This is a genomic window from Pseudomonas frigoris (assembly GCF_047758635.1).
In the GTDB taxonomy this organism is placed as follows: Bacteria; Pseudomonadota; Gammaproteobacteria; order Pseudomonadales; family Pseudomonadaceae; genus Aquipseudomonas; species Aquipseudomonas frigoris.
In genome coordinates this window covers 1,436,298-1,493,968 of sequence record NZ_CP180479.1, presented here as the reverse complement: position 1 = coordinate 1,493,968, position 57,671 = coordinate 1,436,298, and the positions used below count along the sequence as shown (strand labels likewise).

At 58.8% G+C, this 57,671-nt stretch carries 46 protein-coding genes and 2 pseudogenes (2 of these 48 cut by a window edge); 31 read left to right on the top strand and 17 right to left on the bottom strand.

Features of this window, described 5'->3' with window-relative positions; genetic code table 11:
* Together pyrC and rnt are read left to right on the top strand one after the other, a co-directional pair.
* Nucleotides 1-646 carry the 3' portion of a dihydroorotase gene (gene pyrC / locus ACMXYH_RS06680; protein ID WP_129438028.1) on the top strand. The gene continues 401 nt to the left of window position 1, outside the view, so only the last 646 of its 1,047 coding nucleotides appear in the window; the start codon falls outside the window, past its left edge; its stop codon occupies nucleotides 644-646.
* Nucleotides 643-1,320 carry a ribonuclease T gene (gene rnt, locus ACMXYH_RS06675; RefSeq protein ID WP_129438030.1) on the top strand — a complete coding sequence of 226 codons (678 nt, stop codon included), beginning with the start codon at nucleotides 643-645 and terminating at the stop codon, nucleotides 1,318-1,320. The genes pyrC and rnt overlap by 4 nt, the downstream gene beginning before the upstream one ends.
* Before the next feature lie 74 nt (nucleotides 1,321-1,394).
* On the opposite strand, the gene ACMXYH_RS06670 is transcribed toward rnt, so the two are convergent.
* Nucleotides 1,395-1,997, bottom strand: a complete 603-nt coding sequence (locus ACMXYH_RS06670) for a peroxiredoxin (RefSeq protein WP_064679479.1) — start codon at nucleotides 1,995-1,997, stop codon at nucleotides 1,395-1,397.
* 302 nt (nucleotides 1,998-2,299) lie between these two features.
* Here ACMXYH_RS06670 and ACMXYH_RS06665 point away from each other — a divergent pair, with 302 nt between their 5' ends.
* Both ACMXYH_RS06665 and bfr read left to right on the top strand, forming a co-directional pair.
* A complete protein-coding gene (locus ACMXYH_RS06665; protein WP_008155585.1) occupies nucleotides 2,300-2,518 on the top strand; it encodes a bacterioferritin-associated ferredoxin in 219 nt (72 codons plus the stop codon).
* A 199-nt stretch (nucleotides 2,519-2,717) separates the two neighbouring features.
* A complete protein-coding gene (gene bfr, locus ACMXYH_RS06660) occupies nucleotides 2,718-3,191 on the top strand; it encodes a bacterioferritin (RefSeq protein ID WP_123368465.1) in 474 nt (157 codons plus the stop codon).
* Nucleotides 3,192-3,379: 188 nt separating this feature from the next.
* Here the strand turns inward: bfr and grxD are convergent, their stop codons facing one another.
* From grxD to ACMXYH_RS06645, 3 genes are all read right to left on the bottom strand, one after another.
* Nucleotides 3,380-3,721: a Grx4 family monothiol glutaredoxin gene (grxD, locus tag ACMXYH_RS06655; RefSeq protein WP_007943565.1), complete on the bottom strand. Its 342-nt coding sequence runs from the start codon at nucleotides 3,719-3,721 to the stop codon at nucleotides 3,380-3,382.
* Nucleotides 3,722-3,818: 97 nt separating this feature from the next.
* A complete protein-coding gene (locus ACMXYH_RS06650) occupies nucleotides 3,819-5,924 on the bottom strand; it encodes a molybdopterin oxidoreductase family protein (protein ID WP_415766650.1) in 2,106 nt (701 codons plus the stop codon).
* Between the two features lie 134 nt (nucleotides 5,925-6,058).
* Nucleotides 6,059-6,349 carry a hypothetical protein gene (locus tag ACMXYH_RS06645; RefSeq protein WP_415766649.1) on the bottom strand — a complete coding sequence of 97 codons (291 nt, stop codon included), beginning with the start codon at nucleotides 6,347-6,349 and terminating at the stop codon, nucleotides 6,059-6,061.
* A gap of 417 nt (nucleotides 6,350-6,766) precedes the next feature.
* Between ACMXYH_RS06645 and argF the strand changes: the two genes are divergently transcribed.
* Nucleotides 6,767-7,687, top strand: a complete 921-nt coding sequence (gene argF, locus ACMXYH_RS06640) for an ornithine carbamoyltransferase (protein ID WP_129438034.1) — start codon at nucleotides 6,767-6,769, stop codon at nucleotides 7,685-7,687.
* A complete protein-coding gene (locus ACMXYH_RS06635) occupies nucleotides 7,684-8,793 on the top strand; it encodes an ABC transporter ATP-binding protein (protein ID WP_283181534.1) in 1,110 nt (369 codons plus the stop codon). Before argF ends, ACMXYH_RS06635 begins: the two co-directional genes overlap by 4 nt.
* A gap of 114 nt (nucleotides 8,794-8,907) precedes the next feature.
* Here ACMXYH_RS06635 and ACMXYH_RS06630 read toward each other — a convergent pair whose 3' ends face one another.
* Both ACMXYH_RS06630 and ybaK read right to left on the bottom strand, forming a co-directional pair.
* The gene (locus ACMXYH_RS06630) at nucleotides 8,908-9,690 is read right to left on the bottom strand and encodes a PhzF family phenazine biosynthesis protein (protein ID WP_415766648.1); all 783 of its coding nucleotides are present in this window, start codon (nucleotides 9,688-9,690) and stop codon (nucleotides 8,908-8,910) included.
* A 106-nt stretch (nucleotides 9,691-9,796) separates the two neighbouring features.
* Nucleotides 9,797-10,267, bottom strand: coding sequence for a Cys-tRNA(Pro) deacylase (ybaK, locus tag ACMXYH_RS06625; protein ID WP_007971306.1), 471 nt, complete (start codon nucleotides 10,265-10,267; stop codon nucleotides 9,797-9,799).
* A 370-nt stretch (nucleotides 10,268-10,637) separates the two neighbouring features.
* On the opposite strand from ybaK, the gene ACMXYH_RS06620 reads away from it, so the two are divergent.
* The 4 genes from ACMXYH_RS06620 to glpD all read left to right on the top strand — a co-directional run bounded on the left by ACMXYH_RS06620 (nucleotide 10,638) and on the right by glpD (nucleotide 15,863).
* On the top strand, nucleotides 10,638-11,489 hold the full coding sequence (locus ACMXYH_RS06620; protein ID WP_415767663.1) for an MIP/aquaporin family protein: 852 nt from the start codon (nucleotides 10,638-10,640) through the stop codon (nucleotides 11,487-11,489).
* A gap of 75 nt (nucleotides 11,490-11,564) precedes the next feature.
* On the top strand, nucleotides 11,565-13,070 hold the full coding sequence (gene glpK / locus ACMXYH_RS06615) for a glycerol kinase GlpK (protein WP_129438040.1): 1,506 nt from the start codon (nucleotides 11,565-11,567) through the stop codon (nucleotides 13,068-13,070).
* Between the two features lie 239 nt (nucleotides 13,071-13,309).
* Nucleotides 13,310-14,065: a DeoR/GlpR family transcriptional regulator gene (locus ACMXYH_RS06610; RefSeq protein WP_007916700.1), complete on the top strand. Its 756-nt coding sequence runs from the start codon at nucleotides 13,310-13,312 to the stop codon at nucleotides 14,063-14,065.
* Between the two features lie 259 nt (nucleotides 14,066-14,324).
* Nucleotides 14,325-15,863, top strand: a complete 1,539-nt coding sequence (gene glpD / locus ACMXYH_RS06605) for a glycerol-3-phosphate dehydrogenase (RefSeq protein WP_129438042.1) — start codon at nucleotides 14,325-14,327, stop codon at nucleotides 15,861-15,863.
* A gap of 62 nt (nucleotides 15,864-15,925) precedes the next feature.
* On the opposite strand, the gene ACMXYH_RS06600 is transcribed toward glpD, so the two are convergent.
* Nucleotides 15,926-16,813, bottom strand: a complete 888-nt coding sequence (locus tag ACMXYH_RS06600) for a LysR family transcriptional regulator (protein ID WP_415767662.1) — start codon at nucleotides 16,811-16,813, stop codon at nucleotides 15,926-15,928.
* Between the two features lie 105 nt (nucleotides 16,814-16,918).
* Here ACMXYH_RS06600 and ACMXYH_RS06595 point away from each other — a divergent pair, with 105 nt between their 5' ends.
* The 9 genes from ACMXYH_RS06595 to ACMXYH_RS06555 all read left to right on the top strand — a co-directional run bounded on the left by ACMXYH_RS06595 (nucleotide 16,919) and on the right by ACMXYH_RS06555 (nucleotide 26,162).
* Nucleotides 16,919-18,286: an MFS transporter gene (locus tag ACMXYH_RS06595; RefSeq protein WP_415766647.1), complete on the top strand. Its 1,368-nt coding sequence runs from the start codon at nucleotides 16,919-16,921 to the stop codon at nucleotides 18,284-18,286.
* Nucleotides 18,267-18,677 (top strand): DUF4440 domain-containing protein, encoded by a 411-nt coding sequence (locus tag ACMXYH_RS06590; RefSeq protein ID WP_415766646.1) that lies wholly within the window; start codon nucleotides 18,267-18,269, stop codon nucleotides 18,675-18,677. Before ACMXYH_RS06595 ends, ACMXYH_RS06590 begins: the two co-directional genes overlap by 20 nt.
* Before the next feature lie 325 nt (nucleotides 18,678-19,002).
* The gene (locus tag ACMXYH_RS06585) at nucleotides 19,003-19,929 is read left to right on the top strand and encodes a glutamate/aspartate ABC transporter substrate-binding protein (protein WP_129438050.1); all 927 of its coding nucleotides are present in this window, start codon (nucleotides 19,003-19,005) and stop codon (nucleotides 19,927-19,929) included.
* 350 nt (nucleotides 19,930-20,279) lie between these two features.
* Complete coding sequence (locus ACMXYH_RS06580) at nucleotides 20,280-21,026, top strand: amino acid ABC transporter permease (protein ID WP_074874021.1); 747 nt, start codon at nucleotides 20,280-20,282, stop codon at nucleotides 21,024-21,026.
* Nucleotides 21,026-21,697 (top strand): amino acid ABC transporter permease, encoded by a 672-nt coding sequence (locus tag ACMXYH_RS06575; RefSeq protein WP_129445065.1) that lies wholly within the window; start codon nucleotides 21,026-21,028, stop codon nucleotides 21,695-21,697. Before ACMXYH_RS06580 ends, ACMXYH_RS06575 begins: the two co-directional genes overlap by 1 nt.
* On the top strand, nucleotides 21,694-22,428 hold the full coding sequence (locus tag ACMXYH_RS06570; RefSeq protein ID WP_046047081.1) for an amino acid ABC transporter ATP-binding protein: 735 nt from the start codon (nucleotides 21,694-21,696) through the stop codon (nucleotides 22,426-22,428). The genes ACMXYH_RS06575 and ACMXYH_RS06570 overlap by 4 nt, the downstream gene beginning before the upstream one ends.
* Before the next feature lie 169 nt (nucleotides 22,429-22,597).
* Nucleotides 22,598-24,499 (top strand): sensor histidine kinase, encoded by a 1,902-nt coding sequence (locus tag ACMXYH_RS06565; protein ID WP_415766645.1) that lies wholly within the window; start codon nucleotides 22,598-22,600, stop codon nucleotides 24,497-24,499.
* A complete protein-coding gene (locus ACMXYH_RS06560) occupies nucleotides 24,496-25,824 on the top strand; it encodes a sigma-54-dependent transcriptional regulator (protein ID WP_415766644.1) in 1,329 nt (442 codons plus the stop codon). The genes ACMXYH_RS06565 and ACMXYH_RS06560 overlap by 4 nt, the downstream gene beginning before the upstream one ends.
* 8 nt (nucleotides 25,825-25,832) lie before the next feature.
* Nucleotides 25,833-26,162, top strand: a complete 330-nt coding sequence (locus tag ACMXYH_RS06555; RefSeq protein ID WP_177327890.1) for a GlpM family protein — start codon at nucleotides 25,833-25,835, stop codon at nucleotides 26,160-26,162.
* A gap of 196 nt (nucleotides 26,163-26,358) precedes the next feature.
* Here ACMXYH_RS06555 and ACMXYH_RS06550 read toward each other — a convergent pair whose 3' ends face one another.
* Together ACMXYH_RS06550 and ACMXYH_RS06545 are read right to left on the bottom strand one after the other, a co-directional pair.
* The gene (locus ACMXYH_RS06550; protein WP_129438056.1) at nucleotides 26,359-27,024 is read right to left on the bottom strand and encodes a DsbA family oxidoreductase; all 666 of its coding nucleotides are present in this window, start codon (nucleotides 27,022-27,024) and stop codon (nucleotides 26,359-26,361) included.
* A gap of 187 nt (nucleotides 27,025-27,211) precedes the next feature.
* Nucleotides 27,212-28,231, bottom strand: a complete 1,020-nt coding sequence (locus tag ACMXYH_RS06545) for an alpha/beta fold hydrolase (RefSeq protein WP_415766643.1) — start codon at nucleotides 28,229-28,231, stop codon at nucleotides 27,212-27,214.
* 205 nt (nucleotides 28,232-28,436) lie between these two features.
* On the opposite strand from ACMXYH_RS06545, the gene ACMXYH_RS06540 reads away from it, so the two are divergent.
* Entirely contained in the window at nucleotides 28,437-33,650 is a 5,214-nt protein-coding gene (locus tag ACMXYH_RS06540; RefSeq protein WP_415766642.1) for a dermonecrotic toxin domain-containing protein, read from the top strand.
* Nucleotides 33,651-33,693: 43 nt separating this feature from the next.
* Here ACMXYH_RS06540 and ACMXYH_RS06535 read toward each other — a convergent pair.
* A pseudogene (locus tag ACMXYH_RS06535) lies at nucleotides 33,694-33,837 on the bottom strand (hypothetical protein); the annotation flags it as partial.
* 152 nt (nucleotides 33,838-33,989) lie between these two features.
* Here ACMXYH_RS06535 and ACMXYH_RS06530 point away from each other — a divergent pair.
* Entirely contained in the window at nucleotides 33,990-35,102 is a 1,113-nt protein-coding gene (locus tag ACMXYH_RS06530) for a hypothetical protein (RefSeq protein WP_415766641.1), read from the top strand.
* A gap of 34 nt (nucleotides 35,103-35,136) precedes the next feature.
* The gene (locus ACMXYH_RS06525) at nucleotides 35,137-38,043 is read left to right on the top strand and encodes a hypothetical protein (RefSeq protein WP_415766640.1); all 2,907 of its coding nucleotides are present in this window, start codon (nucleotides 35,137-35,139) and stop codon (nucleotides 38,041-38,043) included.
* Between the two features lie 74 nt (nucleotides 38,044-38,117).
* Here ACMXYH_RS06525 and metE read toward each other — a convergent pair whose 3' ends face one another.
* Entirely contained in the window at nucleotides 38,118-40,430 is a 2,313-nt protein-coding gene (gene metE / locus ACMXYH_RS06520; protein WP_415766639.1) for a 5-methyltetrahydropteroyltriglutamate--homocysteine S-methyltransferase, read from the bottom strand.
* Between the two features lie 119 nt (nucleotides 40,431-40,549).
* Here metE and metR point away from each other — a divergent pair, with 119 nt between their 5' ends.
* Nucleotides 40,550-41,467 carry a transcriptional regulator MetR gene (gene metR, locus ACMXYH_RS06515; protein WP_008155262.1) on the top strand — a complete coding sequence of 306 codons (918 nt, stop codon included), beginning with the start codon at nucleotides 40,550-40,552 and terminating at the stop codon, nucleotides 41,465-41,467.
* Between the two features lie 106 nt (nucleotides 41,468-41,573).
* On the opposite strand, the gene ACMXYH_RS06510 is transcribed toward metR, so the two are convergent.
* The 4 genes from ACMXYH_RS06510 to ACMXYH_RS06495 form a co-directional block, all read right to left on the bottom strand.
* On the bottom strand, nucleotides 41,574-42,071 hold the full coding sequence (locus ACMXYH_RS06510) for a GNAT family N-acetyltransferase (RefSeq protein ID WP_129438064.1): 498 nt from the start codon (nucleotides 42,069-42,071) through the stop codon (nucleotides 41,574-41,576).
* Nucleotides 42,072-42,073: 2 nt separating this feature from the next.
* A complete protein-coding gene (locus ACMXYH_RS06505; protein WP_033057445.1) occupies nucleotides 42,074-42,712 on the bottom strand; it encodes a LysE family translocator in 639 nt (212 codons plus the stop codon).
* Nucleotides 42,713-42,736: 24 nt separating this feature from the next.
* A complete protein-coding gene (locus tag ACMXYH_RS06500; protein ID WP_129438068.1) occupies nucleotides 42,737-43,171 on the bottom strand; it encodes an NUDIX hydrolase in 435 nt (144 codons plus the stop codon).
* A 224-nt stretch (nucleotides 43,172-43,395) separates the two neighbouring features.
* A complete protein-coding gene (locus ACMXYH_RS06495; protein ID WP_415766638.1) occupies nucleotides 43,396-44,748 on the bottom strand; it encodes an HD domain-containing phosphohydrolase in 1,353 nt (450 codons plus the stop codon).
* A 260-nt stretch (nucleotides 44,749-45,008) separates the two neighbouring features.
* On the opposite strand from ACMXYH_RS06495, the gene ACMXYH_RS06490 reads away from it, so the two are divergent.
* The 6 genes and pseudogenes from ACMXYH_RS06490 (at nucleotide 45,009) to ACMXYH_RS06465 (ending at nucleotide 53,416) form a co-directional block, all read left to right on the top strand.
* Nucleotides 45,009-47,315, top strand: a complete 2,307-nt coding sequence (locus ACMXYH_RS06490; protein WP_415766637.1) for a putative bifunctional diguanylate cyclase/phosphodiesterase — start codon at nucleotides 45,009-45,011, stop codon at nucleotides 47,313-47,315.
* Nucleotides 47,312-49,201 (top strand): putative bifunctional diguanylate cyclase/phosphodiesterase, encoded by a 1,890-nt coding sequence (locus ACMXYH_RS06485; protein ID WP_415766636.1) that lies wholly within the window; start codon nucleotides 47,312-47,314, stop codon nucleotides 49,199-49,201. Before ACMXYH_RS06490 ends, ACMXYH_RS06485 begins: the two co-directional genes overlap by 4 nt.
* A 44-nt stretch (nucleotides 49,202-49,245) precedes the next feature.
* Nucleotides 49,246-50,205, top strand: a complete 960-nt coding sequence (locus tag ACMXYH_RS06480) for a cytochrome-c peroxidase (RefSeq protein WP_134417383.1) — start codon at nucleotides 49,246-49,248, stop codon at nucleotides 50,203-50,205.
* Entirely contained in the window at nucleotides 50,202-52,013 is a 1,812-nt protein-coding gene (locus ACMXYH_RS06475) for a DAHL domain-containing protein (protein WP_415766635.1), read from the top strand. Before ACMXYH_RS06480 ends, ACMXYH_RS06475 begins: the two co-directional genes overlap by 4 nt.
* Before the next feature lie 590 nt (nucleotides 52,014-52,603).
* Nucleotides 52,604-52,690 (top strand): annotated as a pseudogene (locus ACMXYH_RS06470) (hypothetical protein); the annotation flags it as partial.
* 57 nt (nucleotides 52,691-52,747) lie between these two features.
* Nucleotides 52,748-53,416, top strand: coding sequence for an ATP-binding protein (locus ACMXYH_RS06465; RefSeq protein ID WP_415767660.1), 669 nt, complete (start codon nucleotides 52,748-52,750; stop codon nucleotides 53,414-53,416).
* A gap of 137 nt (nucleotides 53,417-53,553) precedes the next feature.
* Here ACMXYH_RS06465 and ACMXYH_RS06460 read toward each other — a convergent pair whose 3' ends face one another.
* Together ACMXYH_RS06460 and ACMXYH_RS06455 are read right to left on the bottom strand one after the other, a co-directional pair.
* A complete protein-coding gene (locus tag ACMXYH_RS06460; protein ID WP_129438081.1) occupies nucleotides 53,554-54,879 on the bottom strand; it encodes an APC family permease in 1,326 nt (441 codons plus the stop codon).
* A 242-nt stretch (nucleotides 54,880-55,121) separates the two neighbouring features.
* Nucleotides 55,122-55,943 carry a carbon-nitrogen hydrolase family protein gene (locus ACMXYH_RS06455; RefSeq protein WP_415766634.1) on the bottom strand — a complete coding sequence of 274 codons (822 nt, stop codon included), beginning with the start codon at nucleotides 55,941-55,943 and terminating at the stop codon, nucleotides 55,122-55,124.
* A gap of 125 nt (nucleotides 55,944-56,068) precedes the next feature.
* Between ACMXYH_RS06455 and ACMXYH_RS06450 the strand changes: the two genes are divergently transcribed.
* Together ACMXYH_RS06450 and ACMXYH_RS06445 are read left to right on the top strand one after the other, a co-directional pair.
* The gene (locus tag ACMXYH_RS06450; RefSeq protein WP_008147857.1) at nucleotides 56,069-56,869 is read left to right on the top strand and encodes a helix-turn-helix transcriptional regulator; all 801 of its coding nucleotides are present in this window, start codon (nucleotides 56,069-56,071) and stop codon (nucleotides 56,867-56,869) included.
* Nucleotides 56,870-57,001: 132 nt separating this feature from the next.
* Nucleotides 57,002-57,671 carry the beginning of an FMN-binding glutamate synthase family protein gene (locus ACMXYH_RS06445; RefSeq protein WP_415766633.1) on the top strand. The gene runs 950 nt beyond the window's last position, so the window shows 670 of its 1,620 coding nt (coding positions 1-670); it begins with the start codon at nucleotides 57,002-57,004; its stop codon lies off the right edge, out of view.

Below are 57,671 nucleotides of genomic sequence, written 5' to 3'. Positions count from 1 at the left end.
GTTGGTTCACGGTGAAGTCACCCGTGGCGATGTCGACGTTTTCGATCGCGAAAAATTCTTTATCGATGAGCACATGCGTCGTGTGGTCGAGCGCTTCCCGAGCCTCAAAGTGGTGTTCGAACACATCACTACCGCCGACGCCGTGCAGTTCGTCAACGAGGCTTCGGCCAATGTTGGCGCGACCATCACCGCGCATCACCTGCTGTACAACCGCAACCACATGCTGGTGGGCGGGATTCGGCCGCACTTCTATTGCCTGCCGATCCTCAAGCGCAACACCCATCAGGAAGCCCTGCTCGACGCCGCCACCAGCGGCAGCGACAAGTTCTTCCTCGGCACCGACTCGGCGCCCCATGCCCAGCACGCCAAAGAAGCCGCTTGCGGCTGTGCCGGTTGCTACACCGCTTATGCCGCGATCGAGATGTATGCCGAAGCCTTCGAACAGCGCAACGCGCTGGACAAGCTCGAAGCCTTTGCCAGCCTGAACGGCCCGCGTTTCTACGGCCTGCCGGTGAACACCGATCGCATCACCCTGGTCCGCGATGAGTGGACCGCCCCAACCAGCCTGCCATTTGGCGAGCTGACCGTAATCCCGCTGCGCGCCGGTGAAAAACTGCGCTGGCGCCTGCTGGAGGAACACGCGTGAGTGAAGACCATTTCGATGACGAACAGGACGGTCAAGGCGGCGGAGGTGGTTCGCGCCACCCGATGGCTGAGCGCTTCCGTGGATACCTGCCAGTCGTTGTCGACGTTGAAACCGGTGGTTTCAACTCTGCCACTGACGCTTTGCTGGAAATTGCCGCAACCACCATTGGCATGGACGAAAAAGGGTTTGTGTACCCCGACCACACCTACTTCTTTCGCGTAGAGCCTTTTGAAGGCGCGAACATCGAAGCGGCCGCTCTGGAATTTACCGGGATCAAACTCGATCACCCGCTGCGCATGGCAGTGAGTGAAGAAGCAGCGCTGACCGACATCTTCCGCGGCATCCGCAAGGCACTGAAAGCCAATGGCTGCAAACGGGCGATTCTGGTCGGGCACAACAGCAGCTTCGATCTGGGTTTCCTCAACGCCGCTGTCGCTCGCCTGGACATGAAGCGTAACCCGTTTCATCCGTTCTCGAGCTTCGATACTGCAACCCTGGCCGGTCTGGCTTACGGCCAAACGGTACTGGCCAAGGCCTGTTCAGCAGCCGACATCGACTTCGACGGTCGTGAGGCCCACTCGGCTCGCTACGACACCGAGAAGACGGCAGAGCTGTTCTGCGGCATCGTCAATCGCTGGAAACAAATGGGCGGTTGGGAAGACTTCAACGACTGATCCCGGTCACCGGGTTTATCCCGCCCACAAAAAACCGGCCTCAACGGCCGGTTTTTTTATGCCTCAAACGTGCCTTACAGCGCGGCAGCGTTCTCGGTCAGGTAAGCCGCGACGCCTTCGGTCGAAGCGGTCATGCCTTTGTCGCCTTTTTTCCAGTTGGCAGGGCAAACTTCGCCGTGCTCTTCGTGGAATTGCAGAGCGTCGACCAGACGGATCAGCTCTTCAATGTTACGGCCCAGCGGCAGGTCGTTGATGATCTGCGAACGGACAACGCCTTTGTCGTCGATCAGGAACGCGCCACGGAAAGCCACGCCGCCTTCGGACTCAACGTCGTAGGCCTTGGCGATTTCGTGCTTCAGGTCGGCAGCCATGGTGTAGCGAACTTCGCCGATACCACCATTGTTGACCGGGGTGTTGCGCCAGGCGTTGTGGGTGAAGTGCGAGTCGATCGAAACGGCGATCACTTCAACGTTACGTGCCTTGAAGTCAGACATGCGGTTGTCCAGAGCGATCAGCTCGGACGGGCAAACGAAGGTGAAGTCCAGTGGGTAGAAGAACACCAGGCCGTATTTGCCTTTGATGGCCGACGACAGGGTGAAGCTGTCTACGATTTCGCCATTGCCGAGTACGGCCGGTACGGTGAAGTCAGGGGCTTGTTTGCCTACGAGTACGCTCATTGGATATCTCCTGGTCTAAAAACGTGAAGAACTGGGCTCGCATCAGCCTGCCACCTTCAGGCGACAGCCCTGTGACACGAACCCGCTTCATAAGGACCGGCCATCATACACTGCGTTTTTGACCTGTCCTTAACGGTTTTTTTTTCAGGGGAAATGCAGTCGACGGGTTTTCTTCGTGATCGATGCCGAGAGGAAACCGTTCGTCAGCCCCGATCAAAGCTTTCATAAACCACTTTGACAATCATTCTCGTTAACATTAAGATCCATCGCAATTGAGTCACAACCAGCGACGGTTTTCACTTATGTATGTTTGCCTCTGCACTGGCGTCACCGACGGTCAAATCCGCGAAGCAATCTATGAAGGTTGCTGCAGCTATAAGGAAGTCCGTCAGGCCACCGGCGTAGCCAGCCAATGCGGCAAATGTGCCTGCCTTGCCAAGGAAGTGGTCCGCGAAACCCTGACCAAATTGCAATCGGCCCAGGCTGCAATTCCCTATCCTGTAGAATTTACTGCCGCGTAACTACCGTATTTCAAAGAACCGGACTTGATGTCCGGTTTTTTTATACCTGAAAATCAATCGCTTACGCTCTAGACGCGGAACACAAACATTCTTATTCCGATTAATTTTCATTTAAGTTTCAATAACTTAGGTTTGACACTCTTAATTACGCGGCTCAAACTCTGCTTCATTGACAGCTAATAAAGGGCAGGACCCCATCATGAAAGGCGACATTACAGTCATCCAGCATCTCAACAAGATCCTTGCCAATGAGCTGGTCGCGATCAATCAATACTTCCTGCATGCACGCATGTACGAAGATTGGGGCCTGAACAAGCTCGGCAAGCACGAGTACCACGAATCCATCGACGAGATGAAGCACGCGGACAAGCTGATCAAGCGCATCCTGTTCCTTGAAGGCCTGCCGAACGTCCAGGACCTGGGCAAGCTGCAGATAGGCGAACACACCAAGGAAATGCTTGAATGCGACCTGCGTATCGAACGCACCGGTCATGCGGATCTCAAAGTGGCTATCGCTCATTGCGAAACCGTTGGCGACTTTGGTAGCCGTGAACTGCTTGAAGATATTCTTGAATCCGAAGAAGAACATATCGACTGGCTGGAAACCCAACTGGGTCTGATCGATAAAGTCGGTCTTGAGAACTATCTGCAATCGCAGATGGGCGAAGAGTAGGAGCTGTGTAGGAGCTGTCGAGTGCAACGAGGCTGCGATCTTGGCGATGGCAGTGGCGACATCGATATAACTTATCAAGCGCAATAAAAAGCCCCGCTCCTCTTTCGAAGGCGGGGCTTTTTAGTTGCTGAGATCAAGAGATCGCAGCCTCGTTTCACTCGACAGCTCCTACAGGGGAGCCAATCGTCTTAGGCTTCGGTCTTGTTGGCAGCAGCAGCTTCGACAGCAGCCTTGATGGTGGTTTGCAGCGAACCGTCTGCAGCCATTTCAGTCATGATGTCGCTACCGCCGACCAGCTCACCGCCAACCCACAGTTGCGGGAAGGTTGGCCAGTTGGCGTATTTTGGCAGGTTGGCGCGGATTTCCGGGTTCTGCAGGATGTCCACGTACGCAAACTTTTCACCACACGCCATCACGGCCTGCGCGGCTTTCGCGGAGAAGCCACACTGCGGGGCATTCGGCGAACCTTTCATGTAAAGCAGAATGGTGTTGTTAGCAATCTGCTCTTTAATCGTTTCGATGATATCCATGGAGCACCTCGGCTGAACTTTCCGACTCAGGGGTCGGCACGGTGGCGCATTGTAACGGAAACCCGAGCACCCTGCTCGGTCTCCCCGACAGACTTGATCAAGCCGCCGCCACGGTCACTGGCACACCGTTCAACGCCGCATTGCCCGACAACTCATCGAGCTGACACTCGTCGGTCAAGTCATTGGCGCTGGAACCCGGCTGACCACTGGCAATGGTCATCTGCACGCCTGGCCGCGCATGGCCCCAACCGTGAGGAAGACTGACCACGCCTTTCATCATATCCAGACTGCCGAGCACTTCAACTTCGATCTCACCGACCCGCGAACTGACCCGCACTCGCTGCCCGTCGTTGAGCCCACGGCTGGCCAGGTCATCCGGGTGCATCAGCAATTGATGGCGCGGCTTGCCCTTCACCAGGCGATGATAGTTGTGCATCCACGAGTTGTTGCTGCGCACATGACGGCGGCCAATCATCAGCAACTCATCAACGGCCGGTGCTTGCAACGCCGCAAAGCGGGCGAGGTCAGCCAGGATCACGGCAGGCGCTGCCTGGACTCGCTGACTAGCCGTTTTCAGACGTGGAGCCAGGTTGGATTTCAATGCCCCAAGATCGACACCGTGAGGGTGATCAAACAACGTCGCCAGCGATAGCTTGTGCTCCGAAGCGTCGCCATACAGCCCCATCCGCAAGCCATGATCGATCATCTGCGCCGGAGCGACAGTGGGTTTCAATGCTTTGCCAGTCTTCGCAGCAAAGGCCTTGGCCAGCCCCACGAAAATCTCCCAGTCATGCAACGCACCTTCAGGTTTGGCCAGGATCGCGCGATTGAACCGACTGACGTTGCGCACCGCAAACATATTGAAAGTCGTGTCGTAATGATCGTTTTCCAGGGCCGATGTGGACGGCAGGATCAGGTCGGCATAACGCGTGGTTTCATTGATGTACAGGTCGATACTGACCATGAACTCCAAACCGTCCAGAGCCTGTTCCAGTTGTCGGCCATTGGGCGTCGACAGCACCGGATTACCCGCCACGGTAATCAGCGCGCGGACCTGCCCTTCCCCTTCGGTAAGCATCTCTTCGGCCAGCGCCGAGACCGGCAGTTCTCCACCATATTCCGGACGCCCGGAGACCCGGCTCTGCCACAGATTGAAATGCCCACCCGAGGTGGACGCCACCAAATCCACCGCCGGTTCGGTGCACAACGCACCTCCCACACGATCAAGATTACCGGTGACCAGATTGATCAGTTGCACAACCCAATGACACAAGGTGCCGAACGCCTGGGTCGAGACACCCATGCGGCCGTAACAGACCGCTGTCGGCGCCGCCGCAAAGTCCCGCGCCAGTTGGCGGATCTGTTCGGCGGGCACCGCGCATAGTGGGCTCATGGCCTCGGCGGTGAAATTCGCGACCGCCTCCCGCACCTCTTTTAGACCGTCCACCGGCAAATGACTGTTGCGGGTCAGACCTTCAGCGAACAAGGTGTTGAGCAGTCCGAACAACAACGCCGCATCGCCCCCGGGGCGCACGAACAGATGCTGGTCGGCAATCGCCGCGGTTTCGCTGCGGCGCGGATCGACCACCACCACTTTGCCGCCGCGGGCCTGAATGGCCTTCAAGCGCTTCTCCACATCCGGCACGGTCATGATGCTGCCGTTGGAGGCCAGCGGATTGCCGCCGAGGATCAGCATGAAATCGGTGTGATCGATGTCCGGGATCGGCAACAGCAAACCGTGGCCGTACATCAAATGGCTGGTCAGGTGATGGGGCAACTGATCGACCGAGGTCGCGGAAAACCGGTTGCGGGTTTTCAACAGGCCGAGAAAGTAATTGCTGTGGGTCATCAGCCCATAGTTGTGCACGCTGGGGTTGCCTTGATAGACCGCCACCGCGTTTTGCCCATGACGCTCCTGAATCGCCGCCAGCCGTTCGGCTACAAGGCTGAAGGCATCCTCCCACTCGATGGGTTGCCATTCGCTGCCGACCCGCAGCATCGGCTGACGCAAACGATCCGGATCGTTCTGAATATCTTGCAGGGCGACGGCCTTGGGGCAGATGTGCCCGCGGCTGAAGGTATCCTGAGCATCACCCTTGATCGAAGTGATCTGCACCGCGCCTTCGACCTCGGTGGTTTCGATGGTCAGGCCGCAGATGGCTTCACACAAGTGGCACGCACGGTGATGGAGAGTCTTGGTCATGGCCAGTCTCTGTCTTGTTCTGGGCGGGCAATATCGGCCGCGGGAACAAAACTATGGCGCCAGAGCCACTGCTGCGCCAGCGACGTTCGTCTTGTGAATTGGCAACTATCAGGCCAGCCGATGACCATCGGGGATCAGTTCGGCGGCAGCCTCGGCGGCCCCTGCAACTGGATCTCCTGGATGGTTTCGATCTGCTCTTGAGCGACATGAACACCGGTGAGTTCGCCGATCAGCCGCCAGTGCTCGTCCAGCCCGGTGCTGATGGTTGCCATGCGGTCGATCATCCGCCGGCCGGCGGCCTTGGTCACTTCGTCTTCACTGCGCATCAACTCGAAGGACATCGAGGTCATGGACGCGGTGAGGTGGGTGAGCGAGCGGGCGGTGAGGCCAAGTAATTCCATTAACTGTCGTTCTTTCGATTCCATTCCGAAGGCTTCCTGCGTCGTTCGTGCGTTAGTTATAACCCGCCACTTTGCTTTAGCAAATGTTTCAGACCAGACACATCCTCCAATCCTGAGTATAAATGTTTCGAATGACAGGTCAGAAACCGACCGTTGCTACGCCTTTCCCGCCCCGTTTGATTGCAAAGCCCCGCGACCCCGGTGTACAAATGACGGGCTGCTGTCAGGAAACAGGCTTCAAAAGCGCTACTGCGGTCATCCCGTAGCCCCTCTGAAATCCCCAAAAAACCGTAGCCCTATTGGTAAGACGCGACATTTAATTATAAGATCGCGCCTTCCCCTATTTCGTCGCCCCGTGCGGCTTACGCCGCAGGTCTCGCCCGTTTTTTTGTTAAACAAGGCTTTGAGTATCTGCGGTCTGTTGCAAAAAGGTAGTCAATGATGAGCGCAAGGCACTTTCTCTCCCTGATGGATTGCACGCCCGAAGAGCTGGTCAGCGTGATCCGTCGAGGCGTTGAGCTCAAAGACCTGCGTAACCGCGGCGTACTGTTCGAGCCTCTGAAAAACCGCGTGCTCGGGATGATTTTCGAGAAGTCCTCGACCCGCACCCGTATTTCGTTCGAAGCCGGCATGATCCAGCTCGGTGGCCAGGCGATCTTCCTGTCGCCGCGCGACACCCAACTGGGCCGTGGCGAGCCGATCGGCGATGCCGCCATTGTCATGTCGAGCATGCTCGATGCGGTGATGATCCGCACGTTTTCCCACAGCACACTGACCGAATTCGCCGCCAATTCGCGCGTCCCGCTGATCAACGGCCTGTCCGATGACCTGCACCCGTGCCAGTTGCTAGCCGACATGCAGACGTTCCTCGAACACCGCGGTTCGATCCAGGGCAAAACCGTGGCCTGGATCGGCGACGGCAACAACATGTGCAACAGCTATATAGAAGCGGCGATCCAGTTCGACTTCCAGTTGCGCATCGCGTGCCCGGAAGGCTTTGAACCCAACCCTGAATTCGTGGCGAAGGCCGGTGATCGGGTCACCATCGTCCGCGATCCGAAGGATGCCGTACGCGGCGCCCACCTGGTCAGCACCGACGTCTGGACCTCCATGGGCCAGGAAGAGGAAACCGCCAAACGCCTTAAGCTGTTCGCGCCGTTTCAGGTCAACCGCGCCCTGCTCGACCTGGCCGCCCCGGACGTGCTGTTCATGCACTGCCTGCCGGCCCACCGTGGCGAGGAAATCAGCGTCGACCTGCTCGATGACAAGCGTTCCGTCGCGTGGGATCAAGCCGAAAACCGTCTTCACGCACAAAAGGCCCTGCTCGAGTTTCTCGTCGAGCCGGCGTATCACCACGCATGAGCCATCCATTACTGCTGAACCTGCGCAACCTCGCCTGCGGCTACCAGGACCAGCGCGTCGTGCAGAACCTCAACCTGCATTTGAATGCCGGCGACATCGGTTGCCTGCTGGGCTCATCGGGCTGCGGCAAAACCACCACGCTGCGGGCGATTGCCGGTTTCGAACCGGTACACGAAGGTGAAATCCAGTTGGCGGGCGAGACAATCTCCCGCGCCGGTTTCACCCTTGCCCCGGAGAAACGCCGGATCGGCATGGTATTCCAGGATTACGCACTGTTTCCGCATTTGAGCGTGGCCGAGAACATCGCCTTCGGGATCCGCAAGCATCCGCAAAAGGATCGCGTCACCGAAGAGTTGCTGGAACTGGTCAACCTGAAAAACCTCGGCAAGCGCTTCCCGCATGAGCTGTCCGGTGGTCAACAGCAGCGCGTCGCACTGGCCCGTGCCTTGGCGCCGGAACCGCAACTGCTGCTGCTCGACGAACCCTTCTCCAACCTTGATGGCGAGCTGCGACGCAAGCTCAGCCATGAGGTGCGCGATATCCTCAAGGCCCGTGGTACCAGCGCGATTCTGGTGACCCACGACCAGGAAGAAGCCTTCGCTGTGAGCGACCATGTGGGGGTTTTCAAGGAAGGTCGCCTGGAACAGTGGGACACGCCTTACAACCTTTATCACGAACCGCTGACGCCGTTTGTCGCCAGTTTCATCGGTCAGGGTTATTTCATTCGCGGTCAGCTGAGCAGCCCCGAGTCGGTGCAGACCGAACTGGGTGAGTTACGCGGTAATCGTGCCTACACCTGGCCGGTTGGCGGTGCGGTGGATGTGTTGCTGCGTCCGGACGATATCGTTTATGCACCGGACAGCACGCTGAAGGCGCGGATTGTCGGCAAGTCTTTCCAGGGTGCGTCCACCTTGTATCGCTTGCAGTTGCCGACCGGCGCGCAGCTGGAATCGATTTTCCCGAGTCATGCCGATCATCTGGTGGGTTCAGAGGTCGGCATTCGTGTCGCGGCTGAACACCTGGTGCTGTTTCAGGCGTCGGGCAGTACGGCGGCGCAGATTCCGGTCGTCGAGTCCGGTGTCCGCCGCTACAGCAGCGCCCACTGACAAACACAACTCCTGTGGGAGCGAGCTTGCTCGCGATAGCGGACTGTCAGTCAATGATGATGTCGACTGACAGTCCGCAATCGCGAGCAAGCTCGCTCCCACAGTAGGTTTCGGTCAACCGAGCATTAGCGTTCCGCTTGCAACGAGCGTCGCATTCCCGCCGATTTTCACCCGATCCCCTTCCAGCCGACAGAACAACTCCCCGCCTCGAGCCGAGCGCTGACAAGCCGTCAGGCTCGACTTGCCCAAACGTTTCGACCAGTACGGAATCAGGCTGCAATGGGTGGAACCCGTCACCGGGTCTTCGTTGATGCCGATCGCCGGCGCGAAGTAGCGGGAAACAAAATCATGCTGGCTGCCCCTGGCCGTGACAATTGCTCCTGGCCACGGCAGTTTCGCCAGTGCCGCCATGTCCGGCTGACATTCGAGCACCGCCTGTTCGGATTCCAGCACCACGAACAACTCGTTCGCCCCCAGCACATCAACCGCTTCCACACCCAGCGCGCGCTCGACATCCAGGGTCACGCCCACTTCCGATGGCATGATCGCCGGGAAATCCAGCCACAAGCGCTCACCCTCACGGCTCACACTCAGCGGGCCAGACTTGCAGACGAAGTCCAGGCGCTCGACCGGCTCTTTATAGATTTCAAACAGAACGTAAGCGCTGGCCAGGGTTGCATGACCGCACAACGGCACTTCGGTAGTCGGGGTAAACCAGCGGATGTGCCAGCCCTGCCCTTCGCGTACCACGAAAGCGGTTTCGGCGAGGTTGTGCTCGGCGGCGATCTTCTGCATCAACTCATCGGCAAGCCAGGCATCGAGGCGATAGACCATCGCCGGGTTGCCACTGAACGGCCGATCACTGAACGCATCGACCTGATGAAACTCAAGCTGCATAACCTTCTCCCTTTGTCAGGCCACGGAGCATGAAGCTGCCGACAACCCGGCACCAGTGACAGAGCCAGTAAATTTGCACCATACAGCGCCGGGCCGGAAGCCCTCGTCAGGCGCGGCCGATATCGGCGAACTTCGCCTGGGTATGTTCGGCCAGCACCGCGGGTGCCAATTCGACTTCCAGCCCACGTCGCCCCGCACTGACAAAAATGCTGGCGAAGGGCTGAGCCGAATTATCGATAAAGGTACGCAAGCGCTTTTTCTGTCCCAGCGGGCTGATCCCACCCAACAGGTAACCGGTGGATCGTTGCGCAGCGGCAGGATCGGCCATTTCGACTTTTTTCACGCCCGCAGCATGCGCCAGGCCCTTTAAGTCCAGACTTCCGACGACCGGCACCACGGCCACCAACAATTCACCTTTCTCGCTCGCCGCCAGCAAGGTCTTGAACACCTGCGCCGGATCCAGCCCCAGCTTCTCCGCGGCCTCCAGCCCGTAGGACGCTGCCTTCGGATCATGTTCGTAACTGTGCACGCGATGTTCGGCACGAACTTTTTTCAACAAATCCAATGCGGGGGTCATGACAGCTCCAGACTGGGTGGCAGAAGAAAAATACTGCGCTGGATTCTAGGGCATTGATCGACAAATGGCTCTATTGCGGCGCTATTTCAAAGGCTTGGCGGCGCCTTATGCCGTTCGTCCACCTTCAGCCTGCCGCGTGAACGATGCGGTCATTCATGTGACTAATAGTTCGATTGTGACTGACGGTTCACTTTCGACCTTTGACAGCAGCGTTTCTTGTCTATATTTTTTCGAATCTGAATACTGTACGAATGTTCCTATCGCAGCACCCAGCAGTAGGCCGAGAACAGGATGGGGATCCTGTCTCGGTGAAAATCGCGCTTTGAGCATGATGAAAAAGCGCCAGACAACAACAAAAACGAGGTTTTCAATGACAACTGCTTTACAACAACCGTCGCTCTCGAGCCAATGCATGGCCGAATTTTTGGGTACTGCACTGCTGATCTTTTTTGGTACAGGTTGTGTTGCCGCGCTCAAGGTCGCGGGTGCCAGCTTCGGCCTTTGGGAAATCAGCATCATCTGGGGGATCGGCGTGAGCATGGCGATCTATCTGACCGCCGGCGTTTCCGGGGCTCATCTCAATCCCGCCGTCAGCATTGCCCTGAGCATTTTCGCTGACTTCGAAAAGCGTAAACTGCCGTTCTATATTCTCGCCCAGATTGCTGGCGCCTTCTGTGGAGCGTTGTTGGTTTACACGCTGTACAGCAATCTATTCTTCGATTACGAACAAACTCACCATATGGTTCGTGGTACTCAGGCCAGCCTCGAATTGGCGTCGGTGTTCTCCACCTTCCCCAACCCGGTGCTGACCACGGCACAAGCCTTCCTGGTTGAAGTGATCATTACTGCCATCCTGATGGGCGTGATCATGTCCCTGACCGACGACAACAATGGCTTGCCAAAGGGTCCGCTCGCTCCGCTGCTGATCGGCCTGCTGATTGCCGTGATTGGTAGTTCGATGGGGCCGCTGACCGGTTTTGCGATGAACCCGGCGCGCGATTTCGGTCCTAAACTGATGACTTTCTTCGCTGGCTGGGGTGAAATTTCCTTCACCGGCGGGCGCGACATTCCGTATTTCCTGATTCCGATTTTTGCACCGATTGTCGGTGCCTGCCTCGGTGCTGCAGCTTATCGCGGGCTGATTGCCCGTCATCTGCCCAGCGCCCTACCTGCTACAAAGGACGCAGCACCGGCCATTGACGGCAAACCAAGAACTTCTTGATACCGTTGGCGTGTGATCCTGCCCATCAGATCACGCGCCGGACCTCACTCCCTTTTTTCGTCCAAGGCAATCGACATGACCGACACTCAGAATAAAAACTACATCATTGCCCTCGATCAGGGTACGACCAGCTCCCGCGCGATCATTTTCGACCGCGACGCGAACGTGGTCTGCACCGCCCAGCGCGAATTCGCACAGCATTACCCGCAAGCCGGTTGGGTCGAACACGACCCGATGGAAATCTTCGCTACCCAAAGCGCCGTGATGGTCGAGGCCTTGGCTCAAGCCGGCCTGCATCACGATCAGGTCGCCGCCATCGGTATCACCAACCAGCGCGAAACCACCGTGGTCTGGGACAAGACCACCGGCCGCCCGATCTACAACGCGATCGTCTGGCAGTGCCGCCGCAGCACCGAGATCTGCCAGCAGCTCAAGCGCGACGGTCACGAGCAATACATCAGCGAAACCACCGGCCTGGTTACCGACCCGTACTTCTCCGGCACCAAGCTCAAGTGGATCCTCGACAACGTCGAAGGCAGCCGCGAACGTGCGCGCAAAGGCGAGCTGTTGTTCGGCACCATCGACAGCTGGCTGATCTGGAAATTTACCGGCGGCAAAGTGCACGTCACCGATTACACCAACGCCTCGCGCACCATGCTCTTCAACATCCACACACTGGAGTGGGACGCGAAGATGCTGGAGGTGCTGGATATTCCGCGCGAGATGCTGCCGGAAGTTAAATCCTCGTCCGAAATCTACGGCCACACCAAAAGCGGCATCGCCATCGGCGGTATCGCGGGTGACCAGCAAGCGGCCCTGTTCGGCCAGATGTGCGTCGAGCCCGGCCAGGCGAAAAACACCTACGGCACCGGCTGCTTCCTGCTGATGAACACCGGCGACAAAGCTGTGAAATCCAAGCACGGCATGTTGACCACCATCGCTTGCGGCCCGCGCGGCGAAGTGGCTTACGCGCTGGAAGGTGCTGTGTTCAACGGCGGTTCTACTGTTCAGTGGCTGCGTGACGAACTGAAGATCATCAATGACGCCCACGACACCGAATACTTCGCCAACAAGGTCAAGGACAGCAACGGCGTGTACCTGGTACCCGCCTTCACCGGCCTGGGCGCTCCTTACTGGGACCCGTATGCCCGTGGGGCATTGTTCGGCCTGACTCGCGGCGTACGCGTGGATCACATCATTCGTGCAGCCCTGGAGTCGATTGCCTACCAGACCCGCGACGTTCTCGACGCCATGCAACAGGACTCCGGCGAACGCTTGAAATCCCTGCGTGTGGACGGCGGTGCCGTCGCGAACAACTTCCTGATGCAGTTCCAGGCCGACATCCTCGGCACTCAGGTCGAACGTCCGCAAATGCGCGAAACCACCGCACTCGGTGCGGCTTACCTGGCTGGTCTGGCGTGTGGCTTCTGGGGCAGCCTGGATGAGTTGCGCGGCAAGGCTGTGATCGAACGCGAATTCGAACCGACCCTGGACGAAACCGCGAAGGAAAAACTCTACGCTGGCTGGAAAAAAGCCGTCAGCCGCACCCGCGACTGGGAACCGCATGAAGGCGCTGAATAAGCCAAGCTGAGTACTCGTATCTGTATGTCCAAATAGCGTGAAAGCGTAGCGAGCGAAGGTAATACAAGGCAAAAACAGGCGAGGACGCGGAGTTTACGAGGTTGTAAATGAGCAGTCCGAGCCTGTTTTTAACGCAGGATTGCCGAGCGCAGTAGCTTTCACGTTATTTGGAAACTGGTAGGGAGCAGATTCCTGCGTCATCATGGGCAAATTTTGCACGGCAGCCCAAAGGAAGCCCCATGAATCTGCCTCCCCGTCAGCAGCAAATCCTCGAACTGGTCCGCGAACGCGGCTATGTCAGCATCGAGGAAATGGCTACGCTGTTCGTAGTTACACCGCAAACCATCCGCCGCGATATCAATCAGCTCGCGGAAGCTAATTTGTTGCGTCGCTACCACGGCGGCGCAGCCTACGATTCCAGCGTCGAAAACACCGCCTATGCCATGCGTGCCGATCAGATGCGCGATGAAAAGCAGCGTATCGGTGAAGCCATTGCGGCTCAAATCCCGGATCACGCCTCGCTGTTCATCAATATCGGTACCACCACCGAATCCATCGCCCGGGCGTTGCTCAATCACAATCACCTGAAGATCATCACCAATAACCTGCATGTAGCCTCGATGCTCAGCGCCAAGGACGACTTCGATGTCCTGCTGACTGGCGGCAATGTGCGGCGTGACGGTGGCGTGGTCGGTCAGGCCAGTGTCGACTTCATTAACCAGTTCAAGGTTGATTTCGCCCTGGTCGGCATCAGCGGTATCGATGAAGACGGCAGTCTGTTGGACTTCGACTATCAGGAAGTTCGGGTGTCCCAGGCGATCATCGCCAATGCCCGACAGGTCATCCTCGCGGCTGACTCCAGCAAATTCGGGCGCAACGCCATGATTCGTCTGGGGCCGATCAGCTTGATTGATTGCCTGGTCACCGATCAGCAACCTGTGCCGGCGTTGGCGCAGTTGTTGAGTCAGCACAAGATTCGGCTCGAAGTCGTTTAAGGCTTTCAGCCTCTAAAGATCGTCCGAACGCGGCCCGAACCTTCGGCAGCTCCTACAGGTTCACTCGCCCCTGTAGGAGCTGCCAAAGGCTGCGATTTTTTGCTTTAAATGTTCGAAAATTTTCCTTTAACGGCTCTTCGATCAGTATTTTCAATCGAAGTTAACTGGCTGTGGGCGACTTTATGGGCTACCATTTTCGCAAATGAACATTAATGTTCGAATTCCAATACCGAAAATCATAAAAGCCCGAGGCTAGCCGATGCCCACTTCTACCTTGCCTACGCCCCCTCTTGCTGAGATCTACGATATCGCCGTCATCGGTGGCGGGATCAATGGCGTGGGGATCGCAGCGGATGCCGCCGGTCGCGGTCTTTCGGTGTTTCTTTGCGAAAAGGACGACCTGGCCAGCCACACCTCTTCAGCGAGCAGCAAGCTGATCCACGGTGGCCTGCGCTACCTTGAACATTACGAATTCCGTCTGGTGCGCGAAGCCCTGGCCGAACGCGAAGTGCTGCTGGCCAAGGCCCCGCACATCGTCAAGCAGATGCGCTTCGTGCTGCCGCACCGCCCACACCTGCGTCCGGCCTGGATGATCCGCGCCGGCCTGTTCCTTTATGACCACCTCGGCAAGCGGGAAAAACTCGAAGGCTCGAAAAGCCTGAAGTTCGGCCCGGACAGCCCGCTGAAAAGCGAAATCACCAAAGGCTTCGAATACTCCGATTGCTGGGTCGACGATGCTCGTCTGGTGGTACTGAACGCCATGGCCGCCCGCGAAAAAGGCGCCCACGTTCACACCCAGACTCGCTGCGTCAGCGCCCGTCGCACCAAGGGAATGTGGCACCTGCATCTGGAACGCGCCGATGGCAGTCTGTTTTCGATCCGCGCCAAGGCACTGGTAAACGCCGCCGGCCCGTGGGTCGCCAAGTTCATTCGTGACGACCTGAAGATGGAATCGCCGTACGGCATCCGCCTGATTCAGGGCAGTCACCTGATCGTGCCGAAACTGTACGAAGGCGAACACGCGCACATTCTGCAAAACGAAGATCAGCGCATCGTGTTCACCATTCCGTACCTGAACCACTTCACCCTGATCGGCACCACCGACCGCGAGTACACCGGCGATCCGGCTGCAGTTGCGATCACCGAAGGCGAAACCGATTACCTGTTGAAAGTGGTCAACTCCCATTTCAAGAAACGCATCAGCCGCGACGATATCCTGCACAGCTATTCCGGTGTTCGCCCACTGTGCAACGACGAATCCGACAACCCGTCGGCCGTTACCCGCGACTACACCTTGGCGCTGTCGGGCACCGGCGAAGAAGCGCCGCTGTTGTCGGTGTTCGGCGGCAAGCTGACCACCTACCGCAAGCTGGCCGAGTCGGCGCTGGCGCAACTGGCTCCGTACTTCAAGGACATCAAGCCGAGCTGGACCGCCAGCGCTACCCTGCCGGGCGGTGAAGACATGACCACCCCGCAAGCCTTGTGCGCCTTGATCCGTGACAAGTTCGACTGGGTGCCGACCGAAATCGCCCGCCGCTGGGCCACCACCTACGGCAGCCGCACCTGGCGCATGCTGGAAGGCGTGCAGAATCTCGGCGATATGGGCGAACACATCGGCGGCGGGCTCTACACCCGTGAAGTCGATTACCTGTGCAGCGAAGAATGGGCAACCACCGCGCATGACATTCTGTGGCGCCGCAGCAAGCTGGGCTTGTTCACCACCCCGGCGGAACAGGAAAAGCTCAAGGATTATCTGAGCAAGGTCGAGCAGAACCGCAGCAAGATCGAAGCGGCCTGATCGGCAATCCGGTTAAAGCAAAGCCCCTGAATCTCAAGATTCAGGGGCTTTTTTGTAGGTGCTTACTGCGCCAGATGCAGCAACAGGAAATCGATGAAGGCCCTCGATTTGTGGGGCAAATGCGGGCTGTTGGGAAACACCACGTTGACGGACTGCGAGGGCAGCGAATAGTCGGGCAACAGCCGGATCAGCCGCTCGCTGGCGATGTCGTCCTTGACCACCCAGGCGGGCAGCACCGAGACGCCTAGCGACGACAACGTCATGGAGCGGATGGCCGTGGAAGAATTGGATTCAAACTGATTGATCCCGTTGATCTCGACAGCCCCCAATTGCGGATGGCGCAACGACCACTGGGTCGGTGCCTGCAGGTTACTGTTGGCGATCCACGGCACCGAATTCAGGTCCTGAGGATTCTGCACCGGGTGACGTGCAAGAAACGTCTCGGTAGCCACCAGGACAATTTCATAATCCGCCAGTTTACGGCTCTTGAAAGCAGAGTCCGCCAAGTTACCTAAACGGATAACCATGTCTAACTTTTCCGCCACCAGATCATTGAGTGACGAGTTGAAGTTATAACAGAGTTTTATTTCCGGATAACGCTCTATAAATTGCGGTATCAACGGAAGAATAAAGGCCTCGCCGTATTCACTGGTGGAACTGAAGCGCAACTTGCCGGACACCCGATTATGCCCTTTTAATACATTATCGAAGGCGTTATCGATGTCCGCGACAATACCTTTGAACTCTTCATAAAAGTCCTGACCGATTTCGGTGAGGGATATATTTCGGGTATTTCGAATCAACAACGTCGCTGACAGCACGTCCTCCAGCGCCTTGACATGCAGACTGGCCATGGCTTTGCTGATGCTCAGGTAATTGGCAGCCTTGGTGAAAGAACCAAAATCGACCACGGCCAGGAATGTCTGGACCCGATTAAGATGAGTGTGCATAGCAATATGGCTCACTGTTAAATCCCGTCAAACATTGTTTCAAGGATAGTCGTATCGACAGTTCAAGTCCACCGCCCCTATGCTTTGCGGCAAAGGGGAAACAACATGACCTATCGCTACAAAGTTGCACTGATATTTCTGATCGGCTTTTTTATAGACTGCATTAACATCTTTATGTCGGCGGTCGCATTACCGAGTATATCGGCGGCGCTGCACGTTAGTACTTCAGACGTTGCCTGGGTGGCTAACGCTTATATTCTGGGGCTGACTCTGATCATCCCGGTCAGCACCTGGTTGGCCGGTCGTTTTGGCAGCCGGGAAATCCTCACCGCCTCGATGTTCGTATTCACCGCTTCCGTGTGGATGTGTGGGCTGGCCAATAGCTTCAACGAACTGGTGATCTGGCGCTTCGTCCAGGGAATTGGTGGCGGCCTGTTGATTCCTGTCGGCCAGGCGCTGACGTTCAACCTGTTCAAGGGCGAGCAGCGGGCGAAAATATCCACATTGGTCATGGCCGTTGCCCTGATAGCGCCCGCCATTTCACCGACCATCGGCGGTGTCATCGTCGACAGCAGTTCCTGGCGCTGGGTGTTCTATAGCAACATCCCGTTCTCGCTGATCGCGGCGCTGCTGTCCTGGTTCTGGATCAACGAAGCGCGGCCGACGAGTTTGCCCCGACCCGACATCAAGGGCTTGCTGCTGGTCAGCGCGGCACTCGGCAGCCTGCTGATGGGCATGTCGTTGTATGGCGGCGACGCTCCGGCATGGGTGGCCGCCCTCTTCGTCATGGCCGGCGTTACTTTCGTCGTGCTGTACGGGCTGCACTTCCGAACATGCAAAAACCCGATCATTGAACTGAGCCTGCTCAAAAGCAAAAAACTCAGCACCTCCATCTTTATCTATTACGCGATTCCCGGTGTGTTCACGGGGGTCAACTTGATGAGCATCTTCTTCCTGCAAAACACCCTGCACTTCAGTGCCCGACTGACAGGGATGTTCATGATCCTCTACGCCATCGGCGCGTTCATCGCGATGCTGATCTGTGGCCGAGTCTATAACCGGATGGGCGCGAAGCGGCTTTTTGCCCTCGGCATGCTCTCGCACAGCGCCGGCATCGCCACCCTGTTACTGGTGAACGATCCCTCAGATTTTCTGGTGATTGTCATCGCCTACAGCTTGATGGGGATCGGCGGCGGCATCGGCGCCAACACAGCACAAACCACGTCGCTGATGGACTTCGAGGGCAATGACACTCACAAGGCCAGTGTCATCTGGAACATCAACCGACAGATGTCATTCAGCATCGGCGCTGCCCTCTTCCTGATGGTTTTCAACCTGCTCTTGAAGCATTTCGATACCACCCAGGCCTACCACGTGACCTTCGCCATCGCCGCACTGGCAGGCTTGTTTCCACTCTTTCAACTGAGTCAGTTGAACACTCAAAAGGACTGTCATGCACAACAAAATAGTTGAACAGGCGCAACACAGCATTCATCACGTGCACGAGTTGATCCACACCCTGTTCACCGACGCAAACGGTAAGGGGCAGACCGCTTTCGAGCCGCTGATGTCGGCATTCGCCGAGCACTTCACGATGGTCACCACTTCGGCTGCCATCGTCAGCCGGGCGATGGTCGAACAGATGTTCAAGGGTGCGGTCGGCGCCAAACCGGGCCTCGATATCGTCATCAGCGACCTGCAGACGGTCTGGCAGGAAGGCAACAGCGTGGCGATTCGCTACAAGGAAACCCATCGCCTCAACCAGCGTGAAAGCTCACGGGTTTCGGTGGCGATCATTGGCATGCATCACCACAACGCCCAGTGGATTTACCTGCATGAAACGCCGCTAAGCCAGGGAGGCTGATTGTCATATGAACGGCATGATCACTGGCTCTTCTATTATCTGGCCGAAAGGACGTTAGCGGCCCCGAACACCATTCGGTTTTCCGAACGCGACCTGTCAGTCGATTCGGTTAACCGGATCCCCCTGCATCAAAACTCTCGCCATAAATATTTAATAACCTTATAAATCAATAAGTTGATCTATTCAGCCTAGCCTGGCACGAGTCATGCTCTACACTCTTGGACGAATGTCCGCTGAGCCAACCCTTCAGGAGCCGGCAAGCATTCAAAGCACAAAAAGGGCCGATGAACTGGCTCCATATAAAAACAATGTCGAGGAAAATTTGATGCGCATCGTTCCCCATCTCCTGGGCGCAGCCATTGCTGCCGCTCTGATCAGCACTCCAGTTTTTGCCGCCGAACTCACCGGCACCTTGAAGAAGATCAAAGAGTCCGGCGTCATCACCCTCGGGCATCGTGACGCTTCCATTCCGTTTTCCTACATCGCGGACGCTTCCGGCAAACCGATGGGCTACTCCCACGATATCCAGCTGAAAATCGTCGAAGCCATCAAGAAAGACCTCGACCTGCCGAACCTTCAGGTCAAATACAACCTGGTCACCTCGCAAACCCGTATCCCGCTGGTGCAGAACGGCACCGTGGACGTCGAGTGCGGCTCCACCACCAACAATGTCGAGCGTCAGCAGCAAGTTGACTTCTCCGTCGGCATCTTCGAAATCGGTACCCGCCTGCTGTCCAAGAAAGATTCCGCGTACAAGGATTTCGACGACCTCAAAGGCAAGAACGTCGTGACCACCGCCGGCACCACGTCCGAGCGCATCCTCAAGTCGATGAACGCCGACAAGCAAATGGGCATGAACGTCATCTCCGCCAAAGACCACGGCGAGTCCTTCCAGATGCTGGAATCGGGCCGTGCCGTTGCGTTCATGATGGACGACGCCTTGCTGGCCGGTGAAGCCGCCAAAGCCAAGAAGGCGGATGACTGGGCCGTGACCGGCACTCCACAGTCCTACGAAATCTACGGTTGCATGGTCCGCAAGGGCGACGAGCCGTTCAAGAAGGTTGTCGACGACGCGATCGTCGCGACTTACAAGTCCGGCGAGATCAACAAGATCTACGAAAAATGGTTCATGCAGCCAATTCCGCCAAAAGGCCTGAACCTGAGCTTCCCGATGAGCAACGAGCTCAAGGCCCTGATCGCCAATCCGACCGATAAAGCGGCTGACGACAAGCCTGTAGAAAAAAAGTCCTGAATTCTAACTAACCTTATCTCCTGACAGGGCTCTGCCCTTTCAGGGGATAGTCACTCCCTGCTGGCATTTCTGGAAACACTCGAACCGGTGGCTGTCGAGCCGCTCGTGTGTGCCTGACCGTAGTGGCCTGTACGGTCAGTTCGTTAGCTCAAATTCGGTGCCGGAAGTTCATATCCAAGGCGCTGTGACGAGTCATAGCCCGCTATGGCGAGGAACAGCAACGCAGGAGATGGACTTCCGGGGCCGGAGTTGAGCTGACAGAACTGACCACACAGGCCACCTAGGTCGGGCGGGAACGGAGCTTCCCCAGGCGGGCACTTGTACATCGATCGATCTGAGGGGAGACCCTAATGAATTACAACTGGGACTGGGGCGTGTTCTTCAAGTCCACCGGCGTGGGCAGCGAGACATATCTCGACTGGTACGTCGCCGGTTTGGGCTGGACCATCGCCATCGCCGTCGTGGCCTGGATCATTGCCCTGCTGCTGGGCTCGATTCTGGGCGTCATGCGCACCGTGCCGAACCGCATCGTATCGGGCATCGCGACCTGTTACGTCGAACTCTTCCGTAACGTGCCGCTGCTGGTTCAACTGTTCATCTGGTACTTCCTGGTGCCCGACCTGCTGCCTCAGAACCTGCAAGATTGGTACAAGCAGGATCTCAATCCGACCACCTCGGCGTACCTGAGCGTTGTCGTGTGCCTGGGCCTGTTTACCGCCGCTCGCGTTTGCGAACAAGTGCGTACCGGCATCCAGGCGCTACCGCGTGGTCAGGAATCCGCCGCTCGCGCCATGGGCTTCAAGCTGCCACAAATCTACTGGAACGTGCTGCTGCCCCAGGCTTACCGGATCATCATTCCGCCGCTCACCTCGGAATTCCTGAACGTGTTCAAGAACTCTTCCGTCGCGTCGCTGATCGGCCTGATGGAGTTGCTCGCGCAGACCAAACAGACCGCCGAGTTTTCCGCCAACCTGTTCGAAGCCTTCACCCTGGCAACGCTGATCTACTTCACGCTGAACATGGGCCTGATGCTGCTGATGCGCATGGTCGAGAAGAAAGTGGCCGTACCGGGCCTGATCTCCGTAGGGGGTAAATGATGGAATTCGACTTCTCGGGCATCATCCCGTCCCTGCCGGGCCTGTGGAACGGCATGGTCATGACCCTGCAACTGATGGCGCTGGGCGTGTCCGGCGGGATCATCCTCGGCACGATCCTGGCGCTGATGCGCCTGTCCCACAGCAAACTGCTGTCGAACATTGCCGGCGCCTACGTTAACTACTTCCGCTCGATTCCCCTGCTGCTGGTCATCACCTGGTTCTACCTGGCGGTGCCGTTCGTACTGCGCTGGATCACCGGCGAAGACACCCCGATCGGCGCGTTTGCCTCGTGCATCGTGGCGTTCATGATGTTCGAAGCGGCGTACTTCTGCGAAATCGTCCGGGCCGGCGTCCAGTCGATTTCCAAGGGTCAGATGGGTGCAGCCCAAGCCCTGGGCATGACGTATGGTCAGATGATGCGGTTGATCATCCTGCCGCAAGCATTCCGCAAGATGACCCCGCTGCTGCTGCAACAGAGCATCATCCTGTTTCAGGACACCTCGCTGGTCTACGCGGTCGGCCTGGTGGACTTCCTCAATGCCTCGCGTGCCAGTGGCGACATCATCGGTCGCTCCAACGAGTTCCTGATCTTTGCAGGTCTCACGTACTTCACAATCAGCTTTGCCGCCTCGCTGCTGGTCAAGCGTCTGCAAAAAAGGTTTGCCGTATGATCTCTATCAAGAATGTCAACAAGTGGTATGGCGACTTCCAGGTACTGACTGACTGCAGCACCGAGGTCAAAAAAGGCGAAGTGATTGTGGTGTGCGGGCCATCCGGCTCCGGCAAATCCACCCTGATCAAATGCGTCAATGCCCTGGAACCGTTCCAGAAAGGCGACGTGGTGGTCGATGGCACGTCCATCGCCGACCCGAAGACCAACCTGCCGAAACTGCGTTCGCGCGTTGGCATGGTGTTCCAGCATTTCGAACTGTTCCCACACCTGACCATCACCGAAAACCTGACCATCGCGCAGATCAAGGTGTTGGGCCGCAGCAAGGAAGAAGCCACCAAGAAAGGCCTGCAACTGCTTGAGCGCGTCGGGCTGTCTGCCCATGCGCATAAGCATCCGGGCCAGCTCTCCGGTGGTCAGCAACAGCGTGTGGCGATTGCCCGAGCGCTGGCGATGGACCCGATCGTCATGCTGTTCGACGAACCGACTTCGGCGCTGGACCCTGAAATGGTCAACGAAGTACTCGACGTGATGGTGCAACTGGCCCACGAAGGCATGACCATGATGTGCGTGACCCACGAAATGGGCTTCGCCCGCAAAGTGGCGGACCGGGTGATCTTCATGGACCAGGGCAAGATCATCGAAGACTGCAAGAAAGAGGAGTTCTTCGGCGACATCAACGCTCGCGCCGAGCGAACGCAGCATTTCCTCGCCAAGATTCTGCAGCACTAAAACCTACACGGCCGCCCCTGTAGGAGCTGCCGCAGGCTGCGATCTTTTGATGTTGGCGCCAGCTCAGGCAACAAGTTGCCTGCTGAGCAGATCAAAAGATCGCAGCCTGCGGCAGCTCCTACACGGGATCTTCGGGGCTTGTAGTTGTGGTTGACCCAAGGCATCTGTGATGAAATGCGACCCCACTCTCTATCGCGCCGCGCCGCCATCACTCGCCGTGAAACCCCGTCTGATTCGCCATCTGTTCCTGCCGCCGCTGGTCATCGCCCTGATGATCGGATTGGGTTACCTCGGCTTCTGGGTCAGTGAACACTACGGGATCCGCAGCCTCAGCGAGAACGGCCAGCGTCAGCTGGAACTGCACGCCCGCGCCGTCGAGAGCGAGATCAGCAAGTACACCTACCTGCCCAGCCTGCTGGAACTCGAATCCAGCGTTTCGAAGCTGTTGGCCGACCCGTCACCGGAACACCGGCAGACGGTCAATGAATACCTCGAAGGCCTGAACCGGCGCAGCCGCAGTCGGGCTATCTATGTGATGGATACCACCGGCCGTGTCATGGCCACCAGTAACTGGCGCGATGTCGACAGTTACCTGGGCGAAGACCTGTCCTTCCGCGCCTATTTCCAGAATGCCGTGCGCGGTCAGCCGGGGCGCTTCTATGGCATCGGCAGCACCAACGGCGAGCCCGGTTATTACCTGGCGCATGGCCTGGAAGAACACGGCAAGATCATCGGCGTCGCAGTGGTCAAGGTCCGCCTCGAAGCCATGGAAGAACGCTGGCAGCGCGCACGGCTGGAAGCTTTCGTCAGCGACGAGAACGGCATCATCATTCTTTCCAGCGATCCGGCACGGCGCCTGAAATCGGTTGTGCCGCTGAGCGACGAAACAAAAGAAAAACTCGCTCGCAGCCTTCAGTACTACTGGTTCCCGCTGAACGAACTGCAACCGCTGGCCCGGGAAAAACTGGCCGAAGGCGAGGAAAAACTCACCTTCCCCGCCAACAGTGAAGTGGAATCCAATGAAGAGGACATCAGCTACCTCTCGCAAACCCGGCCATTGAGCGATACCCCGTGGAATTTCACCCTGCTCACCCCCCTGCAGGATTTGCGTCGCGAAGCGATCAATCAGGGGATTCTGGTGGCGGTGGCGTTTGCCCTGGTGGCGTTCCTGCTGATCGCCTGGAACGAGCGGCGCAAGGTCATTGCCACGCGCCTCGCCGCCCGGGAAGCCTTGCAGGAAGCCAACAATCAACTGGAGCGTCGGATTACCGAACGCACCACTGATCTGCGCGCCAGCAACGAACGGCTCAAGGGCCAGATCCGCGAACGGCGTCTGGCCGAAGAGACGCTACGCCGCGCCCAGGATGAACTGGTGCAGGCCGGTAAACTCGCGGCCATCGGCCAGATGTCCACCAGCATCGCCCACGAATTGAACCAGCCACTGGCGGCGCTGCGGACCTTGTCCGGCAACACCGTGCGTTTTCTGGAACGCGGTCAACTGGACGTTGCCTGCACCAACCTCAAGACCATCAACGAATTGATCGACCGCATGGGCCGGATCACCGCCAGCCTGCGTTCGTTCGCTCGCCGCGGTGACGACAAAGGTCAGGCCAGCCTCGGCAAAGCGGTGGATGCAGCCTTGCAACTGCTGGGTGGTCGCGTGGAAAGCGCTCATTTGCAACTGCACCGAGACTTCGCCGATCTGCAGGTACAGATCGACCAGACCCGTCTGGAGCAGATTCTGGTCAACCTGATTGGCAACGCCCTAGACGCCATGCAGGCACAGCCGCTGCCAGAACTGTGGCTCGAAGGCGAAGAGTTCGATGGCAAATATCGCCTTCGTGTACGCGACAACGGCCACGGCATCGACGCCGAAGCGCGCAAGCATTTGTTCGAACCGTTCTTCACCACCAAACCCGGCGAACAGGGCCTCGGCCTCGGCCTGACCCTTTCTGCCAGCCTGGCCGCCGCCACCGGCGGTCATCTGGGTGTCGAGCACCCGGCCAGCGGTGGTACCACCTTCGTCCTCAGTTTACCGTTGGTAAGCCCCACTCACGCCGAGCCAATATGAACAACGACCTTAGTGTGCTGATCGTCGAAGACGACCCCCATGTGCTGCTCGGCTGCCAACAGGCGCTGACCCTGGAAGACATTCCTTGCGTGGGCGTGGGCAGCGCCGAAGAAGCGCTGGAGCGGGTCGGCGACAACTTTGCCGGGATCGTCATCAGCGACATCCGCCTGCCGGGCATCGACGGTCTGGAATTGCTGACCCGACTCAAGGCCCGCGATCGCAGCCTGCCGGTGGTGCTGATTACCGGTCACGGCGACATCTCCATGGCCGTCGGCGCAATGCAAAAAGGCGCCTATGACTTCATGGAGAAACCTTTCTCCCCCGAACGTCTGGTCGATGTGGCGCGCCGTGCGCTGGAGCAACGCAGCCTCGCGCGGGAAGTCTTTTCGTTGCGTCGGCAACTGGCGGAGCGGGATTCCCTCGAAGGCCGAATCATCGGCCGCTCGCCAGCCATGCAGAACCTGCGGGAATTGATCGCCAACGTCGCCGATACGTCGGCCAACGTGCTGATCGAAGGCGAGACCGGCACCGGTAAAGAGCTGGTTGCGCGTTGCCTGCACGACTTCAGTCGGCGGCACACCAAGCAGTTCGTCGCGCTGAACTGCGGTGGATTGCCGGAGAACCTGTTCGAAAGCGAAATCTTCGGCCATGAAGCCAACGCCTTCACTGGTGCCGGGAAACGACGAATCGGCAAGATCGAACACGCCGACGGCGGCACGCTGTTTCTCGACGAAGTGGAAAGCATGCCGCTGCCGCTGCAAATCAAACTGCTGCGGGTATTGCAGGAACGCACCCTGGAACGCCTCGGCTCGAACCAGAGCGTGGCGGTGGATTGCCGGGTGATCGCGGCGACCAAGTCCGATCTGGATGAGTCGAGCAAGGCTGGCGAGTTTCGCAGCGACCTGTATTACCGCTTGAACGTGGTGACCCTCGAATTGCCACCGCTGCGCGAACGACGCGAAGACATCCTGCAATTGTTCGAACATTTTCTGCAGCAGTCGTCCCTGCGCTTCGACCGTGCTGTGCCGGACCTGGACAATCAGACCCTGTCGAACCTGATGAGCCACGACTGGCCGGGCAACGTGCGCGAACTGCGCAACGTCGCCGAGCGTTTTGCCCTCGGCCTGCCGGCCTTCAAGAAATCCGGCGCCAGCGGCAGCAATCAGGGCCTGGCCTTCGCCGAAGCGGTAGAAGCGTTTGAACGCAACCTGCTGAGCGACGCCCTGCAGCGCAGCGGTGGCAACCTGACCCAGGCCAGCCTGGAACTGGGCATGGCCAAGACCACGCTGTTCGACAAAGTGAAGAAGTACGGGCTGAGCCACTGATGGACCTGATTCTCAAAGCAACGCTGGGCGCGGCCGTGGTGGTGATCCTCGCCGCGCTGGCCAAGACCAAAAACTATTACATCGCCGGATTGGTGCCGCTGTTTCCGACCTTTGCGTTGATTGCTCATTACATCGTCGGCAAGGGCCGTTCGCTGGAGGATTTGAAGACCACCATCGTGTTTGGGATGTGGTCGATCATTCCTTACTTCATCTACCTGGCGACGTTGTATGTGATGGTGGACCGGATGCGGCTGGAGGCTTCGCTCGCTGTAGCGGCGGTGGCTTGGTTGATGGCGGCGACGGTGCTGGTCAGCGTTTGGGTGCGCCTTCACGGCTGAGATTTTTGATCCTGCCCGAAACCCGCCTGTAGCAGCTGCCGAGCCTGCGAGGCTGCGTTCGGCTGCGTTCGGCTGCGTAGCAGTCGTAATCCGATCAATGCCGTTTTCCTGAAAGAACACGGTGGCAAGTTTTGCGACTGCTTCGCAGCCGAACGCAGCCTCGCAGGCTCGGCAACTGCTACAAGTTTTGTGGGAATCAGCTGACCGTCCCGCCCTTCGCTTCACTCATGATCTGCCGAATCGCCCCGACAAACGTCTCCACTGGCTGACCGCCAGTGACGGCGTACTGCCCGTTGAAAACAACGGTCGGCACCGAACTCACCCCGCGCGATAGCCACAGCTGCTCTTCCTCGCGAACTTCTTTGGCGAATTCATCCGACGCCAGTATCGCCTCGGCCCGCTGCCGATCCAGGCCAACGCTTTGAGCGATCTGCGCCAATTGCCCATGGTCGGACGGATTGCCGCCCTCGGTGAAATACAACTTGAACAGCGCCTCTTTCAGATTGAACTGCAACCCCTCCAGTCCCGCCCAGAACAGCAAGCGGTGGGCGTCGAAGGTGTTGTAGATGCGACTGTTGCCGTCCGTGCGAAACGCAAACCCGACCTCGGCGCCACGCGCGCGGATCATCTCGCGATTCTTCTGGGATTGCTCGGGCGTCGAGCCGTACTTCTCGGTGATGTGTTCGGTGATGTTCTGCCCTTCCGGGCCCATCTTCGGGTTCAGTTCGAACGGCTGGAAACGGATCTCGGCCTGCACCTCGTCGCCCAGCAAATCCAGGGCCCGGGTCAGGCCGTAGAGGCCGACAACGCACCAGGGACAGGACACGTCGCTGACGAAATCGATTTTCAGGGGGGCACTCATCACACACCTCGCAGACTGGAACGCGCCGGAAAGTTCGAACGATACACCCGACGAGACCGAGGTGGCAGCCGTTCCACTAATCCCTTGTGGGAGCGGGCTTGCTCGCGAAGGCATCGTGTCAGTCGCCATCTGCTTGACTGATACACCGCTTTCGCGAGCAAGCCCGCTCCCACATCTGGATTGGGGATTACAGGAGATTCGGGGTTGCCACCGGATCAATCTGCGCCCAATGCGAGGTGTCTTCGCGGTGGGCCTGCAAGTACGGCAACACCGCCGCCAGCAACGGCGCCTTGAACGCCTCCTGGAAACGATGCGCCAAACCAGGAATCAACTTCAGCTGACTGCCGCGGATATGCGCTGCCAGGTGCACACCGTGCATGACCGGCAGCAACGGATCAGCAGTGCCGTGAACCACCAGCGTCGGAACGCGCAGTTGATTGAGCAGCGCGACACGACTGCGCTCGGCGAGGATCGCCATGATCTGGCGCTTCACGCCTTCGGGGTTGAACGCCCGGTCATAGGACTGCGCCGCCTGATGCAGTAGCGCTTGCCGATCATCGCTCACCGTCGGGCTGCCTAGCGCCGCCAGCAAATCGGCTTGCTGCTCCAGCGCCACTTCGCGATTGGGCGCCCCACGACGCGACAACAGTTGCACCAACGCCGCACTCGGCGCCGGCAAGCCTTCGGCCCCGGAACTGGTCATGATCAGGGTCAGGCTCTCGACCCGTTGCGGCGCCATCGCTGCCATGTGCTGGGCAATCATCCCGCCCATGCTCGCGCCCAACACGTGGAATTGCTCGACGTGCAACGCATCCATCAAGCCAAAAGCATCGTCAGCCATATCGGTCAGGTTGTATGGCGCCGACACCGGCAAACCCAGTTTGTAGCGCAGCACTTCGAAGGTCAGGTTCGCGTCGACGGGCGTTTGCCGCCAGGTCGAGAGACCGACATCGCGATTGTCATAACGAATCACCCGAAACCCTTGCTGACACAGCGCGACCACCACCTCGTCCGGCCAGTGAATCAACTGCCCGCCAAGGCCCATCACCAGCAACAACGCAGGGTCCGACGCACGGCCGATACTCTGGTACGCCAGGCTCACCTGTGCCAGATCGACCCGCTCGGTCGGAACATTGATATCGCAACGAGACGCCGCCAAGGACGGCAGGCCGAACAACAGCGCGGCCAGGAAAAAGAAAACACGCATGAAAAACACCGAAACGCAGAACTCCAGTAGAGCGCGAGTCTGATGAAGTTTGTTCAAGCGCGCTGCCACAGTTGCGTGACAGTTTCATGAATATCGCCCAATGGTCGACGCGATAACTATGTAGTGCCATGGACGGTCGCGGATTTCTTTTAATGGCGCTCTTCAAGAGCGGATACACCGCTCCACTGCACAGAGACACATTGCCATGAATGAAAGTGCGTTCAGCACCCTGCCCGTCTCCCCGCCGGTCGTGATACCGGCCCATCCGCCCCTGAAAGATAACTCCGATGAAAGCCTGTTGCTGAGTGCCTCGGCGCGCTGGCGCGACAGCAGCCAGGGTTTGCAAGCGTTGTTCGCCGCCGCACCGTTGAGAAGCCACCGCACTGAACCATCGCTCAACGAACGCTGGAATGCCTATTGGGACGCCCGAGCACCCGGTACGCCGGTGGCGCGGCGCGAGCGGGCGGGTCAGTTGTACCGCAGTCATTTTGAGGCCGCCGCACAAGTGGCGTTCGCTCGCAGAACCCTCAGCGCCGAGCAGTTGAAGCCGCTGTTGTTGATCATGGACCCTCCCGCCTCGGGCCTGATCCTGGACAATCAGCCTATCCAGACAGAGCAGTTGACCCTGGTGTTGAGCGACAGCGGTACCCTGAAACTCCCCGCCGCCTGGGTCATCAGCGTGGGTGATCGGCAACCCACCATGCAGTTGCTGTATCTACCTTGCCGGCCTGTTCCCATTCAGGTCTTCACTCAGCGCAGCGACATGGAAGACTGGCTGTCGCGACAATCTCTGATCCCCCAAGGCCTGCCCGACGATAAAATCCGCTTTGAATACACGGCCAACACTCAACCGCTGAAGGCGGGCATCAGCGCTCTGCTTTTAAACCCACCGCACTCGAGCGCAACCTTTTTCGCCGTGCCACCCGGTCTTGATAACCCGATATCAATCGAAAGCATTGTCGATGAAGACGAACCACCGCCGTTCGGCAGCCTGTATGCCGATATTCCGTGGTCGCAGCGGCAGGTCTCGCTGAACAGGCAGCGCGATGCACTCGAAACGCTATTGGGGGATGAATTCGAAAGCGACCGTCAACAGCCATTCAAAGCGGCACTGAAGGCGCTGGAGACGGCAGAGCAAGTCGCCGACAAGGCCGCAACCGCCCTGCTTTACAGGTCGCGTATCTTCGACTTTACGACTATCAACCGTGAGTTCAGCGCGCTGTATCTGGCGCACATGGATGGTCTGCGCGCCGAGGCCCAGCTCCAATTGGCCCTGAAACAGATCAGCAGCGACGAATTCAGCTTGCTTAAAGCAGTATTGGACACACCGCGTGCGGCCGATCGTGATGCCACTATCACCGCTGCCAGCCTGACACTGTCAATGACCGAGCATACCGGCAAAGTCACGACCCAGGCGCTCAACGGCCCTTTCGTCATCACCCGGGCGCTGCTCGACGCCGCATCGCCACACAGCCTTTTGCTGTACTGGCCCGGCGCTGGCGGCGGCTTGCAACGGTTCGCCAACCGCACAGAGCTGGAGCGACAGATGTTCAAAATCCAGGACCGGGACAACGTTCTGGCCTTGCAGCTAAAAAAAATAAGTACCGACCCCCTGCTCTATAGTCTCAACAAACAGACCACCGACTTTGAAGAGAAGGCAGGGGAAATACGTCAGCGCCAGACCGATACGACCAATCAACTGGAAGCACTGCGCAAGCACGCCCTCGCCGGTTTACAGGTCCCGGGGCATGCAGCCAGAAGCCTGGCGTTCTCGCACCTGTTGGAGCAAAACCGCAGTGCCACGCTGTACACCCGCAAGCCCGATTGGCTCACCCAATTGTCTGTGGCCGACCGCGTTGAACTCAAGGCCCTGATCGAGTCGTACATTGTGGCGATGCGTCGCAGCCACACACAGCTGGAACTCGCCCTGACGCCTCGCGATGACTTCACCCGGCAACACTTACAGGCCCGCCTGCGAAAGGACTTTTCGATCCAGGGTCATTTTGACGTGCAACTTGACCTGCCGGATTCCGTCACTCTGCAAAAGCAACTGACCGACGGTGCCGCCCCGGGAACCCCGCAGAAACTCGTCGCGCTACCCAGCAAGGCACGCAGCAAGATGTCACTCGAAGAACTGGCCCAAACCAATATCGACAACACCCCGTCGATGCAGCTCGAGCCCCTGTCACTGCGACTGGGCGCCATGCGCGTCGAAGTCACCGCAGCAGACACTGCCGAGCGTCAGGCGCTTGCCAACGGCATCACACTGCGCTACCTGCGCAAGACCCTGCCCGAGCTTGACCTGCCCAAAGCCTATGAACAGTTGATCCGCGACGCATTCACCGGCTCGGCAACCGAATCTGCCTTCGCGAGGGAACACCTGCGCGAATGCCTGATCGAGCCCTGGCGCTTGATGCTCAAGTTGCAGGGGGAATCCGCGCGACTGCAGAAACAAATCAGCCACGACGAATTGCAGGTGTTGATCATCGCCATCGACGCCAACACCCAGGAAGCCTGGCGCGCTGATCGCAAGCGCATCGCGATTCTGCCGGCCTACCTGAGTGCCGGCGGAAAAGACACCCACAATCAAGGCCCCACCACGTTGTCCGGGGTGACCTTCATTGAAGAGCAAATCAGCGGGATGACGTTGCTCTATCTGCCCGACAGTCCCGACGGCCAGTTCCTGCGGAGCTACACCACCCTGGAATCGGCGCGCAAGGCGTTGTTCAACCTGTGTCTGCGTAGCGAAATGGTCAGTTACCTGGCGGGCCGGGCCTTGCAGGGTAATGTGCAGGCCCATATCAGTCGCATCGATCAGGCCATGCTCAAACATTTCGACGCCATGATCGGGGTGGGGCTACCCTGGCCGAAAACAACGTCACTGGCGGAGCACCTGCTCAATGCCCATATGGGACGCCTGATCGAAGCGCATCGCGGAACCTCCCGTTCCAACGATGCCTTGTACCTGGAGCGCTACGCGCTCAGTGGTCCGAGGGCGTTCAATTACATGAAGATGGCGTTGGGCGTGGTGCCCTTTGTCGGCACGGCCATCGCTTTATACGATGCCTGGACCAGTGCCAACCGGGCAGTCGCGGCACTATTGCGCGGTGAAGTGGGCGATGGGTTGGCGGAGATTGAATCGGTACTGCTGTCATTGATCGATGCCGCCATGGACATTCTTCCAGGCGTTGCCGCAGGCTCCGGTTCAGCCAAGGGTGCTCGCTCACTGACACGGCTTCGTCAAACGGCAGCAATGGGCAAAAGCACGGGAGCGTTGCAAGGGCGCACAAGACGTCAAGCGCAGCACGGTTTCCAGCGCTTCGCCGGTTACGATTACGAAAAGCCGATCTCCCTGACAGGCCTGCAACCAGCCACCCATGGCATTTACCGCAATATCTACCGTCACGCCGACGGCGACTTTATCGTTCGCCAGGGACGCATCTTTCAGGTTGAACGCAGCACGGATTCACGAAACTGGCGACTGAGCGGCACTCGTCAAAAAACCTATAAACAACCCATCGGCCTTGATGAAGCAGGGCGTTGGGACACTTACTTCGGTGTCTACGGGGTGACCTTCGAGGGCGGCGGGCTCGGCGGCGGCGGTGCGCTCGGGCATCTGGCGGATACCCTTGATCCGCTCTGGCCTGCCGCCATTCGCCAACGCCTGCCGCGATGGTGGGCCGATCAGGCTTTTCGCCGAAATCACGCACTGACCGAAGCGGCCGACGACTTTGCCCCGCAACTCGATACCCGGATTGCGCGTACCAACGCCGCCATTGAACAGTACAATGCCAGCGCCGTAGAGCACCGTCCGACACTGATACCGGCTACCGAAGCTGCGTGTATCGGCGACATTGAACTGGCCAGCAGACACTACCAGACACTGGTTGATCTGTTACCCCTGACCCATGGCAACAAAAGGCGCGTGCTCAGGGAAATGCAGAGCCATGACGCCCTGCTGATCACTGATCGGTACAAGCAACGGGTGTTCTTGGCCAATCATCGGGCCGATCGGATGCTCGACAGGATCGACGATTTCATCGACCGTCTGGACGCACTGCCGGACACTGCGCTCAGCGAGCGCTTCCGTATTCTGCAAGACGTCAGAAAGGTGCGTGTGGATTTCATGCACGAGCTGGATCAAATCGAGGCCGCGATGCGCGATCTCAACCTGTGGTACGAGCGCATAACAGTCAGCACCCAAAAGGCACAACTGAGCTCCGAAGTCATGATGTTGAACGGGCGGCTCAGCGAGACCAATCTGCTCTACTTGAGAACCGGCCACCGGCTGGAAATCGTCAAACGCTTTGACACAACCCAAGATATCTCCTGGTTCTATCTGCAAGGACAGGCAGAGAATCTGCGGGCCAAAGTCGATCGCGCCTTGTTCACTCAATACAGCTTGCCGGAAGTCACCGCCACCAGAGCCCAGCGCAATCAGATATTGCAGGAGTGCCTCGATCTTTACGGGCAGTTTCGCCGCAATATGAATGTCTGGACCACCAGCTACCCACAGCACTTCCATCTGGACACCGTGCCGCCCCTTCTGGAGGGTATCGAAAAAATGGCCGAACGGGCGCGCAAGGCCATCGATCAGCCGGCTCCCGCTTCCCCTGCCGGGCAACGCAGCAAAAAGGTGTTCACCACCGAAGACGATCAATTGCTGATTGGGGTGGAACGCTGGGAACCGACGACCCAAAAGCGGCAATACTCCCTGACAGGACAGGGCGGATTCGAGGAGGTTTGGGAACAAGGTTCAAACGGCAAATTTCGCCTGCTGAACCCGCCGCAAAAGGCAACTCGCCCTGTTCAAAGGGACCTTGGCTCCCTGGTCGAAGATGCCCGCAGCCGACTGCAATCGCAGCAGACGTACGAGGCCAAGGTTCAAGCCTATGCGGGTCAAGGCATGCTCCCGGTCGATCTGGAACACATGATGGTCAGTGAGGCCAGCGAGTTGACCCGGCGCGCCCTTCCCATCGAGGAAATTGCTCCACAGCACACCATCATCCAGCAACTGCGCGACAAGGCCGCCGAACTCACCACCCGCGGACGTGAAATGCGTACTCGGCAGTCGTTGAGTACCAAAAAACCTACCGATGGAATGCTCGACGACCTGGTCGGCCAACACGTCTTGGAGATACGCAAAACGAGCCCAATGAAAAACCTGGGTAAACGCCCTGACGGTCGAATCGATTACCTGCAGGAGTACGAAGTATGGGATCTGACTGCAACACCTCCCAAGGTGCTGTGGTATGCCCATTTCCACTATGCCAAGGCAGCACCTGCATTCGGTGCATTCGAGAAGGCTCATCTAAAACTGCCGGAACACCGATTTCTGACCCACGCCGACAACGCCGCGCTTCCCTATGCCGATATCGGCAAACAATCAGCAGCACTCAAACATTTCGATCAGGTTTAGAACGTAAAACGGGAGCGGTTTGTCCGCTCCCGTTTTGGTTACTTTATGCCAACTGACTTCGCAGTTGCCGCGCCGCCGCCACCATGTTCACCAACGCCGCCTCAGTCTCCGGCCACGCCCGGGTCTTCAGCCCGCAATCCGGGTTCACCCACAACCGCTCCGCCGGAATGCGCTTCACGATGGTTCGACTCTTTATCGGGCAGGCACGTACCGTTCATCTGAAAACAGCACTTACCTGTCAACTCTGACAGTAGCCAAACTCTCCGTCCCAGCTCTCAATCGATCACTCATAGGTCCCGAATCACGGGATTGCTACCCACTCCGCCGCGAGAGCACATCATGAGTACCGACGAACAACTGGTGGAAAATAGCCCGGCCCGGATTGCCACCTCGACCGTGAGCGAAAGCAGGATTGATATACCCGGCGCCCTCACGGTGATCGAAGGCGCGGATGTCGGCATCAACCGAACGCTGGCCCGAGGCAACATCAACGGCATGGCGATCGTTATTCCCCCCACACAAGTCTTCGTCGGTGACCGGGTGGAAGTGTTCATTCGCCACCCAACCTCGCCCGCCCTGCCGATCATCTGGTTCACAGTGCCAAGTGACTATAACGGCGATCCGCTCTTGAGAAGAATCCAGGTCAATGACATTCCCGAGGGTTTCAGTACCTGGTTCTACCGAGTCAATAGCGTGGAGTCGGGGCATCTTGAGGTGTTCGTCAAAACCGAACTGCCCGGGGGCATCGACCCACAACCGGAATACCCGGGCCACAGGTTATTGCGGGCCCCCGTCATTACTCCGTCGGTCATCGACGGCACACAGGACGTCGTTGTCACCGTGGCGCCCTGGCAAGGCATGCGCCACAACGACACCGTAGCGTTTCAGTATGTCGACTGGCGCATCGCACACCAGGTTCTAAAGTCCGAGATCGGTCAATCGGTCGAGCTCACGATTTCCCAAGAAATGATCGCGGCCGACGGTAGTGGCCAGGCCTTGCTTCAGTACTGGGTAACAGACGAGGTGGGCAACATGGCCTCTGACCACTCCATCGGGTTGATGGTCGACATCCAGGACGCCAACCACGCACAACGCCTGCCCGCCCCGGTGGTGTCCGAAACCGATCAGGACAACGCTATCTACATGACTGCACTAGGGGCCAACTCCGTCAGCGTGACGGTCGCAACCCCAGCCTCGGTCTTTGCCCCAACGGATGTGGTGGAACTCGACTGGCGAGGCGAGCCCCGTGCAGGCCTGCCCCAGCCGTTCACCGACTCTCAGACTGTTGCCTCCCAGACAGCGCTGACCTTCGAGCTGTCCAACGCCGTGGTCCAGCGCCTGGCCGGTGGTTTTGCCAACGTGGCGTATACGCAAGTCACCGCCAGCGGCGAACGCCGACGCTCGAAGTACGTTCAGGTCTTCATTGTCGGCAACACCCGCAGAATCGATTGACTCCCATTACCCACCTATTCAGAGGTAATCCGCCATGAGCGTTTTCAAAACACCCGACGCCCCCGTCAAAGCACGGCAAATTGACCTGCTTCCCCCTCTGCCAAAACCCGGCGATATCAGAGCCAATAGCATTGATCCGCTCTTGATATCCGGGTTTATCCCCAACCTGCCAGCGGATGAGGGCGTCCACGGTGGTATCAATCGACTCGCGTTCCTGGACGGAAAAGGCCAGCCAACAGAGCTGAATGTAGTTATCGACCCGTGGCTCAGCATGTCGGAAGGCGATGAATGGATTATTGAAGCGATCTATTCGCCGGGGAGCCCGATCACACTTGCGAGTGACGCTGTCAACGTCACTCAAGTGGATAATCGGCTGTTCCCGACCATCAAAAAGGATCAGTTGCCCGACGGCGTGTGCGATCTGGTTGTCGGCGTACGCAGAATCAGCAATGCCGGGGGTGACTACGAACGCTCAGATCCACTGACGGTACTGATCAAAACCACCCTGCCCGGTGGACCCGACCCGGATGAGAAGGAGCCTTACCATCAGGGACTGGCGCCTATCGAGGTGGAGCGGGACATCCTCGATAACGGCGTCACCAAGGACTATCTGGACGACAACAACGGGGTGCCCATCACCATCGCGCCCTACGAGAACATGCGCAAGAACTCCACCATTTTTGTCCTGTGGGGAGATATAGAGATCAAGCTGCCCCTGATCACCGCCGGCCAGGTTGGCAAGCCCATAAAGTTCACGATCCCTAAAAACCGCCTGACGAATCTGCCTCCCGTAAATCCTTTGCTGCTCACTTATCGCCTTCAGGACGTGGTGGAGAATCACAGCGCTGCCAATGCGCCTCCTATCTTCTTCCTGTTCGACCCTTCTCTCGTGCTGCTCGAACCCCCGATTATCGACAAGGCGGATGGCGAACAACAGCTCGACCTTGATGCACTGCTGGGTGAAGACGTCGAAACATTTATATCCTCGTCGAAGGTCAGTTTTGTCCGAGGAGACGTGGTGGATCTGAGCTGGCGGGGCGTCAGCGCTGGTGGCCGCCAGGTCCCCGTGGATATGCAATGGAAACCCGAAGCGTCGAGCCGCTCTCACTCGTTCATGATTGACTATTACCCGGTCCACCTGATTGCTCGAGGTTTCGCCAAAGTCGACTACCGCCTGACCCAAGCCGCCACGCCCGCCACCCCGCGCTATTCACGCACGACCTACGCCAAAATGATCGGCATGCCCCTGAAGCTGGCTGCACCTGAGGTGCCTGAAGCCAAAGGGGGGGCTGTCGCGGTAGACACCGACCCGGCCCACGTGATCGTGAAAAGCCAGCCTGGCGCCATCATCCTCAACGATCTCATTCTCGTTTACTGGTACGTCATAACGGCTTCAGGCATTGAAGATCTCTACGTAACGTCCAGCATCGTTGGCGAGGACATGGTGAACAAGGACATCGAGTTCACCGTACCCAAAGACCATATTGAAAAATGGGAAGGGGCCAAGGTACTGGTCGAGTACACCGTCCGCCGCACAGACACTGAAGACGTGGGTTCCGAAACCCTGGTGCTGGAAATCGGCGACATCACGGCCCAATTGCCGCCACCGGAAGTCAACGACGCGAAAGACGGTGTGTTGATCCCCGAAGATGTACCCAACGGTGCCGTGGTCACCATCAAACCCTATCCCGGCATGCGCGCCCTGCACATCATCAGGCTCGACTTCATCGGGGCCAACCAGCAGGACTCCTGGTCGTCACCGCCCATAGAGGTGCAGCCTGCAATGGTGGGCATAGATTTTACGCAAACCGTGCCCTTCGAGAAACTGCTAGCCAATCGGAACAACACCGTCGAGCTGGTCTATACCGTCACCAACCCCTTTACCAAAACCCAACGGGTCTCGGAACGGCTGCGATTGAACATCGGCTCGCCGATTCCGAACCCGGACATCACTGAAGTCAAAGACGGCAACGGCAACGACATTGCGCGCAACAGCCAGACATTCGCCACCCGTGCAACACTGACGGGCACTGCCGGGGTGAGTGTCCCCGTAGAACTGCGCAACCACGGCGTGATTGTCGCCACACCAACCTCCACCGCCGGGAAAACCTGGTCACACACCCTCACCACCCTGGCGCCGGGCTCGTACAGCTTCACCGTGCAGACCCCCGGTACCAATCGACCCTCCGCTATCTGGGCCTTTACCGTGCAGGAAGCGGAGACACCGACCATTACCTCCGTCACGGCCGGTGGCCGCCTGCTACCCGATAACGGCGCCACTTACTACCAGAGCGACACCATCATTCAAGGCACGGCAAGCCCGGGACAGCAGGTCGATGTCTATGATGGCGCTGCCAGTCTCGGGCGGTTCCCGGTTACAGATGCCGGCGTGTGGACAGTCCCTGCGCGGGGGTTCGCAGTGACCAGGCATGTCATCACGGCACGAACGATCGATGGTTCCAAACAATCGCTGCCACGAGCTTTCACCGTCCAGCAAGGATTGCTGAGCGACACTGCGAACTTCAATTACAGGGCCTGGCAAGGCTGGGTCTGGGGCGGTGCAGGTGCTGCTAGTGACTTTTCATTTTACGTGGGCTCCGGGAGGAACTATTACACGCTGAACAACTACACCAATACGATGCATTCAAATGGTGTGGTGCTGCAAAAGTCCTTCTCTAACCTGCAACCGGGGGCCACTTACCGGTACCGATTTGCCGTAGCCCGAATGGATGGCCGTTATGTTTATCCGGTGCTTCGCTTGCGAACCAGCACAGGTGCAGCAACGGGTTATTGGACGATTAGCGACTTTAACTTCATTGTTCTTGATTTATCTTTCATTCCGAGCACTCCTGAGGTAACGCTTTATCTCGAAAACGGCCAGCCCAGCGGCGTCGGCAACGATTACGACATGGCCTGGGTCGATCTGAACAAGTTGAATTAAGCAGTAAAAACCCGCTGACCGTTAACCGGTCAGCGGGTTTTGTTTTGCCGGGAGTATCTTTGTATGACGAGGGCTTAGGTCAACTGACTGCGCAACTGTCGCGCCGCTGCCACCATGTTGACCAGCGCTGCCTCGGTTTCCGGCCACGCCCGAGTCTTCAACCCACAATCCGGGTTCACCCACAACCGCTCCGCCGGAATGCGCTTCACGGCTTTGCTCATCAACTTCACCATCTCGGCCGTGTCCGGCACCCGTGGCGAGTGGATGTCGTAGACGCCCGGACCGATGTCGTTCGGGTAGTCGAACGCTTCAAAAGCCTCCAGCAATTCCATGTCCGAGCGCGAGGTCTCGATGGTGATCACATCGGCGTCCATCGCTGCGATGGACTCGATCACATCGTTGAATTCGCTGTAGCACATGTGGGTGTGGATCTGGGTTTCGTCGCGCACACCGGATGCGCTCAAGCGGAAGGCTTCCACCGCCCAATCGAGGTATTCCTGCCATTGCGCCCGGCGCAGTGGCAAGCCTTCGCGGAAGGCGGCTTCGTCGATCTGCACGATCTTGATGCCGGCGGCTTCCAGGTCCACCACTTCGTCACGCAGGGCCAGGGCCAACTGCTGAGCCTGGATTTTGCGCGAAATGTCTTCGCGCGGGAACGACCACATCAGCATGGTCACGGGACCGGTGAGCATGCCTTTCATGACCTTGTCGGTCAGGCTCTGGGCATAGGTGATCCAGTCGACGGTCATGGCGGTCGGACGGCTCAGGTCGCCGTAGATGATCGCCGGTTTCACGCAGCGCGAACCGTAGCTCTGCACCCAGCCGAAACGGGTGAACAGGTAGCCGTCCAGTTGCTCGGCGAAGTACTCGACCATGTCGTTGCGTTCGGCTTCACCGTGTACCAGCACGTCCAGACCCAAGCGTTCCTGAACTTGCACGGCATGGCGGATTTCGCTGTGCATGGCGTCGGTGTAATCGTTGGCCGACAGCTTGCCTTGCTTGAAGGCCTGGCGTGCCAGACGGATCGAACCGGTCTGCGGGAACGAGCCGATGGTGGTGGTCGGGAATGCCGGCAGTTTCAACCGCGCACGTTGTTGCTCGATGCGTTTGGCGAACGGCGAGTGACGTTGGCTGTCCGCCGAACCGATGGCGTTGATGCGCGCCTGCACCTCGGCTTTATGGATACGCGGCGACTCGGCACGGCTGGCTTGAATGGCACGGCTTTCGGCCAGGGCGGCTTGCACTTTGGGCGATTGCGGATCGTTCAAGGCATCACGCAGCACGGCGATTTCGCCACACTTCTGCACGGCAAACGCCAGCCAGCTTTTCAGTTCCGAGTCGAGTTTGTCTTCGCGATCCAGATCCACCGGGCTGTGCAGCAGTGAGCAGGAACTGCTGACCCACAGGTTGTCGCCAAAGCGTTCCTGGGCCGGTTGCAGTTGAGCGAGCACTTGCTCCAGTTCGCAGCGCCAGACGTTGCGACCATTCACCAGGCCTACCGAGAGAATCTTGTAGGTCGGCAGACGATCCAGCACTTGGCCGAGTTGATCCGGCGCACGCACGGCGTCGATGTGCAGGCCTTGTACCGGCAGGCTGACCGCCAGGCCGAGGTTGTCTTCCAGGCCACTGAAGTAGGTCGCCACCAGTTTTTTCAGCGGCGAGTATTGAAGGATGTGGTAAGCGCGCTCGAAAGCGTTTTTCCAGGCCTGTGGCAGGTCAAGGGTCAGGATCGGCTCGTCGATCTGCACCCACTCCACGCCTTGAGCAGCGAGGCGACCGAGGATTTCGCCGTAGATCGGCAGCAGGCGTTCCAGCAGGTCGAGCTTGTCGAAGTCGTTGCCTTTGGCCTTGCCCAGCCACAGGTAAGTCAGTGGACCGATGATTACCGGTTTAACGTTGTGGCCCAGCGCCTTGGCTTCGTCGACTTCGTCGAACAGCTGTTCCCAGCTCAGTTTGAACTGCTGATCAGCGGTGAATTCCGGGACCAGGTAGTGGTAGTTGGTGTCGAACCACTTGGTCAGTTCCTGGGCGTATTGCGCTTTGCTGTGTTCGCCGCCGCAGCAGGCAGCCGTGGCGCCACGGGCCATGGCGAACAGGGTGTCGAGGGTCGGCAGGCCGCGTGAGTTCTTGGCGCTGTCGAAACGCTCGGGAATCACACCGAAGGTCAAGGAATGGGTCAGGACCTGGTCGTACCAGGCGAAGTCGCCCACGGGCAGCAGGTCGATGCCCGCGTCTTTCTGCAATTGCCAATGGGTGGCGCGCAATTGGCGGCCGACGCTTTTCAGCGCGTCCTGATCCAGATCGCCCTTCCAGTAGGATTCGAGGGCTTTTTTCAGTTCGCGGTCAGCGCCGATGCGCGGAAAACCAAGTGTGTGTGCCAAGGCCATGTGAAATTGCTCCCTATAAAAGATGCTGTAAAACATGGCGCTATTGTCGACAGCCAACCCAACATGAGACAAACTCAACCTTTTCGTGTTGATCACAAGTTTTCCTCATGGAGCCCCCGGTGCTTGAAATCCGTCACCTGAAGACCCTGCACGCCTTGCGCGAAGCCGATAGCCTGGTCGATGCGGCCGACCGCTTGCACCTGACGCAGTCAGCCCTGTCCCACCAGTTCAAGGAACTGGAGGAGCGCATGGGCATGCCGCTGTTCGTGCGCAAGACCAAACCGGTTCGCTTCACCAGCGCCGGTTTGCGTCTGCTGCAACTGGCTGACGCGACCTTGCCATTGCTGCGTGGCGCCGAGCGCGATATCGCGCGCCTGGCCGGTGGCACTGCCGGGCGTTTGCACATGGCGATCGAGTGTCACAGTTGCTTTCAGTGGCTGATGCCGACCATCGACCAGTTCCGCGATGCCTGGCCGGAAGTCGAACTGGACCTGGCCTCAGGATTTTCTTTCGCCCCACTGCCGGCATTGGCCCGTGGCGATCTGGATTTGGTGGTGACGTCTGACCCGCTGGAACTGGCCGGGATCACTTACGTGCCGTTGTTCACCTATGAAGCGATGCTCGCGGTGGCCAACCAGCACCGTTTGGCGAGCAAGGCCTACATCGTCCCGGAAGATTTGCTCACGGAAACGCTGATCACCTACCCGGTGGAGCGTGATCGGCTGGACATCTTCACCCGTTTTCTGGAGCCGGCTGATATCGAACCGGCGCAGGTCCGCACGTCGGAACTGACGGTGATGATGATGCAATTGGTGGCCAGTGGCCGCGGTGTGTGCGGCATGCCCCATTGGGCGCTGCATGAATACAGCTCACGGGGTTATGTGAAGGCCAAGCGGCTGGGTGAGAAAGGTTTGTTTGCGACGCTGTACGCCGGGATTCGCGCCGACATGCTGGATGCGCCGTACATGCGCGACTTCCTGCTGACCGCGAAGGACACATCGTTTTCGACACTCGACGGCGTCAGCGCCGTTCGCTGACTAAAATAGTGGTAATTAAAAGATCGCAGCCTCGTTTCACTCGACAGCTCCTACAGGAGTTCGCCAAACCCTGTAGGAGCTGTCGAGTGAAACGAGGCTGCGATCTTTAGAGCTCTCGCCACATATGGATTTTGTCGAAGTAGACCTCGCCCACCCGTACAGCCAAAGGTTCGAGACCGAACTGGATGAAGCCGCAACGCTGGTACAGGTTGAACGCGGCGTCATTGCCGGCGGTGACGGTCAGCTGGATCAGCTTCAGACCTTTATGGTCCTGCGCTTCAGCCAGGGCGGCCTGCACCAGGTGATAACCGACCCCGCGTTGCCGGACTTTGCCCGACACGTACATGCCAAACAATGTCGCCTTGTGCCGGGCCTTTTCCCGGGGTTCGAAGGCCAGGCCGACGATGCCCGCCAACTCACCGTTTTCGAACGCGCCGAACACCACGTCCAGCTTGCTGGTCAGGCGTGATTCCCACCAACTCAATGGCATCACGGCGCGTTCGCGCACGCTGGAGGTAAACGCCTGGGGATGCAGGTCATAGGCTTCGAGCATCAGCGCCCGATAGTCCAGGGCATGACTGGCATCAAGCCGTTCAATCCACATGTTCAAGCCATCCGTCGTTGTTCCAGCATCAGTCGCACCGCCAGCGCCGACAGCACGAACCCCATGAAATAGCGCTGCACCGCCAGCCAGGACGGGTTGTTGACGAACCAGGAGGCGATGCCCGCAGCGAACAGCGCGATCAGCAGATTGACGCTGAAACTGACGCTGATCTGAGTCAGACCCAGCGTGATGCTTTGAGTGAACACCGAGCCATGCTCAGGCGTGATGAACTGAGGAAACACCGACAAATAAAACACGGCGATCTTCGGGTTCAGCGCGCTCGTGAGAAAACCCATGGTGATCAGTTTGCGCGACGAGTCCGGCGGCAACTGCTGCGCTTCGAACGGTGAACGCGCACCCGGTTTGACGGCTTGCCAGGCCAACCACATCAGGTACAGCGCGCCAGCCCACTTCAGCACTTCGTAGGCCATCGGCACCGCCAGAAACACCGCGGTCAAACCAGCAGCCGCCGCGAACAGGTGCACGAAAAACCCCGCGACCACACCGAGCAACGAGGTCACACCGGCCTTGCGCCCCTGGCAGATCGAACGGGAGATCAGGTAAATCATGTTCGGCCCCGGCGTCAGCACCATCAGCAATGCGGCAGCGGCAAAGATCAGCAAGTCTTGAAGCGGGATCATGGGCAGTCCTTTGTCCGGGAATAATCAGGCAGTTTCGGTTAACAAGGCACGATAAAACGGCAGGATCAGGTCCCGTGTCAATGGCGCCAGCGTGACATTACCGTCGGTGGCCGGGTCGATCCAGCGCACCTCTTCGATCTCCGCCGCAGGCGATACGTCTGAATCGAAGGTCAGCTGAAAGAGTTCGGCCTGGACGGTAAAACCCGGCTCGTTGGCGGCCGGTGCCGAGAATTGCCCCAGATAAGTGGCGTGTGCCGGATCGATGACCAGGCCCAATTCTTCTTCCAGTTCACGGGCCAGCGCGTGGACCGGTTGCTCATGGGCTTCGATCTTGCCCCCCGGCTGCATGAACGCCTCGGTGCCGCGCTTGCGGACCAACAACGTGCGACCGTCCGGGCCGATCAAGAGGGCGGCGGCGATGCGGATGAGACGGGGCGAAGCAGCGGATGAAAGGGTCATGGATCGGGATCGGCCTTGGGAAAAGGCGCAAGGATCACATGAGAATCGGCGCCTCGTCACGCCGAAAAAATCTCTGCAGACATCCGCAGATCCCCTGTGGGAGCGGGCTTGCTCGCGAAAGCGGTTTTTCATTCAACATTGATGTTGACTGACCCGCCGCCTTCGCGAGCAAGTCGGATCGCCGCACCGCCGCTCCCACAGGGGGGTGTGTAGAGTCTGGAAAACTAACTGGCCTCGAGAACCGCAACGTCTTCCGGCACCTTTACAAAAATGCTGTATTTCGCGCCTTCCATGGCTTCGAAGGCGATCAACTTCTCCACCAGCGGCCCATTCAACACCTTGCCGGCATTGAGCAGCAGCATGCCGTTGTCGGCATTGAGGTTGCGCGCCAGGATCATGCCCGCTGTCACTTCCCGCGTGCTCAGCACCTTCACTGACGGGTCGGCCAACGAGACATCGCTCAGGTACGCGGCACAGACCTGGATGAAATCCTCCACCAGGTCGGGATCGTAGAGTCGCCCGGCATAGCTGCGGATGTAGACCAGCGCTTCATCGCTGTTCATCTGCCGCTCAAGGATCAGCCCGCGCTGCAACTCGATGAAATCCACCGCCAGTTTCAACAGCCGCGAACCGAACGGAATCGCCTCGCCCTTGAGCCGGTCGGGGAAGCCGCTGCCGTCCCAGCGCTCCTGATGATGAAGAATCAGACGGGCGGCGTCCTTCATCGGATCGAGCGTCATCAACAGCGATTCGCTCTGCTTTGGATAATCGCGATAGCGCTCCCGATCGCTGTGATGCAGCAGGTCCGCGGGCGCGGTCATCATGCTGTCGGTCCAGCTCAGCTTGCCGATGTTGTAGAGCGCCGCGGCCATGGTCAGGTCGCGACTGGTGCCCTCGTCCAGGCCATGAAGTTTGCAGTAGACCCGCACCAGTTCGATGATCTGGCGGTTGGTCTGTTTGGCCGGGGGCAAGCGCAGGTTGGTCAGCAGCGAGAACACCTCGGTGCCGGTGACATAGCTGTGCTTGAGCTCTTCGTAGGCCAGGTCGAGCATGTCGGCGGTCTGCTGGAGTTCGGCGGTGCGGGCGGCGACGTGTTTTTCCAGGGTGATGTTGAGCGACTTCAACTGGTCGTTCTGCAGCCGGGTCAACTGCTCCAGGCGCTGGCGTTCGCGCTCGGAGTATTGATGAGCCAGGGCCTGGCGCAAGGTCAGGAGCATTTCCTCGTCGTTCCAGGGTTTACTGATGTAGCGGTGAATCTTCCCTTCGTTGATCGCTTTGATAATCGTCGGCATGTCCGCGTAGCCGGTGAGCAGAATCCGGGTGGTCGTCGGGTAAAGCTGATGGATGCGGGCCAGCAGCGTGGCGCCGTCCATGTTGGGCATGCGTGCGTCGGTCATCACCAGGTCAATGGAGTGTTGCTCCATGATCTCCAGCGCCTGGGCACCGCTGGTGGCCAGCAGCAACTCGTAGGGCTGGCCGCGTAACAGGCGACGCAGGCTGTTGAGGATTGACTCCTCGTCATCGACCAGCAGCACCTTGGGTTTATCGTTCAAAGTCGTGGGGAGTTGCTCTTCCATGGCGTCACCTCAAGTGAAACGGGCACATCGTTGTGGCAGGCCCCGAGGCAAACATCCCCTATTGCCGGAGCCTGACCTACAGGCTAGATGATTTTCAGCCCGCCAACGGAAATGATTCAGCTCATTGAATTGCGCGAAGTGCTGGACAGACGACTATGCTCAGCTGACTCGGATCCATAATCTGTACGTTCGGCCAGGTGATCAGGGAAAGGAAGCCCCTCTATGAGAACACCGCATCAAACTGCTGCCGGTACTGGCGTATGTCGATAAATACGCTGCTGGCGCGGACCAACCGGCGGATTCTTATCGTCGACGACACAGCCTCGATTCATGCGGACTTCGCCAAGATCCTCAGTCCGCCATCGATCGATGACGACAGCCTGATCAGCGCCGAAAATGCCCTGTTCGGCACCCCCGCGGCGCTATCGCTGCAAAGTTTCGTGCTCGACTCGGCGTTTCAGGGCCTCGAAGCCCTGGACAAGGTCGAAACGGCGCTGGCCAATGACATGCCCTACGCGATGGCCTTCATCGACATGCGCATGCCGCCGGGCTGGGACGGGCTGGAAACCATCGAACGGCTGTGGCAGGCCGATCCCAAGCTGCAAGTGGCGCTTTGCACCGCTTATTCCGACTATTCCTGGGAAGACATCGACGAACGCCTGGAACTGGGCGATCGCCTGCTGATTCTGAAAAAACCCTTCGATGCCATCGAAATCCGCCAGATGGCCAGCGCATTGACGGCCAAGTGGCAAATGACCGAAGACGCAGAGCTGAAGATGTCGCTGCTCGAACAGGCGGTCGAAGAACGCACCCGAGAGCTGTCCGACGCCAACATCATCGTGCAGAACAGCCCCACCATTCTGTATCGGTTGCGCGGCGAGCCGTCGTTTCCGTTGATGTATATCTCGCACAACATCACCAAATACGGTCATGTCGCGGCGAAACTGGTCGCCTCGGCCAACTGGTCCCAGGAACTGATCCATCCCGATGATCAAACGAAGGTCGACACCGCCATGGCCCGGGTGCTGGACCGTCATGCGGCGGGCGCTTCCATCGAATTCCGGATGCGCACTGGCGAAGGAGCCTGGCGCTGGGTCGAAAACCGCTACATCCCGGTGCGCGACGATGAAGGCCGTTTGCTGGAAGTCGAAGGCATCATCATCGACATCACTGAACGCAAACTGGCCGAAGAGAAAATCGCCCTGCTGGCCCGCACCGACGGGCTGACCGGGCTGGCCAACCGTGCGACGCTGATCGAGCGGTTGCACCAGGCATTCGCCTCTGCGCGTCGGGGGGCGGCACCGTTCGCCATGTTTTACCTGGACCTGGATCACTTCAAACGCATCAACGACACCCTCGGCCATCCGGTAGGCGACCTGTTGCTGCAAGAGGTTTCCCGCCGGATCAAGGCCTGCGTGCGCGAAAACGATGTGGTCGCCCGACTCGGCGGTGATGAGTTCGCGATCTTGCAGCTGGATGTCGGCGACCCGACCCAATCCGCGGCCCTGGCCGCCAAGATCCGCGACACGCTGGTACTGCCCTACTCCCTGGCCGGCAATGATGTGCGGGTCTCGGTGAGTATCGGCATCAGTAGCTGTACCCCGGAAAGCACCAGCGCCGACGGCCTGCTGACCCAGGCCGACATGGCGCTGTATCGCTCCAAGGAAAAGGGCCGCAACCAGTACCACTTCCACTCCGAGGAGATCAACCAGGAGGTGGTCGAACGCATGACCATCGCCAGCGACCTGAGAGCGGCCATCGAACACCAGGAACTCGAACTGCATTACTGGCCGGAAGTAGACCTGAGCAGCGGCAAAATCCTCGGCATGGAAGCTCAGGTCAGCTGGAACCACCCTGAGCGCGGTTTACTGGAAGCCCCGGCGTTCCTGCCCGCGGCGGAAAAGACCGGCACCATCGTCGCGCTCGGTCACTGGGTGCTGGATCGCGCCTGCCAGCAAATGCGCCAATGGCGCGATGAAGGCATGGCGCCGCCGGTGATTGCGATCAAGCTGTCCCTGGCCCAACTCAAAAGTGGTCCCGAACTGATCTATGACGTGCTGCGCACCACCGCACGCTGGGAACTCTGCCCCTGGGACCTGCGCTTCGACGTCACGGAAGCGACGCTGGCCCAGACCAAATGGACCCACAACGATGTGCTGCCGCGCCTGCGTGAACTGGGCGTGAAGATCGCCATCGACGACTTCGGCACCGAGTACTCCTCGTTCGACTACCTCAAGACCTACCAGGTCAATCACCTGAAACTCGCTCAGGCCTTCATCGACACCGCCGCCCGCGATCCGGCCAGCGCCAACACCTTGCGCGCCATCATCAACTTCGCCCGTGAAGTCGGGATCGGCATCATTGCCGAGGGCGTCGAAACCCAGGAGCAGCGCAGCTCGCTGATGGCCACCGGCTCACCGATGAACGCCCAAGGTTATTTCTTCAGTAAAGCGGTCAGCAGCCAGCAGGCCGCCGAGCTGCTGAAAGCCGGCAGCATCGTGCCCCCGAACCACGACATCACGCCGATCCTGGACAACCCGCCACGCTTCACGGAGGACAAAGGATGAAATCGCCTTTCGTGCGGACCAACCGGCGCATCCTGATCATCGACGACACGCCCTCGATTCATGAGGATTTTCGCAAGATCCTTGGCCCGGAGATCGAAGGTGAAGAGCCCGGAGGTGAACAGACCCTCGCCGGTGCAGAAGAAGCCCTGTTCGGCACCGTGCAGCTTGATCGGCTGACGTTCCAGCTCGACTCGGCCTACCAGGGCCAGGAAGCCCTCGAACTGGTCTCGCGCGCACAGGCCGAAGGTCGCCCCTATGCCATGGCGTTCACCGACATGCGTATGCCACCGGGCTGGAACGGCCTGGAAACCATCGAGCAATTGTGGAAGGCCGACCCTCACCTGCAAATCGCGTTGTGCACGGCCTATTCCGACTACACCTGGGAAGACATGGCCGAACGGCTGGAGTTCGGCGACCAGTTGCTTGTGCTGAAAAAGCCCTTCGACAGCCTGGAAATCCGCCAGATGGCCAGTGCCCTGACCTGGAAATGGCAGATGGCGCAGGACGCGGCGATGAAGGTCCTGAGCCTGGAGCAAACCATCGAGGCGCGGGTCCACGAATTGCTCAAGGTGTCGCACTTGTTGCAGTACGACGTACTGACCGAGCTGCCCAACAGCACGTTGCTCGGTGACCGGTTGAACCAGTCACTGGCCCTGTCCCGGCGCCATGACAAACAACTGGCCGTGATGTTTCTGGGCCTCGATCGCTTCAAGCGCATCAACAATGCCCTGGGTCATCCGGCCGGTGACGAAATGCTTAAACAGGTCGGGCACAATCTGGTGGCGACGGTGCGCGAGTCCGACTCGGTGTTCCGCTACGGTTCCGATGAATTCGTGGTGATCCTCGCCGACGTCCGCCATCCCCAGCAGACCAAGGGCATCGCCGAAAAACTCTTGAACGCCATCCGCGCGCCCCAGCACATTGCCGGCCACGACCTGAGCGTGACCGCCAGCCTGGGCATCAGCATTTACCCGGACGACGGCTTCGATGCCATCTCGCTAATCAAGAAAGCCGAAACCGCGATGCGCAACGTCAAGGAAAGCGGCCCGAACGATTACAGCTTTTTTATTGACGACATGAATCAGCGCGCCCGGGATCAGCAAAGCATCGAGAGCGGCATTCGCCTGGCGCTGGAGCGCAACGAATTTGTCCTGCATTACCAACCCAAACTGGACCTGGGCAGCGGCCAAGTGGTCGGTGCCGAGGCGCTGATCCGCTGGCAAAAACCGGGGCACGGCCTGGTCTACCCCTCGGACTTCATCAGTGTGGCCGAAGACAGCGGTTTGATCGTACCGTTGAGCAAATGGGTGCTGGCCGAGGCGTGCCGACAAGCCTGCGCCTGGCAGGCCGCGGGGCTGCCGAAGATCTATATGTCGGTGAATATGTCGGCCATCGATTTCCGTCAGCGGGACTTTGTCGACGGCATCGAACAGACACTCAAAAAAACAGGCCTGGAACCGGCCTTGCTGGAGCTGGAAATCACCGAGGGCGTGTTGATGCAGAACGTCGAAACCACGGTGACCGCCCTGACCCGGCTTAAAGTCATGGGCGTGCGACTGGCCATCGATGACTTCGGTACCGGTTATTCCAGCCTGAGCTACTTGCGGCGTTTTCCCATCGACGTGCTGAAAATCGACCAGTCGTTCATTCGCGGCTTAAGCAGCGACAGCAACGACGCCGCCCTCGTCAGCGCCATCATCAGCCTGGGCCGGAGCCTCAAGCTGACCATCATTGCCGAAGGGGTGGAAACCCTCGAACAACTGGATTTCCTCAAGGCCCATCAATGTGAGGAAGGCCAGGGTTACTACTTCAGCAAAGCCGTGGAGCCGGACGCCTTCGTCCGGTATCTGGGGTCAGTGAAGCCCTTTTCATCCGCAGCCACGTGAACGATGCGCAACGACACACAGGCCCTACGCCAAGGAATTATCAGATGCCGCCTTCCTTTCACCGTCTGCTATTGGCGCCGTTGTTCGGGCTCTGCCTGAGCGCCAGTGCCGCGCCACTGGATGAAGCGCTCAAACCACTGCCGCCGGTGCCCCAACAGAATCCCCTGCGGGTCGAACTCGGTCGTCAGTTGTTCAATGAACCGCGCTTGTCGGTCGACAGCTCACTGTCCTGCGCCAGTTGCCATCGACTGGAAAACGGCGGCGCCGACAACAAGGCGTTTTCCATCGGTTTCGCCGGCCTTCCGTTGACGATCAACACCCCCAGCGTGTTCAACGCCAGCCTGAACTTCCGGCAATTCTGGAACGGCCGCGCCGACACCCTGGAAACCCAGATCCACGGCGTGGTGCAAAGCCCCAGTGAAATGGGCAGTAACTGGGAGCATGTGGTGCAGACGCTGACCGCCGATGCGGCATATCAGGCCTCATTCGCCAACGCCTACCCGGACGGCGTGACCATGAACAATGTGCAGAATGCCCTGGCCACCTATGAGCGCACGCTGATCAGCGCCAACTCGCGTTTCGACCAATACCTGCAAGGCGATACCGACATTCTCACCCTCGACGAGAAATACGGTTACCAACGCTTCAAGGACTACGGCTGCATCGCCTGCCATCAGGGCGTCAACATCGGCGGCAACATGTTCCAGAAGTTCGGGGTCATGGGCGACTACTTCAAGACTCGGGGCAACCCCACCGAAGCCGACCTGGGCCGCTATCTGGTCACCAAGGACGAAGAGGACCGCAACGTGTTCAAGGTCCCGAGCCTGCGCAACGTCGCCGTGACCGCTCCGTACTTTCACGACGGCTCGGCCAAGACTCTTGAAGAGGCGGTGGATGTGATGTTCAAGTTCCAGCTCGGTCGTATTCCCTCTGCCGACGACAAGACGCTGATCATCAAATTCCTCAAGACCCTGACCGGTGAATGGGGAGGCAAGCCCTTATGAAAACCACTAACCGCCGCAACCTGGCGTTGCTTAGTGTCGTGGCCCTGATGCTGGCTTCGGTGCTGCTGTTCCTGTACCTCAAATCCAGCTCGAACCAGACGACGACCTACACCGAATCCCGGGACTTGATCGGCCGGATCAAGCAGCTGAACGCACAATGGGAAACCGAGATCCTCAAGGCCAGGGTCGCCATCAGTCACAACTACGATCCGTTGGTCACACCGCTGACCGAGATAACGAACCTGTGGGAGCGGTTCGACACGATGGAGTCGAGCCATGGCCGCAACGACTCGCCCGTCTGGCGCGCCAGCCATGATGCGTACCTGACCGCCATGCAGGAAAAGACCCGCTTGGTGGAGCAGTTCAAGTCTCACAACGCCGTGCTTCGCAACTCGCTGGCGTTCCTGCCCACCGCCGAGGACGACATTCAGGAACAGCTGTCCCGGTTGGTGGATGAGGACCAACTGCAACTTCAGAACATTGCCACCGACACGTATGACTTACTGCTCAGTAGCCTGGAGTTCGCTCAGGTCACCTCCGATGACAAGGCCGCCGACATCCTGCTCGGGCTGAACAAACTGGGGGTGAACAAACAGCGTCTACCTGAACAGTTCTACAGTCCGATCGATATTCTGAGCAACCACATTTCACTGATCCTGCGTGAGCAGCCGGTGGTCAATCGGTTACTGGAAAACATCGAAGCCGTTCCCGTGGCCGAACGCCTGGACGACATGACCAACCTGCTGAACACCGACCAGCAGCGGACCGACGCGGTCGACCAGCGTTATCACTTCTACATGCTGTTATTTTCGGTGCTGCTGGTGTTGTTGCTGGTGTACCTGGCGATTCACCTGATGCGCAGTTTCACCGTGATCAATCGCGTCAACAAAGCCCTGCAAACCGCCAATGAGGACCTGGAGCTGCGGGTTGAAGAGCGCACCCGCGAACTCAAGGATACCCAGAGCGAACTGCTCGACACCGCGCGTCAGGCCGGCATGGCCGAGATCGCCACCAATGTGCTGCACAACGTCGGCAACGTGCTCAACAGCGTGAACATTTCGGCCGACCTGGTGAGCCGCAAACTGCGCGGCAGCAAAGCGCAGGGCCTGGGTAAGGCCATGCAGCTGATCAACGACCATCAAGGTGACCTCGGCACCTTTCTGACCGAGGACGCGAAAGGCAAGTTGCTACCGGGTTACCTGAATCAACTGGTGGACGCGATAGCCCTGGAACAACAAAGCATGACCGAAGAGCTGGCCCAACTGACCAAAAGCGTGGACCACATCAAGGACATCGTCGCCACCCAGCAGTCCTACGCGGGCGCCAACAGCCTGATGGAACCGCTGCACATCAGCGAATTGCTGGAAGACGCCCTGCGCATGAACTCCGGCGCCCTGACCCGACACCACGTCACGGTGGTCAAGGAGTACAGCGACGTGCCGCAGGTCATGGGTGATAAACACCGGTTGTTGCTGATCCTGATCAACCTGATCAGCAATGCCAAATACGCTATGTCCGACCTCAGCAACCGCCAGCGGCAAATGACCCTGGGGGTCAAAATCGTCGAAGACAAGATCCTGCAAGTCAGCGTCAAGGACGACGGCGAAGGCATCGCCGAGGAAAACATGACGCGCATCTTTGCCCACGGGTTTACCACCCGCAAGGAAGGGCATGGCTTCGGCCTGCACAGCTGCGCCCTGGCCGCCATCGAAATGAATGGCCATCTCACCGCCCAGAGCGACGGACCGGGCAAGGGCGCGCTGTTCACGTTGCAGATCCCGCTGAAAACCGTCAAGGAGGAAGCATGAGCGAGCTTTCGAACCGACGCATTCTGCTGATCGATGACACGCCGTCCATTCACGTGGATTTCCGCAAGATTCTCACGCCCATGCCCGAACAGACCGTCGAACTGGACGAGATGGAGGCCGCGCTGTTTGGCAACGAAGTGAAATCAACCAGTGCGCTGTTCGAGCTGGACTCGGCCTATGGCGGCCAGGAAGGCCTGGGCAAACTGAACGAAGCCTTGCAGGAAAACCGCCCCTACGCCCTGGCCTTCGTCGACATGCGCATGCCCGAGGGCTGGGACGGCGCGCAGACCATCGAACATTTGTGGCAAGCCGACCCGCGCCTGCAAGTGGTGGTGTGCACCGCCTATTCCGACTATTCCTGGGATGAACTGCTCGATCGATTGCAGGCACATGATCGGCTGCTGATTCTGAAAAAACCGTTCGACAATATTGAAGTCCAGCAGATGGCCAACACCCTGTTGACTAAATGGGACATGACCGAACGGGCCAGCGTGCAGATGGACCATTTAGGGCAAATGGTCGAACGCCGAACCCGACAGTTCACAGAGGCCAGCGTTGAGTTGCAGCGGGAAATCGACGAGCGCAAACAGCTTGAAACCCAATTGGTGCAATCGGAAAAACTCGCCTCTCTGGGCCAATTGGCGGCCGGCGTCGCTCATGAAATCAACAACCCCATCGGCTTCATTTCCTCCAACCTCGGCACCCTGGATGGCTACTTCAAACAACTGCAGGAAATGCTCGACGCCTATCGGGATGCGGAAGAGGCGATCGGCTCCAGCGAGCTCGTCGAGCGTTTGCACCAACTGCGCGAACGGGTCGAGCTGGAGTTCCTGCGCGAGGACATTCCGCTGCTGATCAAGGAATCCAAGGACGGCATCAACCGGGTCGGGCAGATCGTCAAGGACCTGAAGGACTTCTCCCGGGTGGACTCCAATCAGGAATGGCAGTGGGCCAATCTGCAACAGGGCATCGAATCGACCTTGAACATCGTCGCCAACGAACTCAAGTACAAGGCCGATGTGCTCAAGGAGTATCAGGTCCTGCCCGACATCGAATGCCTGCCTTCGCAAATCAATCAGGTGATCATGAACCTGATCGTCAACGCCTCTCAGGCCATCGGCCCGGAGCGCGGCACCATCACCTTGCGCACCGGGCTTGAAGCGGAAACGGTGTGGATCGAGGTCGCAGACACCGGCGCCGGCATTGCGCCGGACTGCCTGCAAAAAATCTTCGACCCGTTCTTCACCACCAAACCGGTGGGCCAGGGGACAGGGCTGGGGTTGTCCCTGTCCTATGGCATCGTGAAAAAACATCGGGGGGATATTACGGTGCGCAGTGAAGTTGGCGTGGGAAGCACATTTCGGGTCCAGTTGCCAATTCACCAATCAAAGCTGGCAAGCTGAACGCCAATCAAATGTGGGAGCGAGCTTGCTCGCGATGGCGGTGTGTCAGTCAACATGCATAGCGACTGACACGCCCCTATCGTCGGAACGCCGCCCGGAGCAAGCTCGCTCCCACAGGTTCTTTAGCAGCCAGGCAATTATGTGGCTTCCTGGAAATCCATCTCCGGTGGCTGGCGACGGAAGCCGCCGGTCAACACCGCCAGGTACACCACGCCAATCGCCAGCCAGCTCAAGCCCAGATAGATCGCCAAGTGATCGAGGCTGACCATCAACCACAAATCCGCCGCCAGGCCGATGAACGGGCACAACAAGAACAACACGAATTCACGCAGCCCTTTGTTCTCACCGCCAATCCAGTAGTGAAAGATCACCGACAGGTTCACCAGACTGAACGCAAGGAACGCGCCGAAGTTGATGAACGAGGTCGAGGTAGTGACGTCCAGTTTCAGTGCCAGCAACGCGACCACGGCGCACAGCAGGATGCTGTTGACCGGCGTGCCAAAGCGTTCATGCAAGGTGCCGAAGAACGATTTTGGCAGCACGCCGTCACGGCCCATGGCGAACAACAGCCGCGAACCGCTGGCCTGCGCCGACAGACCCGACGCGAACTGGCCGACGATCAGGCCGATCAGGAAGATCGACACGAACAGGTCACCACCGATGTTGCGGGCAATTTCATAGGCCGCCGAGTCGACGCTGTCGAACTGGAACGACGGGTGCGCGATCTGCACGAAGTACGACACACCGACAAAGATCAGCCCGCCGATCAGGGTGATCAGCATGATCGCTCGCGGGATGGTGCGGCGCGGGTCGCGGGTTTCTTCGGTCAGGGTGCTGACCGCGTCGAACCCCAGGAATGAGTAGCAGGCGATGGCTGCACCGCTCATGATCAGCGGCATCTGCATGTCACCGTTGAAGAACGGTTTGACCGACCACAACGGCGTGCTCGCATCACCACCGACGTAATGGACGCACAGCGCAACGAAGGCGATCAGCACCAGGAACTGCACCAGCATCAGTAACGCGTTGATGCCGTTGGCCAGTTTCAGACCGACAATGTTGATCGCACTGGTGATGCCGATGAACGCCAGCACCCAGATCCACTGCGGCACGGCCGGGAAGGCGGAATTGAGGTAGGCCGCGCCGATCAGCCAGATCGCCATCGGCAGGAACAGGTAATCGAGCAGCACGGCCCAACCGGCGATGAAACCGAGTTTCGGGCTGATCGCCTTGCGGACATAGCTATAGGCCGAGCCAGCGACGGGAAACGCCGAGGCCATTCGGCCGTAACTCATGGCGGTGAAAAACATCGCCACCAGCGCCGCCAGATAAGCAGCCGGGACCATGCCGGCGGTTGATTGAGCGAGGATGCCAAAGGTGCCGAGCACGATGATCGGCGTCATGTAGGCAATGCCGAACAGCACCACCGAACCCAATGACAGGGTGCGTTGCAAACGAGCCATGAGCGACTACTCCGAATTTATTAGATTTATGGCAGAGCCGAGTTCGGCGCTAAATTTCGGGTGTTTCGTTGTTGTAATTGGGTGAACTATTAAACAGGTGTGTCGACCGGACGGGCCTCTTCGCGAGCAAGCCCGCTCCCACAGGTGTTATGTGTCGTTTACAAATGCTGTGTCCGCTGAAGATCCCCTGTGAGAGCTGGCTTGCTCGCGAAGGGGCCCGCCCTGACAACACAGGATCCGGATCAGCTCTGAGGAATCATCAGCTCCCGCAATCCACAACCATGCTCAACAATCTCCCCCGGCAATCGCAGCCGCTGATCATCCAGATACCGATAATCCTGCCGCGCCGCCATCAGCTGATTCAGGTCCAGCTCAACCGCAAACTGTCCTTCCTCGCGCCCGGCCTCGAATAACAAAGTCCCCAGCGGATCCACCAGCGCACTGCCGCCCGCAAACACCAACCCGCCATCGCCCTCTTCCACCCGGTTGACCATCAGCGCAAACGCCTGGTTTTCCTGGGCGCGGGCCATGATCGCGGTGCGGTGAGTCGGGCCGTACGGGTCCATGTTGCCGTTGGTGACGATCAACAGTTCGGCCCCCAATTGCGCCAGTGCCCGGGCGGTTTCCGGGAATTCGATGTCGTAGCAAATCAACAGGCCAACGCGTACACCGTTCCACTCACACGTGGCGTAACGGTCTCCGGCCTCGAACACCCCGCGATCCGATGCCCAGAGGTGCGTCTTGCGATATTTCAGCGCGATACCTTCGGGGGTGATCAGCAACGTGGTGTTGTAGAAGCGGCCGTTGTCGTTCTCGGCCATGCCGATCACCACGGCGATATTGTGTTCACGGGCGGCCGCTTGAATGGCGCTGACGGTAGGGCCGTCCAGCGGTTCGGCGGTTTCGGCCAGCGCTTCAAGGGATGGAAAGCCCATCAAGTGGGTTTCGGGAAACACGATCAGCTGCGTATCGGCAGCACAGGCAGCCATCGCTTCCAGAGCGCGTTCGAGGTTGTAAGCCGTGTCGTTGTCACGGCCCGCCAACTGGGCGAGTTCGACTTTCATGGGTATTCCTTGTTCTTGATCAGGCTGGCAGAAAGATTGCCCGGTCGGTGTCTGTGCGCCAGTATGCGCAGCAAGCCACCGGCCGGGAAATCACGCCGCTGGGGTAACCCGATAGGGGTAGAGGCATGACACTCTCGTTAGACGACATCGCGTGGCACCGCTCGGTCGGGCAACTGATCGACGCCCTGGACAAGCCCAACTTCTGGACGCAGCTGGTGCGCCTGCTCGACCAGTACGTGACCTTCGACAGCTGGGTGGCGCTGCTTTTCAGCGCCGATCAGCACCCGCAAGTGTTCGCCGAATGCCCGGGCGCGGACGGCAGTCCTGATCAGTTGTTCCAGGACTATCTGCGCGGCTTGTACCTGCTCGATCCGTTCTACATCGCCTGTCGCGAGCAGTCGCGCACCGGGCTCTATCGCCTGTCGGAAGTGGCGCCGGAGCATTTCGAGCTGACCGAGTATTACCAGCGCTACTTTCGTCTGAATGTGGTGGCCGATGAAATCCAGTTCAATTGCCAACTCGAAGGCGACCGCACGCTGTGCCTGTCACTGGGCAGCAAGCAGCGTTTCAGCGGCCAGCAGATCGCCTTGCTGTCGCTGATCCAGCCCTGGGTGCTCGGCCTGTTGCGCCAGCGCCTGCCCTACGAAATCAACGAAGTCGTGGCCCTCGCACCCGCACCGCCGCAAGTCGACTGGCGCGTGCAGCTGGAAGCGTCGGTGCAGCAACTCAAAGGCGCGCAATTGACCGCCCGGGAGCTGGATGTCGGGCGCTTGATGCTCAGCGGTTGCTCCAGTAAAGAAATCGCCCGTAAGCTGGAAATCTCTGTCGAAACCGTGAAAGTCCATAAGAAACACATGTACAGCAAACTGGGGATCAAATCCCAGTCCGAGCTGTTTTCGATTTTTCTCCAGGCACAAAATGCCTGACTGCATGAAAAGATCGTCCGAACGCGGCCCGAACCTTCGGCAGCTCCTACAAAAGCCCGACCGTGCACAATTCTGTAGGAGCTGCCGCAGGCTGCGATCTTTTAAAACCGAGTCCGAACCCAAGGAAACCGTATGAGCCTGTCACTCCTGAGCCGCTACGCCTTCTTTGCCGTCTGTGTGATGTTTACCCTCGCCAGCCTGCCCTTCCTGGAGCACGACTGGCTCTGGCCGATCACCGTCGTCACCGGCATTCTCAGCCTCGTGGGCCTGTTCGATCTGCTGCAAAGCCCTCACGCAGTGCGCCGTAATTACCCGATCCTCGGCAACATCCGTTATCTGGTGGAGGGTATTCGCCCGGAAATCCGCCAGTACCTGCTCGAATCCGACAGTGATGCCCTGCCCTTCTCCCGGGCGCAGCGTTCGCTGGTCTATTCGCGCGCCAAAAACGAAAGCGCCGACAAACCCTTCGGCACGTTGATCGATGTGTATCAGTCAGGTTTCGAATTCATCGGCCACTCCATGCGCCCGGCGCCGTTGAGCGACCCGAGCAGTTTCCGGGTCATCGTCGGCGGCCCGCAATGCACGCAGCCGTACTCGGCGTCGGTGTTCAATATCTCGGCCATGAGTTTCGGCTCCCTCAGCGCCAACGCCATTCGCGCGTTGAACCAGGGGGCGAAACTCGGCAACTTCGCCCATGACACAGGTGAAGGCAGCATCAGCGCCTATCACCGGGAAAACGGCGGCGACCTGACCTGGGAACTCGGCAGCGGTTACTTCGGCTGCCGCACCGCTGACGGGCGCT

Coding starts and splice junctions, on each gene's coding strand:
- ACMXYH_RS06670 (WP_064679479.1), bottom strand. CDS start 1,997: ATGAGCGTACTCGTAGGCAAACAAGCCCCTGACTTCACCGTACCGGCC.
- ACMXYH_RS06665 (WP_008155585.1), top strand. CDS start 2,300: ATGTATGTTTGCCTCTGCACTGGCGTCACCGACGGTCAAATCCGCGAA.
- bfr (WP_123368465.1), top strand. CDS start 2,718: ATGAAAGGCGACATTACAGTCATCCAGCATCTCAACAAGATCCTTGCC.
- grxD (WP_007943565.1), bottom strand. CDS start 3,721: ATGGATATCATCGAAACGATTAAAGAGCAGATTGCTAACAACACCATT.
- ACMXYH_RS06650 (WP_415766650.1), bottom strand. CDS start 5,924: ATGACCAAGACTCTCCATCACCGTGCGTGCCACTTGTGTGAAGCCATC.
- ACMXYH_RS06645 (WP_415766649.1), bottom strand. CDS start 6,349: ATGGAATCGAAAGAACGACAGTTAATGGAATTACTTGGCCTCACCGCC.
- argF (WP_129438034.1), top strand. CDS start 6,767: ATGAGCGCAAGGCACTTTCTCTCCCTGATGGATTGCACGCCCGAAGAG.
- ACMXYH_RS06635 (WP_283181534.1), top strand. CDS start 7,684: ATGAGCCATCCATTACTGCTGAACCTGCGCAACCTCGCCTGCGGCTAC.
- ACMXYH_RS06630 (WP_415766648.1), bottom strand. CDS start 9,690: ATGCAGCTTGAGTTTCATCAGGTCGATGCGTTCAGTGATCGGCCGTTC.
- ybaK (WP_007971306.1), bottom strand. CDS start 10,267: ATGACCCCCGCATTGGATTTGTTGAAAAAAGTTCGTGCCGAACATCGC.
- ACMXYH_RS06620 (WP_415767663.1), top strand. CDS start 10,638: ATGACAACTGCTTTACAACAACCGTCGCTCTCGAGCCAATGCATGGCC.
- glpK (WP_129438040.1), top strand. CDS start 11,565: ATGACCGACACTCAGAATAAAAACTACATCATTGCCCTCGATCAGGGT.
- ACMXYH_RS06610 (WP_007916700.1), top strand. CDS start 13,310: ATGAATCTGCCTCCCCGTCAGCAGCAAATCCTCGAACTGGTCCGCGAA.
- glpD (WP_129438042.1), top strand. CDS start 14,325: ATGCCCACTTCTACCTTGCCTACGCCCCCTCTTGCTGAGATCTACGAT.
- ACMXYH_RS06600 (WP_415767662.1), bottom strand. CDS start 16,813: ATGCACACTCATCTTAATCGGGTCCAGACATTCCTGGCCGTGGTCGAT.
- ACMXYH_RS06595 (WP_415766647.1), top strand. CDS start 16,919: ATGACCTATCGCTACAAAGTTGCACTGATATTTCTGATCGGCTTTTTT.
- ACMXYH_RS06590 (WP_415766646.1), top strand. CDS start 18,267: ATGCACAACAAAATAGTTGAACAGGCGCAACACAGCATTCATCACGTG.
- ACMXYH_RS06585 (WP_129438050.1), top strand. CDS start 19,003: ATGCGCATCGTTCCCCATCTCCTGGGCGCAGCCATTGCTGCCGCTCTG.
- ACMXYH_RS06580 (WP_074874021.1), top strand. CDS start 20,280: ATGAATTACAACTGGGACTGGGGCGTGTTCTTCAAGTCCACCGGCGTG.
- ACMXYH_RS06575 (WP_129445065.1), top strand. CDS start 21,026: ATGGAATTCGACTTCTCGGGCATCATCCCGTCCCTGCCGGGCCTGTGG.
- ACMXYH_RS06570 (WP_046047081.1), top strand. CDS start 21,694: ATGATCTCTATCAAGAATGTCAACAAGTGGTATGGCGACTTCCAGGTA.
- ACMXYH_RS06565 (WP_415766645.1), top strand. CDS start 22,598: ATGAAATGCGACCCCACTCTCTATCGCGCCGCGCCGCCATCACTCGCC.
- ACMXYH_RS06560 (WP_415766644.1), top strand. CDS start 24,496: ATGAACAACGACCTTAGTGTGCTGATCGTCGAAGACGACCCCCATGTG.
- ACMXYH_RS06550 (WP_129438056.1), bottom strand. CDS start 27,024: ATGAGTGCCCCCCTGAAAATCGATTTCGTCAGCGACGTGTCCTGTCCC.
- ACMXYH_RS06545 (WP_415766643.1), bottom strand. CDS start 28,231: ATGCGTGTTTTCTTTTTCCTGGCCGCGCTGTTGTTCGGCCTGCCGTCC.
- ACMXYH_RS06540 (WP_415766642.1), top strand. CDS start 28,437: ATGAATGAAAGTGCGTTCAGCACCCTGCCCGTCTCCCCGCCGGTCGTG.
- ACMXYH_RS06530 (WP_415766641.1), top strand. CDS start 33,990: ATGAGTACCGACGAACAACTGGTGGAAAATAGCCCGGCCCGGATTGCC.
- ACMXYH_RS06525 (WP_415766640.1), top strand. CDS start 35,137: ATGAGCGTTTTCAAAACACCCGACGCCCCCGTCAAAGCACGGCAAATT.
- metE (WP_415766639.1), bottom strand. CDS start 40,430: ATGGCCTTGGCACACACACTTGGTTTTCCGCGCATCGGCGCTGACCGC.
- ACMXYH_RS06510 (WP_129438064.1), bottom strand. CDS start 42,071: ATGTGGATTGAACGGCTTGATGCCAGTCATGCCCTGGACTATCGGGCG.
- ACMXYH_RS06505 (WP_033057445.1), bottom strand. CDS start 42,712: ATGATCCCGCTTCAAGACTTGCTGATCTTTGCCGCTGCCGCATTGCTG.
- ACMXYH_RS06500 (WP_129438068.1), bottom strand. CDS start 43,171: ATGACCCTTTCATCCGCTGCTTCGCCCCGTCTCATCCGCATCGCCGCC.
- ACMXYH_RS06495 (WP_415766638.1), bottom strand. CDS start 44,748: ATGGAAGAGCAACTCCCCACGACTTTGAACGATAAACCCAAGGTGCTG.
- ACMXYH_RS06490 (WP_415766637.1), top strand. CDS start 45,009: ATGTCGATAAATACGCTGCTGGCGCGGACCAACCGGCGGATTCTTATC.
- ACMXYH_RS06485 (WP_415766636.1), top strand. CDS start 47,312: ATGAAATCGCCTTTCGTGCGGACCAACCGGCGCATCCTGATCATCGAC.
- ACMXYH_RS06480 (WP_134417383.1), top strand. CDS start 49,246: ATGCCGCCTTCCTTTCACCGTCTGCTATTGGCGCCGTTGTTCGGGCTC.
- ACMXYH_RS06475 (WP_415766635.1), top strand. CDS start 50,202: ATGAAAACCACTAACCGCCGCAACCTGGCGTTGCTTAGTGTCGTGGCC.
- ACMXYH_RS06465 (WP_415767660.1), top strand. CDS start 52,748: ATGCTCGACGCCTATCGGGATGCGGAAGAGGCGATCGGCTCCAGCGAG.
- ACMXYH_RS06460 (WP_129438081.1), bottom strand. CDS start 54,879: ATGGCTCGTTTGCAACGCACCCTGTCATTGGGTTCGGTGGTGCTGTTC.
- ACMXYH_RS06455 (WP_415766634.1), bottom strand. CDS start 55,943: ATGAAAGTCGAACTCGCCCAGTTGGCGGGCCGTGACAACGACACGGCT.
- ACMXYH_RS06450 (WP_008147857.1), top strand. CDS start 56,069: ATGACACTCTCGTTAGACGACATCGCGTGGCACCGCTCGGTCGGGCAA.